The organism is Streptomyces sp. NPDC057099 (assembly GCF_042671245.1).
Classification (GTDB): Bacteria; Actinomycetota; Actinomycetes; order Streptomycetales; family Streptomycetaceae; genus Streptomyces; species Streptomyces purpurascens.
This window is the reverse complement of the sequence record NZ_JBHUTX010000006.1, coordinates 223,858-279,544: the sequence shown is the minus strand read 5'-3', so window position 1 is coordinate 279,544 and position 55,687 is coordinate 223,858. Positions and strand designations below refer to the sequence as shown.

The following is a 55,687-nucleotide window of genomic DNA, read 5'->3' as shown; positions in this document are numbered from 1 at the left end:
CCGACCTGCGGGTTTCAGTGCTGGGGCACCGCACAGCCGTCCGGGCCACACGCGTCCGCGCCCTCGGTGGCTCCGCTGTCGACGATCTTCAGCGGCGCGCGCTCGCCGAACGCCTGGGTCAGGGCCTGGGCGAAGACCTCGGCGGGCTGGGCGCCGGAGACGCCGTACTTCCGGTCGAGCACGAAGAACGGCACACCGTTCGCGCCGAGCTCCGCGGCCTCCCGCTCGTCGGCCCGGACCTCGGCGGCGTACGCCTCCGGGTCGGCGAGCACGGCACGGGCGGCGTCCGCGTCGAGCCCGGCGGCCACGGCGAGCTCCACGAGCCGCTCGTCCTCGCCGAAGACCGAGCGTTCCTCGGCGAAGTTGGCCCGGTACAGCACGTCGAGCAGCCGCTCCTGGCGGCCGTGCTCCTTGGCGAGGTGGAGCAGGCGGTGCATGTCGAAGGTGCTGCCGTGGTCGCGGCCCCGGGTGCGGTAGTCCAGCCCCTCGGCGGCGGCCTGCGCGCCCAGGTTGTCCTCGCCCGCCTCGGCCTGCGCGGGGCTCATCCCGTACTTCCTGGTGAGCATGGTGATCACGGGCTGGATGTCGTCCTTGGCGCGGCCCGGGTCCAGCTCGAAGGAGCGGTGCACGATCTCGACCTCGTCGCGGTGCGGGAAGTCCCGCAGCGCCTTCTCGAAGCGGGCCTTGCCCACGTAGCACCAGGGGCAGGCGATGTCGCTCCAGATCTCGACGCGCATGTCTCGGCTCTCTCCAGCTCGTACGGGTTACGGAGACTCCCTCCGCCGAGTGCATGAACGTTCAAGCAGGCGGCTTCATTCCCCGGAAACGGTGAGCCGCAGCCGCATGTGGTGATCGTCCGGGCCGACCGGCGACTCCGGGTCCGCTACCCAGCCCTGCCGACCGTAGAAGCCCCGTGCCCGCTCATTGCCCACATGCACGTCGAGCCAGGCCGTACGCACCCCGCCGGTCCGCCACTCCTCCACACACGCGATGTGCAGGGCGGTGCCGATTCCGGCGCGCCACCGGCCGGGGTCGACGTGGAACTGGAACAACGTGACGGTGCCGGCGGGAGCCCCCTCCGCCCTGCGGAAGGAGGCGATCCCGGCCAGGCGCCCGTCACGCACCGCGCACAGCACCCGCCCGTCGGACCTCCCTATCGCCTCCCGCCACCGGCCCTGCCAGTCGGCCCCGTCATCCGGGAACCCGTCCGGGTAGTAGGTGGCCCGGGCGCGCCGGTGTAACGCGGCGACCTCCCCCGCCTCGGCGGGCAGTGCGGTCCTGATCTCCAGACCGTCGACATTCGGGTTGGTTTCGATCATGCAGCACAGGACGCGCCGGACGAGGGGGCGGTTCCACGGGCGGGCCTCAGCCGCCGTCCCGCAGGTCCTTCGGCCAGTTCGGGCGGAACTCGATGTGGTCGTACGTCACCACGCAGCCCTCGCCCATCGGGGACTGGGTCATGAAGCCGACCAAGGCAGCGCCCGTCTCCTTCTCCTCGCCCAGGGTGAAGAGGCGGACGAAGGTCCAGTGTTCGCCGTCCCGGGAGGCGTGGAAGCCGAAGGCCCGGCCGGTGCGGCTCACCCGCAGCCAGACGGAACTGCCGTCCACGGTGAAGGAGTTGGCGTCGTCCGAGTGGCCCCGGGTGACGACCGTGCAGACGGTGGGGACGTCCGGGGAGTACTCCAGGCAGAGCTTCGCCCAGGCCCGCTCCCCTACATGCACGTAGAGCACGCCCGCGTCGAAGGCCGCACCGAACCCCACCGTGACCCGGGCGATCAGCTGGAAGTCCCCTTCGGGCGCCCCGAGCAGACGCGGCGCGTCGGCGGCGGGGTCCAGCCCCTCCCCCGTGGGCGGCACGAACCGATCCTGCCTGGGCCCGGCCCACCCGGACAGCACCCCGTCCTCATAAGACCAGTGACCATCAGGCCCATACGTACGCAGACCGAAAGGAAGTTCGGAAAGTTCCAGATCCATCCAGCCAACTCTTCCAGGTCCGCCCCTCAGGGGCGCGGGGAACTGCGCGACAAGCCACAACGAACCGGCATCCCGCAACTCACCGCACCCCCAAGGCGCTACCGCTCCAAACGCCCGTTGAACCGCCGAGGCAGCCCCAACGGGTTCTCGTCCCGAAGTTCCGCAGGAAGCAACGCAGACGGCGCGTTCTGATAAGCGACCGGCCGCAACCACCGCTCGATAGCCGTACCACCCACCGACGTGGACGTAGAAGTCGTGGCCGGGTAGGGCCCACCGTGATGCTGCGCGGCCGCGACCGCCACACCCGTCGGCCACCCATTGACCAGCACACGCCCGGCCAGCGGCGTCAGCTCCGCCAGGATCTCGGACCCCCGGCCCTCCCCCGCGGCCTCCTCCTCGGAGAGCTGCACCGTCGCCGTGAGATTCCCCGGCAGCCGCGACAGCACCGCCTTCACCTCGGCGTCGTCCTCATAGCGGGCCACCACGGTGACCGGCCCGAAGCACTCCTCCAGCAGCAGGTCGTGCTCACCCTCCGCTGCCAGCCGGCTCGCCGGCACGGTGAGGAAGCCCGCGCTGACGGTGTGCTCGCCGCCCGAGCCGGGCGTGACCGGGGACTCCACGTCGGCCAGCCGCGCGCGCTCGGCGACACCGGCGACGAAGTTGTCGCGCATGCGGTGGTCGAGCAGGACTCCGGCGTCGGTGTCGCTGACGGCGTCGGTCAGGGACTTCAGCAGCGCGTCACCGGCGGCGCCGGCGGGGGCGAGGACGAGGCCCGGCTTCACACAGAACTGGCCGACGCCCAGCGTCATCGACCCGGCGAGGCCCGCGCCGATCGCCTCGGCGCGCTCGGCGGCCGCGGCCTCGGTGACGACGACCGGGTTCAGGGAGCCCAGCTCGCCGTGGAAGGGGATCGGGACGGGGCGGGCGGCCGCCGCGTCGAAGAGGGCACGGCCACCGCGCACCGAGCCGGTGAAGCCGGCCGCCGCGACCAGCGGGTGCTGGATCAGCTCGACGCCCGCCTCGAAGCCGTGCACCAGGCCGACGACGCCCTCGGGGATGCCGTGCCGGGCGGCGGCCCGGCGCAGCACCACGGCGACGTACTCGGACAGGGCCGGGTGGTCCGGGTGGGCCTTGACGACGACCGGGCAGCCGGCCGCGAGGGCGCTAGCCGTGTCGCCGCCCGCCACCGAGAAGGCGAAGGGGAAGTTCGACGCCGAGTAGACGGCGACGACACCCAGCGACACCTTGTAGCGGCGCAGGTCCGGGATCGGCGGGGTCGCGGTGTCGTCGGGGTGGTTGATGACGACGTCGAGGAAGGCGCCCTCGTCGACTATGTCGGCGAAGGCCCGCAGCTGGAAGCAGGTGCGGGCGAGTTCGCCGGTCAGCCGGACCGGGCCGAGCGCGGACTCGGCGTCGGCGGTCTCGACGAGACCGTCCTTCGCCGCCTGCAGCTCGTCGGCGGCGGTGCGCAGGAAGGCCGAGCGGACGGCGCGGTCGGCGAGTGCGCCCCGCGCCTCGTCCGCGGCCCGGACGGCGGCGTCCACCTCCTGGGCTGTGGCCTCCACCGCAACCTGCTCGCGCTGCTTCCCGGTTCGGGGGTCGACACTCCAGACTGGTGCTGCTGCCACCGCGGGTCCCTCCACATTCGTTGCCGCATGCAATGCCGCAGTATGTACGTCATCACCAGGGATGTTCGATATACTGAACGCTGTCTCTGATGATGAATGCTGTCGGAGACTATATCTCCAGCTTCTCGTCGAACGAAGGGGTCAAGGGCGATGTCGGCAGGCGAGACAGGCGGCGGTGCGCAGGTCAAGAGCGCGGTGCGGACCGTGGAACTGCTGGAGTACTTCGCCGGCCGGCCCGGTATGCACTCCCTCGCGGCGGTCCAGGAGGCCGTCGGGTATCCCAAGTCCAGCCTGTACATGCTGCTGCGCACCCTGGTCGAGCTGGGCTGGGTGGAGACGGACGCGACGGGCACGCGCTACGGCATCGGCGTCCGGGCCCTGTTGGTCGGCACGTCGTACATCGACGGCGACGAGGTGGTCGCCTCGGCCCGCCCGACGCTGGACCGGCTCTCGGACGACACCACGGAGACCATCCACCTGGCCCGCCTGGACGGCACGAACGTCGTCTATCTCGCCACCCGCCAGTCGCAGCACTATCTGCGCCCCTTCACCCGGGTCGGCCGGCGGCTGCCCGCGCACTCCACGTCCCTCGGCAAGGCGCTGCTGAGCACGTACTCGGACGAGCAGGTCCGCAAGATGCTCCCGGAGACGCTGCCCGCGCTGACCGAGCACACGATCACCGACCGGGAGAAGCTCATCGAGGAGCTGCACCAGGTGCGGGAGCAGGGCTTCGCCGTGGACCGCGAGGAGAACACGCTGGGGCTGCGCTGCTTCGGCGTGGCTATCCCGTACCGCACTCCGGCGCGGGACGCGATCAGCTGCTCGGTGCCGGTGGCCCGGCTGACGCCGGCGCACGAACAGCTGGTGAAGGACGCGCTGTTCGACGCACGGGACCGGCTGACACTGGCCACCCGTAGGCTCTGAGGCATGAATGTCGAGCTGCGCGCGGTCCACGACAGCGATCTGCCGGTCTTCTTCCGGCAGATGAACGACCCCGAGGCGCTGCACATGGCCGCCTTCACCCCCAAGGACCCGGCCGACCGGGACGCCTTCGACGCCCACTGGGCCAGGATCCGTTCCTCGTCCGCCGTGATCCGCACGGTGCTGGCCGACGGTGACGTGGTCGGCAGCACCGCGGTGTACGGGGAGCCGGGCGAGCGCGAGGTGACGTACTGGATCGACCGCGCGTACTGGGGCAAGGGCCTCGCGACCGACGCCCTGCGGGCGCTGGTGACGGAGGTGGACGAGCGTCCCCTCTACGCGCGGGCGGCTTCGGACAACGTGGGGTCGCTGCGCGTCCTGGAGAAGTGCGGGTTCCGTGTCGTGGCGGCGGCCAGGGGGTACGCGCAGGCCCGGGATGCCGAGATCGACGAGACGGTGCTGATCCTGGAGGGCTGAGAAACTCCCCAAGGGTCTCCCCCGTGCGGCGGAGGCGGATCGTCACCGTGCAGGAGGTGCCGGCCGCGTCCCGCGCGGGAGCCTGACCGCATGACGCAGTCGATCGATCTTCTCAGCGCTCCCCACCCGGCCGTCGGTCCGAGCCGCCCCCGGCGCGCCCTCCGCGCCGTCGCCGTCCTCTCCTGCCTGCCCTACCTCGGGCTCAAGGGCGCCTGGATCGCCGGAAGCCACGTCGGCATCCCCGAGGGAAGCGCCCTGCTCGACGACCGTGTCGGCATGGCCGTGATCAACGGTCTGTCCGTGCTGCTGGACAGCGCGGTGATCGTGCTGGCGCTGGTGCTGACCCGGCCGTGGGGTCTGAAGGTGCCTGCCTGGCTGCTCGCCTTTCCCGTGTGGGTCGCCACCGGGCTGCTCGCGCCGATCATGACCGGGTTCCCGGCGCAGCTGGTCGTGAAGGCGTTCGGCGGCGGAGCCGCGCCGGACCAGGGGCATGAATCGTTCCTCCACGCATGGGTGTTCACCGTGGTGTACACCGGGTTCATCCTCCAAGGCATCGCTCTCGGCGCCCTGTTCGTGCTCCACGCCCGCGACCGCTGGGGGCACCTGTGGCGCGGCCGGGTGTGGGAGCTGCCCGTCGGAGTGGTCGGGCCCGCCCACCGCGCGCTCGCCGTCGCGGCCGCCGTGCTCGCCCTGCTGCCGCTCACCGTCCATCTGTTGTGGGCCTGCGGTGTCACCGCCGGGCTCGGCGAGGGCCGGGCGGCGGACCGCACCGCCGACTTCCACGTCCTGGAGGCCGTGTACGTGCTGTTCCTCGTCGCGGCCGTCGCCGGTGGTCTCCTGCTGGCGTTCCGGCGCGGCCGGGCCCTGCCCGTGGCGGTGCCGCTCGGGCTCGCCTGGGTCGGCTCGGGTGCCGTGGCCTGCTGGGGCGGCTGGCTGTCGCTGGCCTCGCTCGGCGGTGTGGAGGACCTCGCCGACCGTCCGACGCCGCTGATGAGCCTCGCCTACGCTGGGCAGATGCTCGTCGGCCTCCTCGTCGCCGCCATCGGCGTCTACCACTTCGCCGAGCGCTCGGCCAGGACCGCGCGGCGGGCGGTGTGAGACCGGCTGCCCGGGTTCTGTTCGGCCGGCGGGCGCGGCTGCGCTGGATCCATCTGATCCTCGGCGGCGCGCTCGCCATGCCGTATGTGCTGGTGGGCTCGGTGATCATCGGCCCGGCCACCGGCAGTACGGACGTCTTCGGCTCCTTTCCCCTTCAGCTCGCCTCGTTCGGGGTGGGGCTGCCGCTCGCCGCCGTCACGTCCGTGTTCCCGCTGACCCGGCCGCTGGAGGCCGCCGCCGTGCGCTGGCTGTGCGGTGTCGACGCGGACCGGCTCGCCTTCGGACCGGCCCGGACGCGGGGCGAGAAGGGGCGTACGGCGGGCTGGTTCACGCTCCATCTCGGGCTGGGCGGGATCATCGCCGGGATGTCGCTGGCCGTGCCGCCGTTCGCCGTCGCGCTGATCCTGCTGCCGCTCATCGCCGGGCTGTGCGGCACACCGTCCGGAGTGCCCGAAGTCCTGGACCATGCCTGGGCGTTGGCGCTCACGCCGGTGGCGGGCGCGGCGATGCTGGTCGCCCTCGCGGGCTGCGCGGCCGGCTGCGGTGTGCTGCTGGCCCGCTGGGCGCCCGCCCTGCTCGGACCGTCTCCCGAGGGCCGGCTGGCGGCCGCCGAGGCACGCGCCGCCGACCTCGCCGTACGCAACCGGCTGGCGCGGGAGCTGCACGACTCGGTGGGTCACGCGCTGAGCGCGGTCACCCTCCAGGCGAGCGCGGCACGCCGGGTCCTCGACTCCGACCCGGAGTTCGTGCGCGAGGCCCTCGCCGCGATCGAGGACACGACCCGGCGTACCGTCGGCGAACTCGACGCCGTGCTGGGCGTGCTGCGCGAGGGCGACGGCCCCGGAACCGCCCCGGCACCCACCCTCGCCGGCGACCTCGAGGGCCTGCTGTCCCGCACCCGGGCGAGCGGGGCCCGGGTCACGGCCACGATCGACGCCGACCCGGAGGCGCTGCCTCCGCTGCTGTCCCGCGAGGCCTACCGCATCGTGCAGGAGGGGCTGAGCAACGCCCTCAGGCACGCCGGTCACCGGGTCGCCGTGGAGGTGCGGATCGCGGTGGCGGGCGGGGAGTTGGAGATCACCGTGGAGAATCCGGTGACCGGCCCCGCGCCCTCCCGGCCCGGCGGCGGCCACGGGCTGCGCGGCATCGCGGACCGGGCCAGGCTGCTGGGCGGGACCTCGACGGCCGGACCGACCGCCGCACAGACCTGGCGTCTGCGCGTGCACCTGCCGATGAGAGGACCCGTATGACCCGCCCGGCACCCGTCCGTGTCGTCCTCGCCGACGACGAGCGCATGGTGCGCACCGCGCTGCGCGCCATCCTCTCCGCCGAGCCGGACCTGGAGGTGGTGGGCGAGGCGGCCACCGGTGCCGAGGCCGTGTCGGTCGTACGGGAGCTGCGGCCGGACGTCGTCCTCATGGACGTGCGGATGCCGGAGACCGACGGCATCCGCGCCACCGAGCAGATCCTGGCCACGCTGGACGAGCCGCCCCGGATCGTCGTCGTGACGACGTTCGAGAACGACTCCTACGTGTACGACGCGCTGCGCGCCGGAGCCGCCGGGTTCCTGCTGAAGCGGGCGGACGCCGACGCGCTCGTCCAGGCGGTCCGGCTGGTGGCGCGCAGCGACAGCCTGCTGTTCCCGGCTGCCGTCCGCACGCTGGCGACCGAGCACGCACGCGCGCACCCCGCGCCGCCCGCGTGGGTGGCGAAGCTCACGGGACGCGAGCGGGAGGTGCTGCGGCACATGGCGGGCGGGCTGACCAACGCGGAGATCGCCCGCCGGATGGAGGTCGGCCCCGCCACGGTGAAATCGCACGTGGCCGCGGTCCTGGCCAAGACGGGCACCCGGGACCGTACGCAGGCGGTCATCGCGGCGTACGAGGCGGGCTTTCTTAACGCCGAATGAGAAAACGGGACGGGTGGGAACGATCCGCCCCTCCTGGTTCGTCCTCATGTTCGGGATGAACAAGACGATCAGGCGCGCATCGGTCTTCGCGCTGCTCCTTGTGTTCGCTCTGCTGGTCAGGGCGACCTGGGTGCAGTTCTACGACGGCCAGGCGCTCGCAGACGACAAGGACAACCGGCGGAACGCCATCGAGACGTACTCGGCGCCGCTCGGGAACATCATCGTGGGCGGCCGGTCGGTCACCGGCTCGACCTCGACCAAGACAGGCGACCTCAAGTACAAGCGCACGTACACGGACGGTGAGCGGTACGCGGCGGTGACGGGGTACGCCTCCCAGGCGTATGCGCCGACCCAGCTGGAGGGCATCTACACCGACCTCCTGAACGGCACGGACAACCGTCTGAAGTCCGTGATGGACACCGTCACCAACCAGCGGGCCGAACCGGGCAACGTGGTCACCACGATCGATCCGGGCGTGCAGAAGGCGGGGATCGACGCGCTCGGCGACAAGAAGGGCGGCGCCGTCGCCATCGACCCGAAGACGGGGAAGATCCTCGCGGTCGTGTCGACGCCGTCGTACGACCCCTCGTCGCTGACGGACGCCAACACCGCCGGGGTGGCCTGGAAGAAGCTCACGAGCGACCCGGAGAAGCCGCTGACCAACCGTGCGCTGCGGCAGCCGCTGCCGCCCGGCTCGACGTTCAAGCTGGTCGTGGCCGCGGCGGCGCTGGAGGACGGCCTGTACGACTCGGTGGACGACAAGACCGACAGCCCGGACCCGTACACGCTGCCGGGCACCAGCACGAAGCTGTCGAACGAGAACCCGAACGCGCCCTGCACGGACGCCACGATCCGCACGGCGCTGCAGTACTCGTGCAACAACGTCTTCGCGAAGATGGCCGTCCAGCTCGGCCAGGACAAGGTGAAGGCGATGGCCGAGAAGTTCGGCTTCAACGACGACAACCTGGATGTGCCGGTCCGGGCCTACACGAGCGTGTACCCGTCGGACATGTACCCGTCGCAGACCGCCCTGACGGGCATCGGCCAGTTCGACGTCACCGCGACCCCGCTGCAGATGGCCATGGTGTCGGCGGCCATCGCCAACGGCGGCAAGCTGGTCTCGCCGCACATGGTTTCGCAGATCACCAACAGCGGCGGTGATGTGCTGGAGGACTACGACGACGAGGCGGACTCGAAGGAGATCGTCAGCTCCTCGACGGCCGAGCAGTTGCAGTCGGCGATGCAGACGGTCGTGAACAAGGGCACCGGCTCGAACGCGCAGATCGCGGGCGCGACCGTGGGCGGCAAGACGGGCACCGCCCAGCACGGCGAGAACAACAGCCAGGTGCCGTACGCCTGGTTCACCTCCTACGGCAAGTCCGACTCGTCGGGCAAGGAGGTCGCCGTGGCGGTCATGGTCGAGCAGTCGAACGCCGCCCGCTCGGAGGTCAGCGGCAACGGCCTGGCGGCGCCGGTCGCCAAGGCGATGATGGAAGCGGCGCTGAAGGGCTGAACCCCCGACTGAACCTTCGCCGTACGAAAGCCGTCTCTACAGACAGATGGGCCGCCCCCTTCCCCCCGGGGGCGGCCCTTCGCCTTGCCCCAGGCCCTACTTGGCGCCGAGCAGCTGCTCGATGGGGTCGATCGCGAAGTACACGACGAACAGCGCCGAGGTGCCCCACAGCAGCCAGTGGACCTCCTTGGCCTTGCCGAGCACGGTCTTGATGACGACGTAGGCGAGGAAGCCGGCGCCGATGCCGTTGGTGATGGAGTAGGTGAACGGCATCACGGCGATGGTGAGGAACGCGGGGATGGCGATGTCGTACCGGTCCCAGTCGATGTGCTTGACCTGGGTCATCATCAGGAAGCCGACGGCGACCAGGGCCGGGGCGGCCGCCTGCAGCGGGACGATGGTGAGCAGCGGGGTCAGGAACAGCGCGAGGGCGAACAGGCCGCCGGTGACGAGGTTGGAGAAGCCGGTGCGCGAGCCCTCGCCGACGCCGGCCGCCGACTCGATGTAGGAGGTCGCCGAGGAGGCGGAGGCCGCGCCGCCCGCGACCGCCGCGGCACCGTCGATCAGCAGCACCCGGCCGAGGTTCGGGACCTTGCCCTCCTCGTCCAGCAGACCCGCCTCGGCGCTGACGCCGACGACCGTGCCCATGGTGTCGAAGAAGTCGGACAGGATCAGGGTGAAGATCAGCAGGACGACCGTGATGACGCCGACGCCGGGGGCGCCGAACGCGCCGAACAGGTCGAAGTCGCCGATGAGTCCGAAGTCGGGGGTGTCGACGAGGTTGTCGGGCCAGGAGGGTGTGGTCAGGCCCCAGGTCTTGATGTCGGCGATGGAGTTGATCACGATCGCCACCGCCGTCATGCCGACGATGCTGATCAGGATGGCGCCCTTGACCTTGCGGGCGAGCAGGCCGATCGTCAGCAGCAGGCCGAGACAGAAGACGAGCATCGGCCAGCCGGTGAGGGTGCCGGTGCCGCCCAGCTGAACGGGCACGGTGGTGTTCGCGGCGTCCGGGATGCGGGTGACGAACCCGGCGTCGACGAAGCCGATGAAGGCGATGAACAGGCCGATGCCGACGCTGATCGCCTGCTTGAGCGGCTGGGGTATGGCGTGCATGACGGCCTCGCGCAGACCGGTCACCACCAGCACGCAGATCAGCAGGCCTTCGAGGACGATCAGGCCCATGGCGTCGTCCCAGCTCATCAGCGGGGCGATCTGGAAGGCCACCACGGCGTTCAGGCCGAGCCCGGCGGCGAGCGCGAGGGGCAGATTGCCGCCGACGCCCATGATGATCGTCATGACCGCGGCCACCAGGGCCGTGGCGGTGGTGAGTTGGACGGCGTCCAGCTGGTGCCCGAACTTGTCCTTCGCGCTGCCCAGGATGATGGGATTCAGGACAAGGATGTAGGCCATCGTGAAGAACGTGGCGAGGCCGCCGCGTATCTCACGGCCGAAGGTGGACCCCCGCTCGGAGATCTTGAAGAACCGGTCGACGCTGTTCACCGCCGGTGGTGCGGCGTCGGACCGGTCGGCCACCTTCTGCGATTCGGACATGACGAGTGCTCCTCGGTGCCTGGGTGATCGGTGTGCGGATGCTGGCTGGATTTTCCTCGCGTTGAACCACGTTCAGGTTTTCTTCGTGTTACGGAATCGAAGTCCGGCCCGCCATACGTTGTTCGAAGCTCCGTACGAACCATCCTGACGAACGCTGCTACGCTTCCCGATCTCGTCCGGGCCTCCCCCGGATGATCACATGTCATCTACATGACACGCACAGGCGCCCCCGCCCGGGAGTGCCCGAAGCCGCTGCGAGGAGAGGTCGCCCGTGGGCACAGTCGTCGACGACGCCGCCTCCGTGGAGTTCCACGCCTTCTTCGAGCGCCATTACGCCGAACTCTCCCGTCTGGCCTACCTGTTGACGGGCGAGTCGGACACCGCCGACGACCTGGCGGCGGACGCGTTACTGGCGCTGTGGCACCGCTGGGACCGGGTGCGCGCCGCCGACCATCCGGCGGCGTACGCCCGCGGTGTGGTCGCCAACCTGGCCCGCACCCGCATCCGCAGCGCCGTGCGTGAGCGGCGGCGCATCGCCCTGTTCTGGTCGCAGCGCGAGGAGAACACCGAGAACCCGGACGTCGCGGGCGTCGTCGACGTCCAGGAGGCGTTGCGCAGGCTGCCGTTCCGCAAGCGGGCCTGTGTGGTGCTGCGGCACGCGTTCGACCTGTCGGAGAAGGACACCGCGCTCGCCCTCGGCGTCTCGGTGGGTACGGTGAAGAGCCAGACCTCGAAGGGAATGGCCGAACTGCAGCGGTTGCTGGGCACGAAGGGAGTGCCGCAGCGCATGCACGCGGCGGTGGGCGCGCCCCGTTGCTCACCCGCCGTGGAGGGCTTGCGGGCGCGCACCGGTGAGGGCGGAGGGAGGGACCGATGACCATGCGGCGGGACGTGCACGAGGAGCTGCGCGCCCGGCTGCACGAGGCGGCCGGGGGGCACGAGCCCGACCGGGAGAGCATCCTGGCCCGGGTCGAGCGCGGCATGGCCGGTCCGGCCGTACCCGCCCATCGGGCGACGCGTCCGCCGGTGTTCGGCTGGATGCGGGTGGCCGGTGCGACGGCCGCGGTGGCGGGCGTGCTGGCCGTGGGCGGTTACGCGGTCGCCTCAGCGGTGAAGGACGAGGCCGCCCCGCCGCAGCAGGAGGTGGCGACGTCGCCGACGCCCACACCGTCGCCGGCTGCGACGAGCCGGGCCCCCGTGCCGCCGGTGGATCCGACGCCGACCTCCTCGCCGGAGCGCCGCGAGTCCGCCCCGCCCCCCTCCGGGAAGCCGAGCGCCTCCGTCACGGCGCGGCCGCCCGCCGCCTCCGCCTCCGCCTCGACCGAGGACGGGCCGCTGTGGTCGGACGGCTCGGTCGACCCGCACAGCAACGACTTCTGGGCGCAGAGCAACATCACGATCAAGACCCGCGAGGAACTGACCGCGCTGACCGTGCGGTTGAGCGTCGCCCAGACCGGCGGGGTCTCCGACGCGGGCGCCTGGCGGTCACTGCCCGAGAACGACTTCACGCTCACGGTGGGCGAGCGGGACGGCTCCCTCGTCTACACCTGGACCCTCAAGGAGGGCCGCAAGGTCCCGGCGGGCGAGTGGGTGTTCGCCGGCCAGTTCGACCATGACCGCGGGGGGCGTGACGCGGGCAAGGACCGCTACTCGGTGACGGCCGCCGCGGGGTCGGAGCGGCTGTCGGTGGGCGGGGGCTTCGCGGCCGTGGACGACGAGGAGGGCGCGGACGACGCCGGGGGCGACTCGTAGGTCGCCCGGTCGCCCGGTCGCCCGTTCGGCCATTCGGCCTCGGTCGGCTCGCGCGGGGCTTCGGGACGGGGTGCCGTGGACACGGATGCGGGCCGGCCTCCAGCGCGTACGGGCGTCGGGCGCACGGCCGTGGAGGACACAACCATGCACATATCCGGACCGAGGGTGAGCCGACGGCGTGGTGCCGCGGTCGTCGCCGCGCTGGTGAGCTGCTCGACCGTACTGACCGGGCAGCACCTCGCCGTGGCGGACCTGTGGCAGGGCCGCACGCCGGAGCCGCCCACGCCGCCGCCAGCGCCCCCGGTGCCGAACCCGAACCCGTACGCGGGTGAGGAGCAGGGCGCCGCCGTGTTCTGCGCCGACAGCCCCAATCCGCGTGACCCCGAGGCCTACCACTCCTTCGAGGAGGAGAGCGCCGCCCGCGCGGGTGTCGCCGGACGCTTACCCCATCCTGGTCGTCGGCACCAGATACGACCCCTCCACGCCCTTGACGGCCGCGCAGGCCATGGCCTCCGAACTGGCCGATGCCCGGCTGCTCACCAACGACGGGTACGGACACCCCTCCCTTCGGCACACCCGAGCCGAACGGCGGCATCGCGACGGGCGGCGGCTGGCTGGCTCTGGCGTCGGCGACCGGGCGCGACCGGGCCTGAAACACGCGCGTGAAAAAGATCTGAAGACGCGGCAACCCTTTCCTCGCCGGTGACGACCCCTAGGCGCAAAGAGTCACCCCCCATTCGAGGAATCGGTACATGACTGCACCAGCAGAACAGCGCGTCCGCCATCGCCGCAGCGTCACCAAGCGGCGGGGTGTGATCGCCGGACTGTCCGCGTTCGGCATCACGGGAGCGGCGATCGTCACCACGTCGATGCTGTCCACCGCGGGCGCCGCGTCCTCCTGGCCCTCGGACACGGGCAGCAAGCCCGTGTCGAAGACCATCCCGGTCTCCGGCGTGCACGACGGCGGGATGAAGAAGTTCTACGGCAGCGGCGCGCTCGGCGGCGACAGCCAGGACGAGGGCCAGGACCCTCTCTTCGAGCTGGCCGACGGCGCCACGCTGAAGAACGTCATCATCGGCACCCCGGCCGCGGACGGCGTGCACTGCAAGGGCAGTTGCACGCTGCAGAACGTGTGGTGGCTGGACGTCGGCGAGGACGCGGCCAGCTTCAAGGGCAAGTCCGCCTCGGCGGTGTACAAGGTGATCGGCGGCGGCGCGAAGAACGCCGATGACAAGGTGCTGCAGTTCAACGGCGCCGGGACGCTGAACGTGTCGGGCTTCCAGGTGCAGAACGCCGGCAAGCTGGTCCGTTCCTGCGGCAACTGCGGGACGCAGTACAAGCGCACGATCGTGCTCAACGACATCGACGTGACGGCCCCGATGAACTCGATCGTCGGCGTGAACGAGAACTACGGCGACACGGCCACGCTGTCGAAGATCCGCGTCCACGGCGACAGCAAGAAGAAGATCAAGACGTGTGTGCGCTTCAAGGGCAACAACACGGGCAAGGAGCCGACCGAGCTGAAGCCGCCGGGCCCGGACGGCAAGACCTGCAAGTTCACGGCCTCCGACATCAGCTACCAGTGAGGCAACGGCCCATGTGAACCTCCGGCTCGCCCGCATCATCCCTCGGGCGGGCCGGACGCCGGACGTCCGGTCCCCCAGCCGGACCTTCGGCACCCGACCCTCCGGAGCCCCCCTCCGGACGGTCGAACGGTACCGGCCGAGCCCCCCTCGGCCGGCCGGCAGGACGCCCCCGTCGGTGCGAACCGGCGGGGGCGTCGGCATGTGCGCACGCTCATGAACCCACGCTCATGCGTACACGTGGCGGGCATCACAGGCCGGCGGTGAACCCGCGGGGACCGCCGGACGACCGACCAGGTGTGTGGACCTGCTCGGGAACGCCTCCGCACAGCAGTGGCAGATCCGCGTCTTCGCGGTGCTCGCCCTGGGGCTCGGTCTCGGTGTGCTCGGCCACGGGCTCGGCGGGGCCGCCGCCGCGCCGGAGGGGACGGCGGCGATCCGCTGGGCCCGCCGGCGCACGGCGCGTCTCGTGCTGGCCGCCGGCGCGGTGTGCGCGGTGGCGGCCGCGGCGAGCGGCGCCCCGGCCGGTGTCGTCCTGCGCGCCACGGCCGGCCTCGCCGGACTCACCGCGCCGGCGGCGGCCGCGCTGGGCCATCGGCTGGCCTGGACCCCGCCGACCGCCCGGGCGGGAGCCGCGGCGGTCGTTCCGCCGCTGACGGAGCCAGGGATATGCGGCTCCCGACCTGGCCCGTGCAGCCGTCGGACAGCACGGCCGCCACGGTGGCCGCCGCCGTCCTGGCCGTCGGCGGGCTGCTCCTCTATGCCGCCCGGGGCAGCCGCACGACGGCCGCCTAGTCCATCGTCGAGCCGATGGTCGTGGAGCCGGTCGTCAGGAACGTCGTCGCGGGGAGTGAGCCGTCCGCCTTGCGTACCCCGTACGCGCCGGCCGCGTCCGTCGACCTGAAGGGCGGGGTGGCGACGCCGCTGTCCCAGTTGTTGCCGGCGGAGACCGTCGAGGAACCCCGCTTCACGGGGCCGCCCTTGTCCTTGACCGCGAGGTTCTTGCCGAGGCGGGCCTTGCCGGTGGCGAAGTAGAAGCCGTTCTGGGCGTTGGCGTACGCGGTGTTGCGGTTCAGGGCGATGGCTCCGGTGTTGGAGTTCTCGGTGAAGCCGTGGAGCGTGTTGTCCCAGGCCGCGTTGTTGTTGACGACGTGGGCGACGGAGGCTCCCCCGCCGCCCAGTTTGAAGCCGTTGCCGTTGCCCTCGAAGGCAGGGTCGTTCCAGCGGTTCTTGCCGTTGCCGAAGGCCCAGGAGTGCTCGAGGGTGACCGGCGAGGAGAACTGCCAGAGGTCGAGGCCGTCGTCGGAGTTGTTGTACAGCCGGGCGCCGGTGATCCGGTTGCCCGTACCGGAGCCGAACTTCACGGCGATGCCGTCGGCGTTCTGGCCGTGACCTGCCGGGTCGTAGTTGCCGTGGCTGTCCAGGTTCTGCACGAGGTTGCCGGTGGTGCCGTCGCCGCGCAGGGTGAAGCCGGAGTCGCCGTTGTCGGCGGTGACCAGGTTCCTGAACACGCCGCCGGCCGAGGACGTGGCGACGAAGCCCTGGGCCGGGGCGTTGACGAAGGCCAGGTCCTGGACGGTCCAGTAGTCGCCGTAGATCCCGGCCAGCCAGGAGCCGGCGGGCAGCTTGGAGCCGTCGATCCGCACCTTCTCGTTGCCGTACGGGCGCAGGGTGATGCGGGCCGAACTCGTGCCGTTCGCCGTGGACTTGAGGGTCGCGGCCGGGTGGTAGGTGCCGCCGCGGACCTGGATGACGGTGCCGGCGGTGGCGTTCTTCACGGCCGCTTCGAGCTGGGCGGCGGTGGAGACGGTGACCGCGGCCGAGGCGGCCTGCGCGCCACCGCTCGACAGCCCGAGGTAGACGCCGCCCGCCCCCGCGGCCACGGCCACGGCGGCGGCGATGGTGAGCGTACGGGTCCTGCGGTGGCGTCCGGTGCTGAGCAGCACGGAGCGTTCCTTTCCTGGGAAATGAGGGACGGAAGCGGTTCGGAGGGGCCCGCTCCGATCCGTTTCCGCCCAGCAGTCGCCGCCGCGCCGGGAAAGGGTTGCCGCCGTTGCCGCCGTCACGTGCGGAGCCGCGCCCGGGTTCCGAAACTTTCGGAACCACCGGCCTCATGCACACCCGTTGACGCACTGCCCCCGCCCGGTGAAACTCCGAGGGCCGCTACCCAACAGAATCCCCCACACTCCGACAGGAAGTGTCATGCGCCCCCGCACGCTACTGCTTCCGTTCCTGGCCCTGACCGGCCTCCTCCTGACTCTCCTCACGGCGCCGCCCAGCACCGCAGACCCCGGAGCACCACCCGTGAAGCACTCCAAGTACGCCGGCTATCTCTTCGCCTACTTCACGGGCGAGGGCACCGCCGACGGCGAGCAGATCCGTTACGCCCTCAGCCGGGGCAACGACGCGCTGCACTGGCGTGAGCTGAACGCCGGCAAGCCGGTCCTGACCTCGACGATCGGCGAGAAGGGGCTGCGCGACCCGTTCGTCATCCGCTCCCCGAAGGACGACAAGTTCTTCCTGATCGCCACCGACCTCAGGATGTACAAGAACTCCAGCGGGAGCTGGGACGACGTCCAGCGGCACGGCAGCAAGTCGATCATGGTCTGGGAGTCCACCGACCTGGTCCACTGGACCGACCAGCGGCTGGTGAAGGTCTCCCCGGACACCGCGGGCAACACCTGGGCCCCGGAGGCCTACTGGGACGACAAGCTCGGTGAGTACGTCGTCTTCTGGGCGTCGAAGCTCTACGCCGACGACGACCCGGACCACAAGGGCGACACGTACAACAAGATGATGTACGCGACCACGAAGGACTTCCGCACCTTCAGCGAGCCGAAGGTCTGGAACGACCCCGGCTACTCGGTCATCGACTCCACGGTCGTGAAGTACAAGGACGAGTACTACCGCTACACCAAGGACGAGCGGGACCCCACCTCCTCCAGCCCCTGCTCGAAGTTCATCACCGGCGAGAAGTCGGCCTCCCTGACCTCGACGAAGTACGACTTCGTGGCCGACTGCATCGGCAAGGGCGCGATGGACCGCGGTGAGGGCCCGACGGTGTTCAAGTCGAACACCGAGAAGAAGTGGTACCTGTTCATCGACGAGTACGGCGGCCGCGGCTATCTGCCGTTCGAGACCACCGACCTCGCCTCGGGCAAGTGGACCCCGTCCACGAACTACCAGCTCCCCGCGAGCCCCCGGCACGGCACGGTGCTCCCGGTGACGCAGAAGGAGTACGACCGGCTGCTGGCCGCCTACCCGAGCACCTCCACCTCGGTGGTGGACGCGACGGCGAAGCACCAGAAGGGCTACTCGATCGTCACGGACAGCGCCTCGAAGGTCGTGCTGCCGATGGAGCCCAAGGCCGACCTGCGGGACCTCGCCCCGAAGCTCTGGGTGGGTGAAGGTGCCAAGCTGAGCCCGAAGTCCGGCACGCGCCGCGACTTCCGCACGCCGCAGAAGTACACCGTCACAGCGGCCGACGGCACCAAGCGCGTCTGGACGGTCGAGGCGGTCCGCACCCGCAGCCCGCTCCTGCCCGGCCTGAACGCCGACCCCGACGTGCACTATCTCGACGGCAGATACTGGATCTACCCGACGACGGACGGCTTCGAGGGCTGGAGCGGCACCAAGTTCAAGGCGTACTCCTCGAAGGACCTGGTCAACTGGAAGGACCACGGCGTCATCGTCGACCTCGGTCCGGACGTGAGCTGGGCCGACAAGAACGCCTGGGCGCCCGCGATCGCCGAGCGGAACGGCAAGTACTACTTCTACTTCTGCGCCGAACAGCAGATCGGCGTGGCGGTGGCCGACTCCCCCGCCGGACCCTTCAAGGACGCGCTCGGCAAGCCGCTGGTCGCCAAGGGCGGGGCGCTCAAGGGCCAGATGATCGACCCGGCGGTCTTCACGGACGACGACGGCCAGGCGTATCTGTACTGGGGCAACGGCCACGGGTACGTGGTGCCGCTCAACGACGACATGGTGTCCTTCGACGCGTCGAAGGTGAAGGACATCACCCCGGACAACTTCCGCGAGGGCTCCTTCGTGATCAAGCGGAAGGGCACGTACTACTTCATGTGGTCGGAGGACGACACCCGCAGCGAGAACTACCACGTGGCGTACGCGACGGGACCGTCCCCGCTCGGCCCGTGGACCAAGCGCGGGACGATCCTGGAGAAGCGGCCCGAGTACGGCATCCTCGGCACCGGCCATCACTCGGTGGTGAACACACCCGGCACCGACGACTGGTACATGGTCTACCACCGCTTCGCCCTCAACGGCCCGGGCCTGCCGGGCGGCGACGGCATGCACCGGGAGACCACCGTCGACCGCATGGAGTTCGCGGCAGACGGCACGATCAAGCCGGTGGTGCCGACGCTGGAGGGCATCGAGCCGGTCCGGCGGTGAGCCTCACAGGACGTCGTCGAGCCAGTTGACGACCTCGTCCTGCATCGCGTGGGTGAAGACGTGGCCGAGCTCCGGCCACGTCTTCGTCCGTATCCGCCCCTCCGCGTGGCGCGAACGCCAGACGGCACGCAGTTTGTCGTGTGCGATCCGTACGCCCTCGGCGGGGAAGAGCGTGTCGAGCCCGCCGTTCAGGAACAGCATCGGCCTCGGGGCGGCGATGCTCGCCACGTCGGGGATGTCGAGATGCCGGGCGAGCCCCGGGTGGAGCATCCAGTACGCCGACTGCCCGCGCAGCGTGTTGTTGCCGGGCACCATCATTTCCTTCAGGCCGGTCATCCAGCAGACGCTCGCGGCGGCGGCGATGTGGTCGCTGAGGGCGGCGGTCTGCCAGGCGCGGTAGGCGCCCATCGAGAAGCCGACGGCCGCGACCCGCCGGGCGTCCACCCGGTCGAGGCCCGCGAGGAAGGCGGCGGCCCGCTGGTCCTCCCGGGCCATGAGCCCGGCGAGCGAGGAGCCGAGGTTGTAGAAGTTGGACGCCAGCGCCTGCTGCTGCTCGTAGGCGAGGGGCCCGCGGTCGCCCCAGCCGAGCGCGTCCAGGCAGAGCACCGCGTAGCCCCGCCGGGCCAGTTCGTCGCCGACGAACCGTCCGCTGAAGTACTTGTCCGCCCACGCCTGGGCGGAGGCCAGACGCGTGTCGTCGTACCAGGGCCGGACGAGCTTCTCCTTGCCGATGTCGAACCTGGAGCCGTGGTCGTGCAGGAGCAGCACGGCGGGGAAGGGCCCGTCGCCGTGCGGGGTGAGCAGGGCGCCGCGCACCCGCTCGTACCGGGTGAGGGAGACGGTGACCAACGCGCGGGTGTAGCCGTTCCCTTGGGTCCGCCCGGTGTACTCCGGCGCGAACGGCACCCGGTCCTGCCGTTCGACGAGGAGGTGCTCCTCGACCGTGGCCCGGGCGGTACGCCGCCAGGCGCGGAAGTCGCGGATCGGGGACGTCCCCCAGGCGAGCGGGAAGGTCAGGGCGTCCTTCAGCGCCGGGTGGAAGTCGGGCAGCGGCCCGTCCACGACCGCCGCCTCCGCCCCGGTCACCGCTCCCCCGGCCAGCAGCGCCGCACCCGCCCCGACCACGAAGCCGCGCCGGCCGAGCAGCTCATGGGCGTCCATACGGCCTCCCGGCTCCGGCGTGCCGCAGCACGTACCGTTCGACCGCGGCCGGGGAGGTGAGGGCGCGGTAGTCGTAGACATCTGCGGGGTCCCAGCCGACATCGCTCCCGAGACCGAGCCCGCTCGCCACGTCGTTCAGCCGGGCGGGCCGGCCGTTGAACCAGGAGCCGGTGTCCCGGAACCGCTCACCGCCGTAGTCCGCGACGGCGGCGGACGGTAAAGCGCCCAGATACCGGAAGACATTGCGCTCGGAGAAGATCGCGGACTCCACGCCGACGCCCAGGGCGTAGAGCGGCGCCCGCCCCCGGTGGACGTTGTTGACGACATGCACCTGCCCGAAGCGGACACGTGGGGCGCGTTGTACGACATCGCTGAACAGGTTGCGGGCGAAGGTCACCTTGAGATGCCCCCGGTCCCGGTCGCCGCGCCCGTCGCCCGAGCCGATGAGGAGCGCCTTGTCGTGGTCGTCGAACCGGCTGTCGGAGACGGTGACGAAGTCGGAGCCGTCCTCGATGTCCAGCAGCCCGTCGTGCCGCTGGACGCGTTCGCCGTGGAAGCCGAGGGGTGCCTCGCGGTCCGGGAAGCGGCCGTCGGTGAAGGTGCAGTGGTCGATCCAGATGTTCTTGCCGGTGATCACGGTCAGCGCGTCGAAGCGGGCGTTCCAGCTGCCGCGGGTGCCGTCGTCCGGGGACCAGCTGGTGAAGTGGTCGACGGGCGCCTCCAGACGGAGGTTGCGCACGATGATGTCGCTGCCGGTGTTGACGGTCAGGAACACCCCGAGCAGCCGGGCGTCGCGCCCCACGCCCACCAGCGTGGTGTTGCCCGGCACGGTGAGCTGGATCTGCGCCTTCTCCTTGTTCGAGCCCGTCTGGCGCAACTGCCGCTGCTGCCTGCAGTACTCGAAGCGGGTGTCGGACCAGACGGCGCCGTCCTCGCCGAAGCAGGACATGTACTTGCCGAGGTCGTATCCGGGCGCGTAGTCCTGCTCGCCGAGCAGGGAGCCGTCGTCGGCCTCGTGCCCGGAGACGGCGCCGACGACCCGGATCACCTTGGGGGCGGTGGGATCGCCGTCGTTGGCGAGAGCCTCCTTCAGCTCGGCCCGCGTGTCCACCGTCCAGATCCTGCCGCCCGCCCCGCCGTCGGTGCCGGTGCCGGTGGAGGCCCAGCCGACGGGCCCGCGTTCGGCGGCGGAGGCCGCGGGAGCCGGCCAGAGCAGGCACACACCGAGCAGGAGCGCAGCGGCCCTACGCACAGGGCCGCCAGTCGCCGAGATACGTCTGCCTGGTGTGCGAGGCGGCTTGCGCCCGGGTGAGCTGGGGCCGGTTCTCCGGGACGGACACGACGGCACCGGGCCCGGTGTTGCGGTACTCGGCGAACCGCATCGACTGCCAGGGATGGCCGCTCGCCATGTTCGTGTAGGGCGCGACCGCGTCGATGCCCGGGCCGAGCCGGGTGTCCCGGACGGTGAGCATCGGGCGGGCGGTGGTGTCGGAACTGGGCACCCAGGGCCGGGCGAGCTTGAAGTGGCCGTCGGGAGCCTCGCTGCTGACACGGCTCCTGGTCACCAGGTAGCCGAGCGGATTGGCACCGGCCGTCGAGGGGGCGAAGACGAAGCCGTACGGGGCGGCCGACAGGTCGGTCCGGTTCAGGGTCCGGAAGTGGCAGTGCTCGAAGACGGCGGTGGCCCGACCGAAGACGAAGTCGACGTCACCCTCGGCGTAGCAGTGGGCGAAGTACTGGCGGGCGAAGGTGCCCAGCGCCATGGAGTCGGCGTACAGGGTGTCCTGGTGGCCGAGGAACCGGCAGTGGTGGAAGGCGGACCGGTCGCCCTGGACCTTGAGGGCTACGGCCTGGGTGCCGGTGATGTCGGGGTGGTCGGCGCGCAGCCAGTCGTTGGCGAAGGTGATCCAGCGGGCGGTGAAGCCGTCGGCCTGCACGGTGGTGGTGGCGGAACCGGTGGTGCCGTGCGTGCCGCCGCCGGGCTTCGGGGTCCCGGCCGCGTTGTCGTACACGAGAACGACGTCACGGGGTTCCTCGCTCGCCCCGATCCAGGTCATCTCCGTACGGGCGGGGTCGACGGCGACCGTCTGACGGTAGACACCCGGGGCGATGACCAGGGTGTGTCCGCTCCCGTTCGCGGCGGCCACGGCGTCCCGGACGGTGGTGAAGTCACCGGCGCCGCCGGGGTGGACATACAGGCTCTTCGGGGTCAGGCGCGCGGCCGGTGAGCCGTACCGGCCGAACGGACGCGGACGGGTCCCGGCCCGCGCGGGGCCGGCGGCGAGTCCGAGGGCGGCGCCCGCGGAGGCGCCGGCGACGAGGAATCCCCGGCGGGAGAGGGAGAGACGGGATTGCGAGAGCATGCGGCTGCTCCTTCGCGGTACGGCGAATGCGGGAGGGGGGAAGGGCCGGGGCGGGCGCACCCCGGGGCCAGGGGTGCGATGCGGGCCGCCCCGGCCCGTTCAGGAGGGGCGGGTCAGGTCAGCGCACGCGGCCGGCGCCCGCGCCGGCGTCGACGATGCCCGGGACCCTCTTCGCCGGGTCGACACCGGCCCGCAGGGTCGGCGTCCAGCCGGCACCCGACTGGAGCGTCTCCCCGGGGATCTCGGCATTGTGCACGGCGATCAGGTCGACGGCCTTGCCGTTGACGTAGTTGGAACTGGCTGTGACCGGCGCCTCGTTCCACTTCTTGAGGATCTTCCCGGTGCTGATGCCCTGCGCGAGCGTGAACGCGTTGTGCTCGGCGACGAGCCGGGACTCCTTGCCGATGCCGTAGACATAGCCCCACTTCTGGCCCTTGGTGACCACGAAGTGGTTGTTGTAGGAGTCGACCTGCCCGAACCGCACCCGCGGCGCCCGCTCGACGATGCCCTCGAAACGGTTGTGGTGCAGCGTGACCTTGAGCTTGCCGGTGTCGTCGGCGGTGGCGCTGTCGCTGTTGCCGATCAGCATGGTCTTGTCGTGGTCCTTGAACGAGTTCCAGGACACCGTCACATGGTTGGAGCCGCGCACGACGTCGGCCAGCCCGTCGTGCTGCTGGTAGGTCTTGCCGAAGTAGGACGGCAGGGAACTGTCGGGATAACGGCCGTCGGTCAGCGTGTTGTGGTCGATCCACACATGGGTGGATCCGTAGACGACGACCCCGTCGTACTCGGAGTTCCAGGCGCCGGTCTTGTTGTCGTCGGTCGGGTCCCACTGCGGGAAGCAGTCGACCGGGGCCTCGATGGTGAGGTTACGGACGATGACGTTGTCGACGCCCTTGATCTGGAGACTGCCGCCGAGGATCCCGGAGTTCTTGCCCACGCCGATGATCGTGGTGTTGGCGGGGACGCTCGCCTTGATGATCTTGTCCTGCTGGGCGGCGGACGCGGCCCTCAGGTCCTCCTGGGTACCGCTGACCGGCTTGTCGTGCCCCCAGACGGCGGGGTCGTAGTCCGCGAGGTACTTCTGGAAGTCGTACCCCTCGGCCTCGAAGGCCTCGCAGCCCTGGGAGACGGCGTCGATCATCCCCTGCACCTTGATGATCCTGGGCGCGGAACCGCCGTCCTTCAGGGCGGCCTTGAACTGCTCCCAGGTGGTGACGGTGTAGACGTGCGCGGCATCGGCGGCGGCGCCGCCCGTGGTACCGGTGCCGTACGCGCCCCACCCGTCATTCGTCCCGAGGGTCTGGCGAGTCACGTCCCGTGGGCCGGCCTGGGCGGTGGTGCCGCTCAGGGACAGCACGAGCGCGGTGCACCCGACCAGGAGGGCGACTCTACCAATGACGTGATCATGACACTTCTGAATCTTCACGGTGCGGCTCTCTTCCTTCTTCTGTGTCGAGGGGTGTTACGCGGCGGACTCGGGCCAGCTGATCCAGGACTCCGGGATCTCCGCCTCCAGCCGGCACACATCGCGCGGCCCGAGCACCCGGGCCCGCAGCAACTCCCGTGCCACCAGCCGGGCCACGGCGATCGCGCCCGGCGGATTGAAGTGCGTGTTGTCCTGCTCGGTCGCGGTCCAGTTGAAGTACGTCTTCGTCTTCTCGACCCCGAGCTCCTGCCACAGGGCGAGCGACAGCGCCTGGATGTCCAGCAACGCGACCCGCTCCTCGGCGGCGAGCGCCCGCATGGCCGCCGGATACTCACCGTGCGTCGGCACGGCCTTCCCTGCCGCGTCGAACCTCCGCCGCTCGACGGCGGTGGCCAGCACCGGCCGCGCCCCACGGGCCCGGGCACCGTCGACGTACATCCGCAGATACTCCTGATACGTCGACCAGGGCTCGGTGTAGCGGGTGGGATCCTCCGCCTTCTCGTCATTGTGAGCGAACTGGATGAGAAGGAAGTCCCCCGGCTCGATCACATCGAGAATCGCATCGAGCCGCCCTTCCTCCACGAAGCTCTTGGAACTCCGCCCGTTCACGGCGTGATTGGAAACGGACCGAGATCGGTGAAGAAAGAACGGAAGCGCCATACCCCACCCGGTCTCGGGCGCCGCGGCAGCATATTTCTGGGCGGCGGTGGAGTCACCGGCGATGTAGAGGGTGCGGCTGCGATGCCCGGTGGCAAGTGCCGCATTGGCACCGGACAAGGCGAGAGGCACAGAGGCAACAGCGGCGGCAGCGACCTGTCTTCGACTGAGAGACATAAGGATCAACTCCATGTTTCTTGGGGGCGCGGGGCTGTATCAATTTGCGGCTCCGCCGCGTGGGCGCGACAAGCCAGGGACGGCCCGCACCCTGCAAGCAACAGGCCGCCCCACAACGAACCCAGCAATCACGCGTTCTGCTGATCCCACTCCTCCTGAGCAGCGTTCAACTGCTCAGCCATCGTGTCCAGGAATTCCTTCGCACTCATCTTCCCCAGCAGCACCTTCTGGAAGTTCGGCTCATTGTCAGCCTTGGAAATCGTGTTCCAGTCGGGCAGGTAGTACGGCAGCTGCACAATCGTCGTGGACCCGTCCGACAACGCCCCGGCGGCCAGCTTCGTAGGCTCCGCCTTAGAAATCCACGCATCCGACGCCGCGTCCGTGTTCGACGGCACCTGCCCCGCCGCCTCGTTGAACCGCGAGTTCTCCGCCTTGGACGTGGCGAACTCGATGAACTTCCAGGCCGCTTCCTTGTTCTTGCCGCTCTTGAACAGCCCCAGCCCGTCCACCGGGTTGGACACCTGCACCCGCTTGCCACCGGAACCCACCGGCTGCGGAATACCGCGGAACTTCTCGCCCCCCAGCGCCTTCACATGGTCCTGGTACGACCCGAGGTTGTGGTTCAGCATCCCGATCGTGCCGGAGTCCCACTGCGCGACCATCTTCGTGAAGTCGTTGTTGAGGTCGGCCGCCGGGGTGACCTTCTTGTACAGCGCCGCGTACTTCTCCAGCGCCGCCACGTTCTTCGGGTCGTTGACCGTGGTCTTGTCACCGCTGGAGTCCCAGAACGACGTGATCCCGGACTGCCCGTACATGGCGTCCAGCGCCTGGGCGATGGAGCCGGAGCCACCGCGAATGGTGTAGCCGAACTCGTTCTTGCCCACGTTCGTGAGCTTGTCCGCGGCCTCGTAGAACCGCTCCCACGTCGTGGGCTCCTCCAGGCCCGCCTTCTTGAACAGGTCGGTGCGGTAATACAGCACACCGTTGTTCGCGGAGGTCGGGATCGAGTACAGCTTGTCGTCGCCACCGCCGGCCGCCTTCAGCGACTCGACCATGTCCTTGTTGAGCTTGCCGTTCAGCGAGGACTCGCCGAGCCGCTCGTCCAGCGGCTCCAGCGCGCCCTGCGCGGCGAACCCGGCGAGCATCGCCGCGCCCACACCGCCGACGTCCGGCAGTCCGCCGCCCTGGAGGGCGGTGTCGACCTTGGACTGGTACTCGGTGGCGGCGATCCCGACGTACTCGACCTTGATGTCCGGGTTGGCCTTCTCGAAGTCGGCGATGATCTTCTTCCAGATCTCGGTGCGGACACCGCCGTTGTTGTCCCAGAAGACGATCTCGCCCTTGCCGCTGCCCTCGGAGCCCTTGTCACCGCTCGCCCCGCTGCCGTCGTCGCCGCAGGCGGTGACGGTCAGGGCGAGCGCGGCACCCAGGGCGACGGCCGTGGCGGCGCGCCTGCTTCTGCGAATGCTGATCTTCATTGGTCGGCTCTCTTCTTCTGGATCCAACTGGCTGTGAGAACGTGCTGCGAAGGTGCGGGGGGTCAGTGGTGGCGGGCGTAGGGAGCCCAGTCGTCCGTGCCCTTGAGGTAGTGCGCGACGGTGTGGGTCCGCGCGGCGGCGTCGCTCATCTGCGGCCGGTCCGCGGTCACGCCCGCCCCGGGCCCGTGGTTCCGGTACTCGGTGAACCGCGCGTCCTTCCACGAGAACCCGCTCATGTCGGTCCACGGGGAGGACTTGACCGCGGCGGGCAGTTCGGTGTCCCGGATCAGCACCTGGGCGACCGCCTCCGGCTCACCGCCCGGGTGCCAGGGCCGGCCGAGGTGGAAGGTCCCGTCCGGCGCGTCACTCACGATCTTCGACCGACTGATCAGGAATCCGTACGGGTTTCCCGTCCAGGTCGAGGCGGCGGTGATGTAGCCGTTGTTCGTGGCCGAGCCGCGGCTCAGCGCCCGGATCACCGACCGTTCGATCACCGTCGTGGCCCGGCCGTAGACGAAGTCGACATCGCCCTCGATGTAGGAGTCGCGGATGTAGACCCGGCTGACGGTGGTCAGCTTGGGGCTGTCGGTCATCAGGGTGTCCTGGTTGCCCAGGAACGCGGTGTCCTCGAAGACGATCCGGTCGCCGGTCGTCTTCATCGCCAGCGCCTGCTCGCCGTTGAGCTCGTGCGCGGCCTCGTCGAAGTCGTTGCTGAAGGTGAGGTTGCGCGCGGTGACGTCGTTCGCGGCGATCCGGACGGTGGCGCTCCCCGTCGAACCCCCTTGCGCGGCGGGCGTGTCGAAGACGATGACGGTGTCGGAGCGGTCGCGCCCGGTCCCGCGCAGCACGAGGTGCGGCTTGCTCGCGGGGATGAACACCTTCTCGCGATAGGTGCCGGGTGCGACGGCGATCGTCACCGGGGTGTCGTTGCCTTCGGGCACGGCGTCCACGGCGGACTGCACGGTCGGATGGTCGGCCGGGACGTTCAGCACGACCGGGCCGCCGATCCGCTGCTGCGGCCCCGAGAACCGCTTCACCAGCGCGGGCACGGCGGCGGCCGGGTCGAGGCGGTAGGCGTAGAACTCGCGGGGGTCGAACGCCGTGCCCCACGCGTCGTGCCGGCCCGTCGTCTTCCGCAGGATCGAGCCGCGCTGCACCAGCTCGGCGCCGGCGTCGGCCTGGTAGGGATGCTGGACGCCGTCGTAGAAGCTGTTCTCGATGACCATCTTCGTCCGGCCGCGCGACCAGTTCCCGTAGGTCCACACGGGGTCGCCGTCGGACAGCTGCGAGGACAGGTAGTTGTTGTAGAGGTGCGCGTAGGCGCAGTTGTCGGCGGACGGGTTGCGCTGCTTGGTGCCCCTGAACCAGTTGTGGTCGACGGTGATCTGCGTCTTGACGTTCGGGGTCCAGCCGATGCCGAAGGTCTTGTTGTTGTCGGTGAACCGGTTGTAGGAGACGGTGACGTACTCGCTGTCCTTGCGGATGTCGAGCTGGCCGTCGCAGATCCGCGAGAACCGTATGTGGTCGATCCACACATGGTGGGCGGTGTCGAGGCGGATGCCGTCGTAGTCGGTGTCCTTGCAGTCCCAGTTGCCCTCGATGGCCGTGTCGCGGATGGTGAGGTTGCGGATGATGACGTTGTGCGTGCCGGGGTCGAGGGTGAAGCCGCCGTGGACGATCTCGGCGGTGTCGCTGACGCCGATGATGGTCTTGTTGGAGGCGACGGGTATCTCCGTGCCGAACGGGTCCATCTCCAGGGCGCCCTTGACGCGGATGACGTAGGGCTCCTCGGCCGCCGCGTACTTGGCCAGCGCGGCCTGGTCGGTGACGGTGACGACCTTGCCGCCCGCGCCGCCGCTGGTTCCGCCGGCGAGGGAGGCGAAGCCGTGCGGGCGGTCGGTCCAGCGGTCCGCCGCGGGCACGGCCCCGGTGGAGGGCGCTGCCCGGGCGTCACTCATCGCCCCGAGGCTCAGCGCGGCGACGAGGCCGAGGACGGCGGCCACGACCTTGCCGTGCCTCGGTCTCGACAAGCGCTTGCTACGGAAGTGCGTCATTGCGGCTCCCAACAGGCGTACGACGACGGGTGCGTTACGAGGGGCTGATCCGGAACCGGGTGAAGCTAGCCGCGCCGGCGTGTCCTTGACCGGTGGGCGCGAGGGCGAACAGGCCGAGCAGGGCGCCGACCCAGCGCCACGGGGTGGCGGCGAAGACCGGGCCCGAGGGGCGGAAGCCGTCGCCGGTGTCGGCCGAGAAGCGGCAGCGGGCGTCCGCTCCGATCTCGATGCGCAGCCGGGCCCGGCCCTCGGGCGCGAGCCGCGGGTGGGCGGCGTCGCGCTCGGCGTCCGCGACCGCCTCGGCGAACCGGTGCACGAGGTGCGCGGTGCCGTCCGTGCCCCGCTGGAGGCCGATCCAGCCGAACGCGTCCCCGAGGACGGCGAGTCCGGCCCGGGCCCCGGGCTCGTCGCTGTCGAGCCGCAGCTCCACCTCGACGGTGCTGGGCGCGCCCGGCAGGCGCTGGGTGAGCACGCTGGGCAGTTTGCGCAGGTCGTGGGCGTCGGCCGAGCGGACGCAGGTCAGCCTGAGCTCGTCGGCGGAGTGCTGGGTGGCCCAGCCGTCGCCCGGGTTGGCCGTCCACTGCCACTGGCGGCCGTACCGTCCGCCGGGGAAGTCGTCGTCGGTGGCGGGCGCGGCGGGCGGCTGCGGCGGCAGGTCGGGCAGCGCGTGTACGGCGACGGGGGCGCCGTCGTCCCCGAGCACCGGCCAGTCTCCCCCACGGCCCCAGCGCATGGGCTGGAGGTGGACGACCCGGCCGTAGGCGCCGCGCTGCTGGAAGTGCAGGAACCAGTCCTCGCCGGTCGCGGTGCGCACCCAGCCGCCCTGGTGGGGGCCGTTGACGTCGGTGTCCTTCTGCTCCAAGACGATCTTCTCCTCGTACGGCCCGAAGAAGCCGCGCGAGCGGAAGGCGCCCTGCCAGCCGGTCTCGACGCTCCCGGCGGGGGCGAGGATCCAGTACCAGCCGTCGTGCCGGTAGAGCTTGGGGCCTTCGAGGGTGAACCAGCCGGGTATGCGGTCGGCGTCGACGATCACCTTGCCCTCGTCGAGGAGTTGGGTGCCGTCGGGGTGCATCCGGTGCCCGGTGAGGCGGTTCTTGATGCCGGAGCGGGACTTGGCCCAGGCGTGCACGAGGTAGGCCTCGCCGGTCTCCTCGTCCCACAGGGGGCAGGGGTCGATCAGGCCCTTGCCGGCCTTCAGCAGGTGCGGCCGGGTCCAGGGGCCTCTGATCTCGGGGGCGTTGATCTGGAAGATGCCCTGGTCGGGGTCGCCCCAGAAGATCCAGAAGCGTTCGTCGTGATGCCGGAGGGACGGGGCCCAGACGCCGCAGTCGTGGCGGGGACGCTCGAACTCCTCCGCCGGTTCGAGGCGTTCGAGGGCGTGTCCGACCAGGGTCCAGTTCACCAGGTCGCGGGAGTGGAGTAACGGCAGGCCGGGGGCGCGGCCGAAGCTGGAGGCGGTCAGATAGAAGTCGTCGCCGACGCGGACGACGTCCGGGTCGGACCAGTCGGCGTCGAGGATCGGATTGCGGTAGGTCCCGGTGCTCACGGGCTCACCGCCTTGCGGACGAGGGCCGCCGCGGCGTCCCGGCCGAGCCGGCCGTCGGCGACGACGGTGACGACCCGGCGGACGACGGTCTCGCCCGGCGGGATCGGCAGCCGCTCCTCGTGGGCCAAGGAGGAACCCACCCCGGGGTACTCCCCGGTGCGCACGAACCACGGGTCGCGGCGGGTCTGTTCGGTGGCCCCGGCGAAGACCAGCGTCCAGCCGGAGCCGGCCAGGGCGAGCCAGTCGGCGCGCTTGCCGTGCGCCTCGGTCTCGCCCTCGGTGCCGGAGGTGAAGACGTCCGGCGGCGTGTCCTCCTTGCGGGCGCGCCAGAAGAAGCCGCCGTAGGCCGCGCCCGGGCGCCCGTTCGTCGCCGGGCTGCCGATCGACAGCGGCTCCTTGGTGACGTTGGTGAGGGAGAAGGTGAGGTCCAGGGCCCAGGCCTGGTCGGTGAGTTCGGTGGCCGCGACCGTACGGCGCTCACGCAGCAGCTCACCGGCCGCCGACACCCAGCGCAGCTCCTCCACGAAGCCGTCCGGGTCGCGCAGCTGGAAGGCGACATGCCGCTGGGAGCCGTGGTTGTCCAGCTCGGTCGGGCCCTGGTCGCGGACGTAGGTGCGCCCGCCCCAGAAGTTGAACCCCTCGACGTCGGGAACGGCTACACCGACGCCGAGGTGGTGTGCGTGGTCGGCGGGGCTCAGCTCGGTGACCGCCGTACCGGACAGGGTGGTGACGGGATGCAGATAGGGGCGCGGGGAGAGCCGGACCGGCAGCTCGGGCCGGGTGACGTACCGGCCGACCGGCCGGCCCGCGACGCGCAGGACCGCGGTGTCGTTGCTGGTCATCGGGTGCTCACCTCGTTAGAGAGATGCTCCGCGGCCAGCGCCCAGGGGGCGCCGAGTTCGGAGTAGAGGGAGAGGGTGTCGGCTGCTGCCGCGACGAGGCCGTCGATGCCGGGGACGACACGGCGGTTCTCGTCGGGGATGCGGTGCCAGGCGGTGTCGGGCAGCGGCGCCGGGTCGGGAGAGGTGCGGATTGCCTCCACGACCTTCATGAAGGCGCCGGTCTCCTCCGGCGGGACCAGCAGGGCCGCGCCGGTGGTGAGGTGTGCGACGAGGTTCTCCAGCAGGTCGGTCCGGCCGTGCTCGGACTCCTCCGGGCCGTGCCCCGCACGCTGGAGCAGCACCCGGTCCTGCTTGTACCAGAAGGTGATCCGGCCGCTGCTGCCGTGCACGAGGACGTACGGCTCGTCCGACTCCTCGGCGCACAGCGTGGCGGCGACGGTCACGGGGTGGCCCTGCGTGGTGGTGACGCGGACGCAGGAGGTGTCGTCGGACTCGATGGCGTTGGCGCGCAGCAGCTCGGTCTCGATGCCGACGACGTGCTCGGCGCGGGTGCTGCCGCCCAGGGCGAGGGCGGTGGCGACGGCGTGCGCGAGGGGGTTGGTCAGCGCCCCGTCGATCACGTCGACGCCGTTCAGCCGCCGCTTGCCCGCCCAGGGCGCCCGCCGGAAGTAGTCCTCGTCGCGCACCCATGCACCGGCCCCGCCGAGCCCGACCAGCGTGCCGATCGCGCCCTCGGCGACCATCGCGCGGATGGCGGACAGGGCGTGCGAGCCCAGCGACTGGAAGCCGATCTGGCAGACGACCCCGGCCGCCGCGACCCCGTCGGCCATGCGGCGGAACTCCGCGTAGGAGGGAGCGGGCGGCTTCTCCAGCAGGAGGTGCACGCCCCGCTCGGCCGCCGTGAGCGCGAGGTCGGTGTGGGTCGGGATCGGTGTGCAGATCACGGCGATCCGCGCGCCGGTGGAGTCCAGCAGGGCACCGAAGTCGGCGGACTGCTCGGGCGTGCCCAGGTCGCCGAGCTCCTCCTCGGTCAGCGGCGTCAGCTCGCAGACGCCGGCCAGCCGCACGAGGCCCTGCTTCTGGAGCCGGCGGATGTTCTCGACGTGCCAGCGGCCGTGGCCCCGGGCACCGGCGAGGACGACAGGAAGTGGTGTGTTCATGGCGTCGATGATGCGACCGGTCACGGGATCCTCCCCGCTCCCGCGCCGCGGGCCACGGCCCGGTCGGCCGCCGCTGCGCTGTCGATCCGCCCGTGCAGGGTGGGGGTCCAGCCGACGTCGGCGGTCAGATCGCGTTCGCTGCCCGAGTTGTAGGCGTTGTAAATCGCGAGCAGGTCGACCGGGTAGCCGTTGAAGAGGGTGCCGCTCTGGTGCAGGGCGCTGCCGTTCCAGCTCTTGACCAGGTCGGCGACCTCCACATGGCCGGGGGCGTGGAAGGCGTTGCTCTCGGCGAAGATCCTCGACTCGGTGGAGACGCCGAGGGAGTAGCGGTAGTCGTCGCCGGTGACGTCGTAGCGGTTGTTGTAGACGTGCACCTGCCCGAAGCGGACGCGCGGGGCGCGCTGCACGACCGACTCGAAGGCGTTGTGGTGCAGGGTGACCCGGAGCTTGCCCCGGTCGCCGGTGGCGGTGTCGCCGTTGCCGATGAGCATCGCCTTGTCGTGGTCGGCGAAGCGGCTCCAGGAGACGGTCACCAGGTCGGAGCCGTTGGTGATGTCGAGCAGTCCGTCGTGGCGCAGGTAGTTGCGGGCGAAGTAGGTGGGTTCCTTCGCGTCGGGGTGGCCCCGGTCGGATGCGGTGATGTGGTCGACCCACACATGGGTGGCGCCGGTCAGCCAGATCGTGTCGTAGGCCGCCTTCCAGTCGCCGAGGCCGCCGGTGTTGGGCTGCCAGACGGGGAAGCAGTCGTAGGCGTCGCGCACGTCGAGGTTGCGGATGATCACGTTGTCCGCGTCCTTGACCTGGAGGCTGGCGCCCTTGAGGACGGCCGAGTCGCCGAGGCCGACGATGGTGGTGTTCGAGCCGACGGGCAGCACGATCCGCTCGGCCTGCCGCGCGGCGGAGGCCTGGCGGGCCTCCTCCTGCGGGCCGCTGGGCTTGGCGGAGCCCCAGGTGCGGGGGTCGTAGGCGGCGAGGTACTTCTTCAGGGCGTAGTCGCCGGTGGCGTAGTCGGAGCAGTCCAGGCGGTCGCCGTCGTCGTCGGTGTTGGCGTCGATGGTCCCGGCGATCCTGATGATCTTCGGGGTGTCGCTGCCGCCGTCGAGGGCGCGGACCAGTCCGGCCCGGTCGGTGACGGTGAAGACGTGCTCGGCGTCGGCGGCGGCGCCTCCGGTGGTGCCCGCGCCCTCGGCGGCCCAGCCGTCGTTCGCGGGCAGGGTGTCGCGGCTGATGTCCCGGTCCTCGGCGTGGGCGGGGACGCAGAGCAGCGCCAACAGCCCAGCGGCGACGGCCAGTTGTCTGCCTCTCATCCCTTCACCGCCCCCGCGCTGAACCCGGTGATCAGCCACTTCTGGATGAAGGCGAACACGATCACGACCGGGACGGCCGCGATGATGCCGCCCGCCGCGAGGGCGCCCAGGTCGACACTGTCCGCGCTCATCAGGGAGTTGAGGCCGACGGGGATCGTCTGCTTGTCCTGGTTGTTCAGGAACATCAGGGCGAACAGGAAATGGTTCCAGGAGTGGACGAAGGCGAACGAGCCGACGGCGATCAGGCCGGGCCGCAGCAGCGGCAGCACCACGATCCGGAAGGCCGTCATGCGGTTGCAGCCGTCCACCCAGGCCGCCTCCTCCAGGGAGTACGGCACGTTCTTGATGAAGTTGCTGATCAGGATCATCGACAGCGGCAGCTGGAAGACCGTCTCGGCGAGGATGACACTGCCCAGCGAGTTGATCATCTGCAGTTCGGCGAAGATCTCGAACAGCGGCACCAGCAGCAGGGCGCCCGGCACGAACTGGCTGCACAGCAGGGCCAGCATGAACGCCCGCTTGATCTTGAAGTCGAACCGGGCGAGGGCGTAGCCGCCGGCCAGTGCGACGAGCGTCGTCATGAGCAGGGTGGCGACGCCGACGAGCACGCTGTTGGTGAAGTAGGTGCCGAAGCTGCGGTCCGTCCACACCTTCTCGAAGTGCTCGAAGGTCATCGGCCAGGGCACGAGCGAGGTCGAGCCGGCCGGGCGCAGCGAGAAGAGCAGGATCCAGTAGAAGGGGATGAGGGTGAAGACCAGGTAGATGCCCAGGGGCAGGTAGACCTGCCAGCGGGGTGCCTCGTCCCAGGCGCGGTTCCTCTTCGTGGGCCGCGGCGGTTCGGGGGCGTCTCGCACCGGAGCGGGCGCCGCCTTGGTGGCTTCCTTGACGCTCACTTGTTGTCGCCTCCGAACTTGCTCAGCCGCAGATAGACCATCGAGCAGAAGAGCAGGATCACGAACGCGACCGTGGTCAGGGCGGACGCGTAGCCGAAGTTGTGGGCGTCGACCGAGGTGTTGGCGATGTACAGCGGGAGGGTCGTGGTCTCCCCCGCAGGGCCGCCGCCGGTCAGCGTGTAGAGCAGGTCGACGTTGTTGAACTCCCACACCGCGCGCAGCAGTGTGGACAGGATGATGGCGTCCTTCAGATGCGGCAGCGTGATGTGCCAGAACTGCTTGATGCGGCTGGCCCCGTCGACCTCGGCGGCCTCGTACAGGTCCTTCGACACGGACTGGAGGTCGGCGAGGATGAGGATCGCGAAGAAGGGAACGCCCCGCCACAGGTCGGCCACGACCGCCGCCGGGAACACCGTGGAGGTGTCCGACAACCAGCTCGTGCCGTAGGAGCCGATGCCCATGTCCGCGAGGTAACGGGTGATGCCCGTCTGGGAGTTGTAGAGCAGCACCCAGATCGCGGAGGTCAGTACGCCGGAGACGGCCCACGGGGAGAAGACCAGGGCGCGTCCCAGGCCCCGGCCCACGAAGGTCTGGTTGACGATGAGGGCCAGCGCGAGACCGAACAGCAGCTGGAGTCCGACCTCGACGACGACCCACTTGGCGCTGAAGACCAGCGTGTCCCAGAAGATCGGGTCCTTGGTGAAGGCGTGGACGAAGTTGTCGAAGCCCGCGTAGCCGTTCCGCCACGGCTTGGTGGGGTTGTAGTTCTGCAGGCTGTAGTAGAAGACGCTGATGACCGGGTAGGCGATGAAGCCCAGCATGAGCAGGGCGGCCGGGGCGATCAGCAGGTACGGGAGCCTGCGCGGCGTGGCGGAGGCCCGGCGCCGCCGGGGTGGCGCGGGCGGTTTCGCCACGGCTGCGGCTTGGGCCATGACTGTGTTCTCCGTTCTCAGTACGTTCGCACTTCGCGCACGGGTTCGCGTGAAGCGCTTTCTTTCCAAGCAGGGTGGTGCCGGGTCGTGCTGAGGTGCGTGGGCGCGCCGAAGAGGCGCGGGTGGTGCGTGGGCGCGCCGAGGTGGCGCGGGTGGTGCCTGAGCGGTGCGGTGCGGTGCTGTGGCGCAAGGGTGGTGCTGTGGCGCGAGGGTCGTACCGTGTCGCTGAGGTAGTGCCGTGGCGCTGGGTCGTGCCGTGGGGCGTGTCGTGCCGTGGGGCTCAGCCCGCGTACGGGTCCTGCACCTTGCCCGAGCGGGCCAGGAACTCGAAGTCGCAGCCGGTGTCGGCCTGCGTGATCTGCTCGTTGTAGAGCGCGCCGTAGCCGCGCTCGTACCGGGTGGGCGGCGGCGTCCAGTCCGCCCTGCGCCGCTCCAGCTCCTCTTCGTCCACGTGGAGATGGAGGGTGCGCGCCTCGACGTCGAGGGTGATGGCGTCACCGGTGCGGACGAGGGCGAGCGGTCCGCCGACGTACGACTCCGGTGCCACGTGCAGCACGCACGCGCCGTAACTCGTGCCGCTCATCCTGGCGTCGGAGATCCGGACCATGTCCCGGACGCCCTGCTTGAGCAGGTAGTCGGGCAGGGGCAGCATCCCGTACTCGGGCATGCCCGGGCCGCCCTTGGGGCCGGCGCCCCGCAGCACGAGGACGTGCTCGGGGGTGATGCCGAGCGACGGGTCGTTGATGGTGCGCTGCATCGTCTTGTAGTCGTCGAAGACGACCGCGGGACCGGTGTGCTTGAGCAGGTGCCGCTCGGCCGCGATGTGCTTGATGACGGCGCCGTCGGGGCAGAGGTTGCCGCGCAGCACGGCGACCCCGCCCTCCCCCGCCACCGGGTTGTCCCGGGTGCGGATGACGTCGTCGTCGTGAACGACGGCGTCCCCGATCTGCTCTCCCAGGGTCCCGTTGACGGTGGGCCGGTCCAGATGCAGCAGGTCGGTGATCCGCGAGAGGAAGGCGGGCAGACCGCCGGCGAAGTGGAAGTCCTCCATGAGGTACGTCTGTCCGCCGGGCCGGACGTTGGCGAGCACCGGCACGGTGCGGGCGATGCGGTCGAAGTCGTCGAGGGTGAGCTGGACCTGGCAGCGCCCCGCCATCGCGATCAGGTGGATGACGGCGTTGGTGGAGCCGCCGAGCCCGAGCACCGTGGTGACGGCGTCCTCGAAGGCCTCGCGGGTGAGGATCCGGGACGGCCGAAGCGCGGTCCAGGCGAGTTCCACGGCACGGCGCCCGGAGGCGGCGGCCATCCGCTCGTGCCCGGAGTCGACGGCCGGGATCGAGGAGGCGCCCGGCAGCGTCATACCGAGGGCTTCCGCCGCCGCGGTCATCGTCGACGCGGTCCCCATGGTCATGCAGTGACCGGGTGAGCGCGCCAGCCCGCCCTGCAGATCCCTCAGTTCGCAGTCGGTCAGGTTGCCCGCGCGGTGCTCGTCCCAGTACTTCCACATGTCGGTGCCGGACCCGAGGGTCTCACCGCGCCAGTGGCCCGGCAGCATCGGCCCCGCAGGCACGAAGATCGCCGGTACGTCGGCCGAGGCCGCGCCCATGAGCAGCGCGGGCGTCGACTTGTCGCAGCCGCCGAGCAGCACCGCCGCGTCGATCGGGTACGACCGCAGCAACTCCTCCGTCTCCATCGCGAGCAGGTTGCGATAGAGCATCGGGGTCGGCTTCTGGTACGTCTCGGAGAGCGTGGCGACCGGGAACTCCAGCGGGAAGCCGCCGGCCTGCCACACTCCCCGCTTGACCGCCTCGGCGCGCTCGCGCAGATGGACATGGCAGGGATTGATGTCGGACCAGGTGTTCAGGACGGCGATCACCGGGCGGCCCCGGTACTCCTCCGCCTCGTAACCGAGCTGGCGCATACGGGCGTTGTGCGACCAGGTGCGCAGCTGGCCCTCGGCGCCGTACCACTGGTGGCTCCTGAGGTCCTCGGGGCTCAGCCTGCCGGTCATATCGACCACCCCGCGGCGATGGCGGCGACCTCGGCGCGCTCGCTCTCCGGCAGCGGCTTGCTCGGCGGGCGCACCTCGCGGCGGCACAGCCCGAGGGAGGCGAGGGCCTCCTTGACGACGGTGACGTTGTTGGCGGAGCCGCTGTCGGCGCGCAGTTCCTCGAAGCGGCGGATCTGCTCCCAGACCTTCATGGCGGCCGGGTAGTCGCCGGAGCGCAGCGCCTCGATCATGTTCAGGGAGACGGCGGGGGCGACATTCACGAGCCCGGAGGTGAAGCCGGTGGCGCCCGCGGAGAAGTAGGAGGGGGCGTACGGCTCGGCGAGGCCCGCCACCCACACGAACCGCTCAAGACCCGCGTCACGGGCGAAGGCGGCGAACCTGGCGGCGTCCGGAACGGCGTACTTCACGCCGATGACGTTCGGGCAGGCGTCGGCGAGTTCGGCGAGCCGGGCACCGGTGAGCTGCGGATTGCGGACGTACGGGACGACCCCCAGCTCGGGCACGGCCTCGGCGACGGCGCGGTGGTAATCGACCCAGCCGCCCTGGGAGACGTACGGGTGGACGGGCTGGTGGACCATCACCATCCGGGCCCCGAGTTCACGGGCGTGCCGGGCGGAGGCGATGGCGGTCGGCACGTCGTGGCCGACCCCGACCAGGACGACGGCCCGGTCCCCTGCCTCGTCCATGGTCAACTCGGTGACCAGGCGGCGCTCTTCGGGGGTCAGGGCGTAGAACTCGCCGGTGTTGCCGTTCGGGGTGAGGGTCGTGATGCCGCCGTCGAGCAGACGGCGCAGCAGGGCCCGGTAGGTGTCCTCGGCGACGGAGCCGTCCTCGGCGAACGGGGTCACCGGGATCGCCACCACGTCGGCCAGGGCCGCCCGCTGGGTCTCGAACGCCACGCTGCTCATTGCTGACCTTCCTGTTCCAGTCCTGCCTCGGGGAAAGCGCGCCGTACGAAGGACGCGATGTGGGAGTGGAGGGCGCGGGCCGCGCCGTCGGCGTCGCCGTCGAGGGCGAGCCGGAGGATCTCGCGGTGCTCGCCGGCCTCCCGCTCCCAGGAGGGCGAGGCGGCCCAGGCGACGGCGGAGACCAGGGCGGCCTGGTCGCGGACCTCGTCGAGCATCCGGCCGAGCAGCGGGTTGCCGCAGGGCAGGTACAGGGCGCGGTGGAACTCCCGGTTGGCGAGGGAGCGTTCGGCGGTGTCGATGGCCGCGTCGGCCCTGGTCAGCGCCTCACGGGCGGCGTCCAGGGAGGCCCCGCGCTGTACGGCGCGCTTCAGCGCCTCGGGTTCCAGCAGCAGCCGTACGTCGTAGACCTCGCGTGCCATGTCCGCGTCCACCAGGCGCACGGTGACGCCCTTGTACTGGCTCATCACGACCAGCCCGGTCCCGGCGAGGGTCTTGAGGGCCTCGCGCACCGGGGTCTTCGACACCCCGAACTGTGCGGCGAGCTCGGTCTCGACCAGCGCCTGCCCGGGCGTCAACTGCCCGGTGAGGATGCGGTGTTTGATCCCTTCCAGCACGAACTGCGTGCGGGAGGGGATCGGCGTGGGCACAGAGGTCATGCGCGCCTCTCGGATCTCGCGTATCGCGTCTCATATATGACGTACGAAGTACGACGCGATGACGGTAGGAGGGGCGCGTTTGTTTCGTCAATGCTTCTGACAGAGGAAGTAGCAATCGCTTTCTACGACCTGGGGGCCCACTCCGGGTCCCGCCCGCTCAGTCCCACCGCCCTGGCCAGCAGTGGGGCGTCCGCCTCCACACGGACGACGGGTCCGAAGATCTCGCCCCGGCCGGGGTCGTCGACGGCCGCCTCGAGGAAGCCGTGGCACGCCTGAAGGGCGGCCGGGTCGGGGACGTAGCGCTGACCGGTCGCACGGGCCAGGTCCCAGCCGTGGATCACCAGCTCGTCATTGGCGACGAGGCCCGCGATCTCCCCGGGCAGGTCCAGGCCTCCGGCCCGGGTCATGCCGGTCCACGCGGCCGGGTCGCGCCAGGCCTCGGCAAGTTCGCCGAGCACCTTGGGCAGCTCCTCGCGCCAGCCGGGGCCGATGTCCGGGAGCGCGGACTGCGGGTTCGTGTCGGTCGTGGCGCCGAGGTCCTTGCGGCCGGCGTCACGGAAGGCGGCGGCCAGTCCGGTCAGGTGGCCCAGCACGTGGCGCACCGCGTACTCGGGGCAGGGCGTCGGGTCCGCGAGCTGCTCGTCGGTGACAGCTTCGGCCAGGCGTGCCACGACCGCCGTCTGCGGTCCGAGGTCGAGGGTCGGGGTCGTGTCGGTCATCGGCTGCTCCCTCTGATGTCCTGATGCCGTTCCTGGGAGGTATTGGGAGGTAGACCGACGGCGACCGCGGAACTCATCTCCCGGCCTAAAATACATATAGGGGTTATTCCAGTCATCTTCGGTGACAGGTGGTGCGTAATGACACAGGACGGCGCGCTGAGACTGCATCTGGAGTACGAGCTGGACGATCTGTGCCCGGTCGTGTTCCGCAAGCTGACCGAGCCCCGGGAACTGGCACGCTGGTGGGGCCCGGACGGGTTCAGCACCCCGGGTGTGGAGATCGACCTCCGACCGGGCGGTGCCTACCGGATCGCGATGCAGCCCCCGGAAGGCGAGCTGTTCTACCTGGTCGGCGAATACATCGACGTCGATCCCCCGGTAGGCCTGTCGTACACCTTCCGCTGGGAAGATCCCGATCCCGAGGACCGGGAGACGGTGGTGACACTGTCGCTGCACGACACCGACGTCAGACGGTCCGAGCTCACCCTCGACCAGGGCGACTTCGCCACCGAGCGGCGGCGGGCCCTCCACGAGGAAGGCTGGGTGCAGAGCCTCGGCAAGCTGGGGGAAATGCTCGCCTCACCCTGGGACTGATCACTGCCCCCGAGCTGAAATTAAGGCACCCTCCCGATCCCTCAGCATGGTCCTTAGTCCCACGATGGCCAGGCATGACGACCAAGTCGACCTGGCCTCTCGTGCTCGTCCTGCGCGACCGCAACGCGGGGCTCTACCTCTCCTCCGTGGTGGTCTCCGGCTTCGGCACCTCGGCCCTGTGGCTCGCGTCCGGCGTCTGGGTCAAGGACCTCACCGGCTCGGACGGCCTGGCCGCGCTGTGCATGCTCGCCATGTGGGTGCCGACCCTGGCCGGCCCGCTGCTGGGCACCCTCGCCGACCGGGGCAGCCGCAAGCCGCTGCTGATCGGCGTGAACGTGCTCCTGGGCGCCCTGCTGCTCACCCTCGTGAGCGTCGACGCCCCGGGCGACCTGTGGCTGCTGTACGCGGTGCTGTTCGTGTACGGCGCGGCGGGCGTCGTCCATGACGCGGCCGAGTCGGCGCTGGTGGCCGACGCCGTCGACTCGTCCCTGCTCGGCGACTTCAACGGCCTGCGCATGACGGCCACCGAGGGCATGAAACTCCTGGCCCCGCTGGCGGGCGCGGGACTGTACGCGGCGTACGGCGGTGCGAGCGTCGCCCTCCTGGACGCCGCGACGTTCGTGCTGGCCACAGGGCTGTACGCGCTACTGCGGGTCCGTGAGCAGCAGCCCGCGCCACCCACCGAAAACCGCCGGAAGCGAACCGCCGAGGGCGCCCACCACCTCTGGTCCCACCCCGTGCTGCGCCCCCTGGTCCTGGCGGGCGGCGCCACCATGCTGTGCGCCGGGGTGAACGGGGCGATGATCTACGCCGTCGTCGACGGCCTCGGGCACTCCCCCGCGTACGCCGGTGTGCTGTACGCCGTCCAGGGCGCCGGGTCGGTCGCGATCGGTCTGCTCTCCGGCACGGCCCTGCGCCGACTGGGCGCGCGGCGCTTCGCGGCGTACGGCATCGCTCTGCTGGCCGTCGCGGTGGCCCTGCGCGCGGTGCCGTCCGACCCACTGGCGCTGCTGTGCAGCGCGGCGATCGGCGCGGGCCTGCCCGCCGTACTGATCGCCACCCTGACCTCGGTGCAACGCGAGACCCCCGGCCCACTGCTGGGCCGTGTCACCGCCACGGCCAACACGCTGGTGTACACCCCGAACGTGCTCGGCCTGGCCACCGGGGCGGCCCTGGTCGAGCTGACCGGCCACCGGCTGATCCTGTTGGCCCTGGGCGCGGCCCTACTGACAACAGCGGCCCCACTGCTCCACCGCCCGGCCCGGGCGGAACGGACCGGGTCGAGGTCACCGTCGGACACCAACGCGGAGTGAGGGAGCCACGGCTCCGCTTCGCCGAACCACTGGGGCAACCCTGACCAAACTGACCCCCACCGCCCGGTGCCGTCGACCCTGGCCGCAGCCTTCCCGGCGCCCGCCGCCCCGCCTGGCAAAGCCACCGTTCGATGGCACAGAGCCACCGGGGCGACCCCGCCGCGTCAGCGACCCGCGAGAGCGGAGCGGACCGTCTCCAGGTCCCCGTCCGATGCCAACCCGGCGTGATACAGCCGCAGCTCCGTGGCACCGAGGCGGCGGGCCTCGGCCATGTCGCCGGCGAGGGTGTCGGGGCTGCCGCCCATGCCCGAGATGACGGGGAGGTTGGCGGCGATGACGGCGCCGTCCTTGCCCTGGCTCGCGAACGGCGTCAGGGTGCCGGTGCCTCCCGCGCAGGGCACGACCACGCCGTCCGCGACGGAGAGGATGTGCGCCGGGTCGACGCCGGGGTTGGCGCCGACGTGGTAGGACACGGGGTCCGCGTGCAGCAGCACCTGGAAGCCGTCGGGGGCGGCGGCCCGGACCGCTGCTACGGCGTCCTCCTGGAGCGTGCGGGCGGTGTCGTCGCGCCACGCGCGCGTGGTGTGCGCGAGGGTCTCTCCGAGGAGCTTCTCGATGCCGGTCCAGCCCCCGTCGGAGGGCGTCGCCCCCTGCCAGACCGGCTCCAGCGCGGTCCGTACGGCGGCGGCCAGCTCGTCGGCGTCCAGGCCGTGCCGGCCGTAGCCCTCCCGGCAGGACGGGCAGAAGCAGAGCGCCATCAGGTACTCCCCGGCGTCCCCGAGGCCGACGCCGCCGGTCTTGTCGTGGGCGTGCAGATGCTGCAGTCCGTACCAGCCGAGGGACTCCAGCTCGGTGCCCCGCGCCCCGGGCCGTACCGCCGCCTCCGCCGCCAGGTCGGTCAGGTACGCGCGCGTGGCGGGCTGGGCGATGCACGGTGCCCAGGGGTAGCGGTCACCGTAGGCGTTGACGACCGAGGTGTCCGGGTGCTCGGCGCCGAGGCGGGAGTTGTGCGCGAGGACGACCCAGGTGTGCACCTCCAGGCCGGCGTCCGCGAGAACGACCGCGGCCTCCCCGAAGGCGTCCCCGGGGGCCCAGGCACCGGCCGCGTAGGGGCGCAGCTCCCGCCCCTCCCAGCGGTCGCCCGCCGGATAGAGCACCGAGGCGTGCTCGGCGGTGACGATGCGGTGGCGCGGGTGGCGGGGCGTGAGGGCGCGCGTGGAGTGGTAGGCGGCGGCAAGCGTCACCTGCTCCACACCGAGCGCGGCGATCCGCGCGGGCGCCTCCGGATCCCCGTTGACGTCCCAGGGGTAGACGAATGCCGACGCCTTCACCGCATCTCCTTCCAGGAAGCCCCAGCCTTCGCGCCGGGGACGAATCGAACCCCTGCAGAGCAGAGCTGGGGACGGGGCTTCACCCCAAGGGCGAAATGCCGCCTACACAATCGGGTAGTCCGCACACCGTGCGTAGCGAGAACCAAGCACGCACAACGCGCTGAGCGAGAGCCAAGCTGGCGCACACCAACATTTTCGGGCAACCGGGCAGGTTCCGTCCCGGCTGGTGCCGAGGGAGTAAGACCTCGCTGGTCGCTGACCGGCGGGGCATCCTGAGCCAGGAATCCCCCCGCTACGACTGGGGGAGGGTTCAATTGGCCTCCTCCAGCAGCCCATAGCCGCGTTCGATCAGTTCGGCGAGCTGCTTGACATGATCCCCGGTCGGCTCGTGCAGCGGGGGCCGCACCTCGCCCACGTCGAGGCCGCGCAGCCGTACACCGGCCTTGACCAGGGCGACGGCGTAGCCGCGGCCCTGGGCGCGCAGTTCGACGAACGGGCGGAAGAAGCCGTCCAGCAGCTTCTCCACGGTCCGCTCGTCGCCGTTGCCGAGGGCCCGGTGGAAGGCGAGGGCCAGCTCGGGCGCGAAGCAGAACACGGCGGAGGAGTAGAGCGTGACGCCGAGGGCGCGGTAGGCGAGCTGGGTCTGCTCGGCGGTCGGCAGCCCGTTGAAGTACAGGAAGTCGCCCGGGACCTCCATGCGCACCGCGCTGATGATGCGCTGCATGAGGTCGAGGTCGCCGAGCCCGTCCTTGAGGCCGATGATCCCGTTCGTGCGGGCCAGTTCGACGACGGTCTCCGGGGTGAAGACAGCGTTGTCGCGCTGGTAGACGACCACGGGCAGGGAGGTCGCGGCGGCCACCTCCCGGTAGTGCCGCAGCAGCCCCTCCTGCCCGGCGACGACGAGGTAGGGCGGCATGGCGAGCAGCCCGTCCGCCCCGGCGGCCTCGGCGAGGCGGGCGTAGCGCACGGCGAGCGCGGTGCCGTACCCGGCGCCCGCGACGACCGGCACGCGCCCCTCGGTCGCCTCGACGGCCGCCCGGACGCACCGCTCGAACTCCTCGGGCGTGAGCGCGTGGAACTCGCCGGTGCCGCAGCAGGCGAACACGGCGGCAGCTCCGGCCTCCACCCCGCGGCGTACATGCGTGCGGTAGGCGTCGAGGTCCACGGAGCCGTCGGGGCCGTACGCGGTGACCGGGAAGAACAGCGGTCCGCTGGGGACGGTGAGCCGAGCGGCGAGAGGGGCTGACGTCACAAGCTCTCCCGGTTCCATATTCATGATTGGCGTCTATATTTCTGAACACCTCCACGCTAAGGCGCCGCCTTGGTGCCGGTCAAGCGCGCGAACCCGCGACGCACCAGCGGATTTGCCGCTCCCGTGCCACACTTGACGGGCTCCACCCCAGCTCCTTAGCGTGTCCACGCATATGAATGCCGTGCGCCCATGTACACGGCGGCCCATTCAAGGAGACCCGAGGATGCCCGCTCCCCGCACCGTTCTGCTCACCGGCGCCGCCGGCGGCCTCGGCACCCTGATGCGGGACCTGCTCCCGGCCTACGGCTACGAGCTGCGCCTGCTCGACCTGCGCCCGATCGAGGACGCGCCGGACGCGATCGTCGCCGACCTCGGCGACAAGGACGCCGTGCGCGAGGCGGTCCGGGGCGTCGACGCGATCATCCACCTCGCGGGCATCTCCCTGGAAGCCCCCTTCGAGAAGATCCTCAAAGCGAACATCGAGGGCACCTACCACTTGTACGAGGCCGCCCGTGAGGAGGGCGTCGGCCGGATCGTCTTCGCCTCCTCGAACCACGCCGTCGGCTACACCCCGCGCCCCCAGGGTTCCGACCCGCTCATCCCCATCGACACCCCGCACCGCCCGGACACCTTCTACGGCCTGTCCAAGTCCTTCGGCGAGGACCTCGCGCAGTTCTACTGGGACAAGCACGGCGTCGAGACGGTCTCGGTGCGCATCGGCTCCTGCTTCGCCGAGCCGACCAGCGTGCGCATGCTGTCGGTGTGGATGAGCCCGGCCGACGGCGCCCGCCTCCTCCACGCGAGCCTGACCGCCGAGAGCGTCGGCCACACCGTCGTCTACGGCTCCTCCGCCAACACCCGGCTCTGGTGGGACCTCACCACGGCACGGGCGCTCGGCTACGACCCCCAGGACGACTCCGAGCCCTTCGCCGAGAAGCTGATCGCCGAGCAGGGCGAACTGCGGGACGGCAACGAGGCGCACGCCTACCTCGGCGGCCAGTTCGTGACGGACCCGCCGATCTGGCCGTACTGACCCGAAGACATCACCTCACACGGCGGGCGGGCAGAGAACGGGCCCGCCCGCTCGGGCATTCGGGCACACCCCGGAAGACGGCAGGGCAACACCCTCAAGGGCGCGAGGAACCGCGCGACCAGCCACAACGCGCCCGCGGACGGCTACCGAGCCCCCGCGGCACTCCGCGAAAACTCACGACCGAACGGGCACACACGGGCAGGATCGCGCCCGCAACAGACCTGGCCACCGTCGAAGACCCGCTGTAGAACTTCCCCCATGGCCCGACCGAGGGCCCGAACGGGCAGCACAGCAGGGAGGCGGGTGACGGCCATGACCAGAACCGCGGAAGAACGTCAGCGCGAGATCGTGCTCGTCGCACGCCGCGACGGCGCGGTCGACGTCACCGCCCTCGCCGGCGAACTGGGCGTGGCCAAGGAGACCGTACGCCGGGATCTGCGCGTCCTGGAGGACCACGGCCTGCTCCGCCGTACGCATGGCGGCGCCTACCCCGTGGAGAGCGCCGGCTTCGAGACGACGCTCGCCTTCCGCGCCACCAGCCACGTCCCCGAGAAGCGCCGGATCGCGGCCGCCGCGGCCGAGCTGCTCGGGGACGCCGAGACCGTCTTCGTCGACGAGGGCTACACCCCGCAGCTCATCGCCGAGGCACTCCCCAGGGACCGGCCGCTGACCGTGGTCACCGCGTCCCTCCCGGTCGCGGGCGCGCTCGCCGAGACCGACACCGTCTCCGTCCTGCTGCTCGGCGGCCGGGTCCGCTCCGGCACCCTCGCCACCGTCGACCACTGGACGACGAAGATGCTGGCCGGCTTCGTCGTCGACCTGGCGTTCATCGGCGCCAACGGCATCTCCCGCGAACACGGCCTCACCACCCCCGACCCGGCCGTCAGCGAGGTCAAGACACAGGCGATCCGGGCCGCCCGCCGCACGGTCTTCGCGGGCGTGCACACCAAGTTCGGAGCGGTCAGCTTCTGCCGGTTCGCCGAGGTCGGCGCACTGGAGACGATCGTGACGAGCACGCTGCTGCCGACCGCCGAAGCCCACCGCTACTCACTGCTCGGACCCCAGGTCATCCGGGTCTGACACCACACCGACGTCCCCCATCGGGCGCAGCCATGCCCTGAACCACCCTTTATCTCCCCATACATCCAGGAGCGATCCATGCGAACCCAGAGCCGACGACGGCCACCGCGAGCCACGCTCGCCGCGGCCGCCGCAGGGACGCTGCTCGCCCCGCTGCTCTCCGGCTGCTGGGTCGGCGCGGGCGGGGCCGGATCCGGCGGCGACGCCATCAACGTCCTCATGGTCAACAACCCCCAGATGGTCGAGCTGCAGAAGCTGACCCGCGCCCACTTCACCAAGGAGACGGGCATCAAGGTCAACTTCACGGTCCTGCCCGAGAACGACGTCCGCGACAAGATCAGCCAGGACTTCGCCAACCAGGCCGGCCAGTACGACGTCGCCACCCTGTCCAACTACGAGATACCGATCTACGCCCGCAACGGCTGGCTGCACGAGATGAACGGCTACGTCGCCAAGGACCCGGCCTACGACGAGCGGGACGTCCTGAAGCCGATGCGCCAGTCCCTCACCGCGGAGGACGGCAAGCTCTACGGCCAGCCCTTCTACGGCGAGTCGTCGTTCCTGATGTACCGCAAGGACGTGTTCGAGAAGCAGGGCCTGACGATGCCCGCGCACCCCACCTGGCAGCAGGTGGCGGACCTCGCGGCGAAGACGGACGGCGCCGAACCGGGCATGAAGGGCATCTGCCTGCGCGGCCTGCCCGGCTGGGGCGAGGTGATGGCACCCCTGACGACGGTCGTGAACACCTTCGGCGGCACCTGGTTCGACAAGAACTGGAAGGCACGGCTCGACTCACCCGCCTTCGAGAAGGCGACGAAGTTCTACGTCGACCTGGTCCGCGAGCACGGCGAGTCCGGCGCCGCCCAGTCCGGCTTCGCCGAGTGCCTGAACAACATGACCCAGGGCAAGGTCGCCATGTGGTACGACGCCACCTCCGCGGCCGGATCCCTGGAGGCGGCGAAGTCGCCGGTCAAGGGCAAGGTCGGCTACGCCCCCGCACCCGTCGAGAAGACGAAGTCGTCCGGCTGGCTCTACACCTGGGCCTGGGGCATCCAGAAGTCCTCCCGCAACCCCGACAACGCCTGGAAGTTCGTCTCCTGGGCGTCCGGCAAGGGCTACGAGGAATTGGTCGGCGAGAAGGCCGGCTGGTCCAACGTCCCGGCCGGCAAACGGGCGTCGACATACGCCAACGCCGACTACCGCAAGGAGGCCGCCGCCTTCCAGGAGATGACCAAGGAGGCCATCGAGGGGGCCCGGCCCGACGATCCCGGCGTGCAGCCGCGGCCCGCGCCCGGCATCCAGTTCGTCGGCATCCCCGAGTTCACCGACCTCGGCACCAAGGTCTCCCAGGAGATCAGCGCGGCCATCGCCGGACGCCAGTCCGTCGAGTCGGCCCTGAAGAAGTCCCAGCAGCTCGCCGAGAAGATCTCCGAGGAGTACGAGGGACGATGACCGCCACGACAACGGCCCCCGCGGCCTCCCCCGAGCTCCGCACCCCGGCCCGCAGGCCCTCCGCCCGGCTGCGCGCCTGGGCCACCCGGGCCCCGCTGCTCCCCGCCCTGATCTTCATGGTCGTCGTCACCCAGCTGCCCTTCGTGGCCACGCTGGTGATCTCCTTCTTCGACTGGAACGCCCTCTATCCCGACGCCCGCCACTTCACCGGCCTCGACAACTACCAGGAGGTCCTCACCGACGCGGACCTGCGCCACTCGGTGTGGACGACCGTCCTGCTGACGGTGGCGGTGGTCCTGGCCAGCCTGGTGCTGGGACTCGTCCTCGCCCTGCTGCTGGACCGGAAATTCAGAGGCCGGGGCATCGTCCGCACCCTGCTGATCGCGCCGTTCCTGGTGGTCCCGGTAGCAGCGGCCCTGCTCTGGAAGCATGTGCTCTACAACCCTGAATACGGCCTGCTCAATGGGTTGTTGCACTATGTGGGCGGCCCACAACCCGACTGGATCTCCACCACCCCGCTCCTCGCGGTCGAGGCCTCCCTCGTCTGGCAGTGGACGCCGTTCATGATGCTGATCCTGCTCGCCGGACTGCAGAGCCGCGACCACGAGCAGGTCGAGGCGGCCCGGGTCGACGGCGCGAGCGACTGGCAGATCTTCGTCCATCTGACACTCCCGCATCTGCGCCGCTATCTCGAACTGGGCGCCCTGCTGGGCTCGATCTACATCGTCCAGAACTTCGACGCGGTCTTCACGATCACATCCGGCGGCCTGGGCACCGCCAACCTCCCCTACACCGTCTACCAGAGCTTCTACCAGGCCCACGAGAACGGCCTCGCCTCGGCCGCGGGCGTCCTGGTCGTCATCGGCTCCATCATCATCGCGACCTTCGCCCTGCGCGTGGTGTCGTCCCTGTTCCGCGAGGAGGCCTCCCGCGCATGAACGTCCTACGCCGTAACAGCATGGGCCTCATGGCCTGGCTGGCCGGGATCGTGTTCTTCCTGCCCATCGCCTGGATGGCCCTGACATCCCTCCACTCGGAAGCCGACGCGGCGACCAACCCGCCCTCCTTCGCGGCCTCCCTGACCCTGGACGGCTACCGCGAGTTCTTCGGCGCGGGCGGCGGCGCGAGCCCCTGGCCGGCGCTGATCAACTCGACGGTCGCGTCACTCGCCTCGACCCTGCTGGTACTGCTGCTGGCCTTCCCTGCGGCCTACGCGCTGTCGATCAACCGCGTCCGCAAGTGGACGGACGTCCTGTTCTTCTTCCTCTCCACGAAGATGCTGCCGGTGGTGGCGGGCCTGCTGCCGATCTACCTGTTCGCGAAGAACGCCGGGATGCTCGACAACATCTGGCTGCTGGTCATCCTCTACACCTCCATGAACCTGCCGATCGCGGTGTGGATGATGCAGTCCTTCCTCGCCGAGATCCCGGTCGCGGTGATCGAGGCGGCGAAGGTGGACGGGGCCAGACTGCCGACCGTCCTCGCGCGCGTGGTCGCCCCGATCTCCCTCCCCGGTATCGCCGCGACGGCGCTGATCTGCTTCATCTTCAGCTGGAACGAACTGCTCTTCGCACGGGTGCTGACCGGCGTGGTCGCCGAGACCGCCCCCGTCTTCCTGACCAGCTTCATCACCAGCCAGGGCCTGTTCCTGGCGAAGGTGTGCGCCGCGTCGCTCGTGATCTCCCTGCCGGTGCTCGCCGCGGGGTTCGCCGCCCAGGACAAGCTGGTCCAGGGCCTGTCGTTGGGAGCCGTGAAATGAAGGCCGCCGTCATCGAGTCCGTGGGCAAGGCCGTCGTCGCCGAGGTCCCGGACCCGACGCCAGGGCCGCGCGAGGTCGTCGTCGAAGTGGCCGCCTGCGGCCTCTGCGGCACCGATCTCCACATCCTCCAGGGCGAGTTCGCCCCGAAGCTGCCGATCGTGCCCGGGCACGAGTTCGCGGGCCAGGTGGTCGGCGTCGGCAACCGGGTCACCGAGATGTCGGTGGGCGACCGGGTCGCGGTCGACCCCTCGCTCTACTGCTACGAGTGCCGCTACTGCCGTACGGGCCACAACAACCTCTGCGAACGCTGGGCGGCGATCGGCGTGACCACGGCGGGCGGCGCCGCGCAGTTCGCGGTGGCCCCGGTGGCGAACTGCGTGAAGCTCCCGGAACACGTCCGCACGGAGGACGCGGCCCTCGTGGAGCCGCTGTCCTGCGCGGTACGCGGCTACGACGTGCTCCAGTCCCGCCTCGGCGCGCACGTCCTGATCTACGGCTCCGGAACGATGGGCCTGATGATGCTGGAACTGGCCAAGCGCACGGGCGCGGCCAGCGTGGACGTCGTCGACGTGAACCCGGCCCGTCTGGAGACGGCCCGCCGCCTCGGTGTCTCGGCGTCGGCGGCGAACCCCGACGAACTGGACCGGCCGCAGGGCTGGGACCTGGTCGTCGACGCCACGGGCAACGCGGCGGCGATCCAGGACGGCCTGGACCGGGTGGCGAAGGGGGGCACGTTCCTGCAGTTCGGCGTGGCCGACTATTCAACCCGCGTGACGATCGACCCGTACCGCATCTACAACCAGGAGATCACCATCACCGGCTCGATGGCGGTGCTGCACAGCTTCGAGCGGGCGGCGGAGCTCTTCGCGAACGGGGTGCTGGACCCGGAGATCTTCATCAGCGACCGCATCCCGCTGGAGCGGTACCCGCAGGCGCTGGAGCAGTTCGCGGCCGGCGTCGGCCGGAAGATCGTCGTGGTGCCGTAGCAGGACCGGACCGGTCAAAACGGCGCGTGGGATGCGACCCCCTCCGGCCGCACCCCACGCGTCCCCCGAGCACCGCCGGTCGTGCAAGATCCTTCCGCGCCAGTCTTGTGCAGCCGGACCGCCGAAGGGAACATCCGTCTGATGCCGATCTTCGACGGATTGATAGCGGAACACCTATCAATGAACGGCGGCCACAGGACGCGGGCCGACCGGAGCAGGCCAGGCGAAATTCGCTGGGGCCGCCCGTCTCCCGCCCCGTACCCTCACCGCATGCCAAGACCCCACGGATTCACCTACGAGCAGCACACGGGCGGAACCGTCCGCATCACCCACCACGGCCGCCCCGCCACCACCCTGAACGGCCCCCGCGCCGCCCAGTTCCTCACCGAGGTCGAGACCTCCGACCCCCAGCTCGTCATGGCCCGCTGGACCGGCAACTACAAGCGCGGCAACGAGCGCACCGCACGCGACCATCCCCGCAATCGCCGCTGACCCGATTGGGCTCAAGGTAAGGGAACGGCAAAACCGCCTCGCTCGTTCACCCGGCATGACAGCTATGACCCCCGGCTCGAACATCCCCCTGTCCGCCGCCCGCGTGACGGTGGACGTCGCCGCCCCGGTGCGGCTCGACGTATCGGGCCTGCTGCTCACCGCCGACGGCAAGGTGCGCTCCGACGACGACTTCATCTTCTACAACCAGCCGTCGGGCCCGGGCGTGACGTACCGCTCCGGCGGCGGCACCGCGCCCGACGCGATCACGGTCGACACGGCGGCCGTACCCCCCGGCATCGAGAAGATCATCGTCACCGCCAGCCCGGATGCCGCGGGCCAGACCTTCCAGGGCGTGGAGCCGACCGCCACGATCCGCAACGCGGACGACAGCTCCGTCCTGGCTTCCTTCACACCGCCGCAGCTCGGCAGCGAGACGGCCCTGGTGATCGTGGAGATCTACCTGCGCAACGGCCAGTGGAAGGCCCGCGCGGTCGGCCAGGGCTACGCCAACGGCCTCGCGGGCATCGCCACGGACTTCGGTGTGACGGTGGAGGAACCGGCCGCAGCGGCCCAGCCGGTGACCCCGCCCCCGGCCCCGATGCAGCCGCCGGTGGCCCCGCCGGCCCCGCCCGTCTCCACGCCCGCGGCACCCCCGGCCCCGGCCACCCCTCCCCCGCCGCCCGCGCCCGGCACCGGGAAGATCAACCTCGACAAGGGCCGCGTCAGTCTCCAGAAGAACCAGACCGTCTCCCTCGTCAAGGGCGGTCGCCCCCTGCTCTCCTCGGTCAAGATGGGCCTCGGCTGGGAGCCGGCGTACCGCGGCAAGGACATCGACCTCGACGCCTCGGTCATCGCCTACGGGCCGCAGCGCAACCACATCGACAGCTGCTACTTCGGCAAGCTCCAGATCGTGGGCGGCGCGATCAAGCACTCCGGTGACAACCTCACGGGTGAGGGCGGCGGGGACGACGAGGTGATCATGGTCGACCTCGGCCGGCTGCCGCAGGAGGTCACCGGCCTGGTCTTCACGGTCAACTCCTTCTCCGGCCAGAAGTTCACGGAGGTCGCCAAGGCCTACTGCCGCCTCCTGGACGGCACGACGGGCGAGGAGTTGGTCCGCTTCGACCTCACCAGCGCCGAGCCCCAGACCGGCGTGATGATGGCCAAGCTGATCCGCCAGTTCTCCGGCGAGTGGGACATGACCGCGATGGGCGACTTCGTGAAGTCCCGCACGGTCAGGGGCATGGTCAAGCCGGCAGCCCAGGCGCTGTAAACGACCTACGCACTCCCCGCGCCCTTCCAGGGGCGCGGGGAACTGCGCGACAAGCCACACACCTCCCGCACGCTCCAGAACCCCCGCACCCCCACGGCGCCTGGGACCCACGACCGGCACCGCCCCGCCACTCACACACCCCTCGGCCGCAACCCCTCCACCAACAGCATCAGATACCGCCGTACATACCCACACTCCGCATCGGCCAGCTCCGCCGCCACAGCGACCCCATGGACCAGCCGCAGAACATCGATCGGCTCGACATCCCCCCGCAGCGCCCCCGCCTCCCGCGCCGCCCGCACCAGCCGCCCCGCCGCGCCCTTCACCGAGTCACCGCAGGCCGTCCCCACGGGGGACCCCGTGTCCGTGACGGCAGGACCCAGCAACGCCTTGAGACCACGCACCGCGATCAGCCCGGCGCCGAGTTCGTACAGCCACTCCACCAGCGCCTCGCCCGGCGCCAGCCCGGCCGCCAGCTCGTCCGCCCGGGCCGCGATCGCCTCGATACGGTCGAGGTACACGGCCTCCAGCAGCGCCTGCCGGGTCGGAAAGTGCCGGTACAGCGTGCCGGAGCCGACCCCGGCCCGCTTGGCGATGTCGTCGAGCGACGCACTCTCCCCATGCTCGGCGAACGCCTCGGCGGCCGCCTTCAGCAACCGCTCGTAGTTACGCCGGGCATCCGCCCGCATGGGCCTGACCTGCGCCACGCAACCACTCCTCACGAGGTACGAGACACGAGAACCGGGGACTCTCTCCGCACCCTATCGAGACAACCGCCCGGCTCCCCTGCCCCGCAACCGCCGTCCTACATCTTCATCGCCCCCGCCGCCAGGTCCCGCAGGAAGTGCCGCGCGCCGATGAGGAACACCAGGATCAGCGGGATGACGCTCATCAACGCGCCCGCCATCACCAGGGAGTAGTCGGTGTTGTAGAGGACGTTGAGGTTCGCCAGGGCGACCTGGAGGGTGACCTTGTCCGGGTCGATCATGACGACCAGGGGCCAGATGTAGTCGTTCCACAGGCCGATGAAGGTGAAGATGCCGAGGAAGGCCAGGGCCGGGCGGAAGAGCGGCAGGGCGACCGTCCAGTAGAGGCGGAAGAAGCCGGCGCCGTCGATCCGCCCCGCGTCGAGGAGTTCGTCCGGCAGTGAGTTCTGGGCGTACTGGCGCATCCAGAAGATGCCGAACGCGTTCGCCGCGCTGGGGATGATCAGCGCCTTCAGCGAGCCCGCCCAGCCGAACTCGGCCATGGTGACGAACTGCGGCACCAGGGAGAGCTGCGCGGGGATCATGTACGTCACCAGCAGCATGCCGAAGAGGAACTTCTTCGCCGGGAACTCGTACTTGGCGAAGGCGAAAGCGGCCAGCGAGTCGAAGAAGAGGACCAGCACGGTCCCGAGTACGGCGACGACGACGGTGTTGAACAGCGAGCCGAAGAAGTCGACGGTGTCGAGCACCCGCGCCATGTTGTCCAGCAGATGCGGCCCGGGCAGCAGCTTGGGCGGGTAGCGGTAGATGTCCTGCGTGGTGCCGGAGGCCAGCACCACCAGCCAGTAGAAGGGGAACAGCGAGACCAGCACACCGAACAGCAGCGTCGCCCGTACGCCGATTCGGCTGAGCCTGCTGCCGGAGCCGATGGCCAGGTTCGCGCTGGAGGTCGTCCTGTCGTCAGCGGCCATTGCGGGCCCCCTTGCGGCGCAGCAGACCGGCGATGCCGGGACGGCGGTCGTCGTCCGAGCCGGAGACCAGCCGCCAGTTGATGACGGTGAAGAGCGCGATGATCGCGAAGAGGACCCAGCCCATCGCGGCGCCGTAGCCGAACTGGTGCTCCTTGAATGCCTTCTGCCACAGATAGAGCACGATGGTCATCCCTTCCTGGCCCGGACCGCCCGTGGTTCCGACGTCGGTCGACTGGAAGAGCACCTGGGACTCGGTGAAGATCTGCAGGCCGTTGATGGTGGAGGTGACGGCGGCGAACAGGACCACGGGCCGCAGTTGCGGCAGCACGACCCGGAAGAGGGTCTGCCGGCTGTTCGCGCCGTCGACGCGGGCGGCCTCGAAGTGCTCGGTGGGGATGGCCTGGAGGCCCGCCAGGAAGATCAGCGCGTTGTAGCCGACCCAGCGCCAGATGATCATGAGGGAGACGGACGACTTGATGCCCCATTCCGAGGACAGCCAGCCGATCCCGTCCACCCCGATCGCCCGCAGCACCGCGTTGGCGAGGCCCGCCTGGGCGAAGACCGAGCCGAAGACGACGGTCATGGCGACCATGGAGGTCACGTTGGGGATGAAGTAGGCCACCCGGTAGGCGCCGGTGAAGCGGACCTGTGAATGCAGCAGGAACGCCAGCACCAGGGCCAGGAACAGCATCGGCACCGTCGACAGGAACCAGATCTCGAAGGTGTTGAGCACCGAGTGCCAGAACACCGAGTCCTGAAGCAGCCAGCCGTACTGCTGGAGTCCGACGAAGCGCATGTCTCCGATGCCGTCCCAGTCCTGGAAGGACAGATAGACGGAGAAGACGATCGGGAAGGCGCCGAAGACGGCGAACAGCACGTAGAACGGGGAGATGGCGAGCAGGGGCGGGAGGTGACGCTTGCGTCCGCCCGGGGTGGTGGACTCGGTACGGCGGGCAGGTGGCCGCTCGTCGGCCGCCGGCGCTCCGGCCGGGTCGAGAACCGTGGCCATGTCAGCTCACCCCCACCCGGGACAGCGTGGTCTCGGCCGTGTTCACGGCGTCCCGCCACGCCCGGTCGGGGTTCTTGCCGAGCATCTCCACATTGGTCAGCTCCTGGAAGAACGGGGTGTTGGCGGTCTCCTCGTAGGGGCTGAAGTAGACGACGGGGGCCTTCTGGGCGGCCGGGCCGAAGACGTCGATGGGCTGCTGACCGCCGAAGAAGGCGTCGGGCTTGTGCATCGCCGGGTCGGCGTAGGCGGCCGGGGTGGTGGGGAACAGGGCCATCTCCTGGTAGCTCTTGAGCTGGTTCGCGGGGCTGAGCAGCCACTTCAGGAAGGCGAAGGCCGCTTCCGGTTCCCGGCAGTAGCGGGTCAGGGTGACGTAGGAGCCGCCGTAGTTGCAGGGGCCGTCGGGCAGGGTGGTCAGCCGCCAGGATCCGGAGGTCTTGGGGGCGGTGTCCTTCAGGCCGTAGATGGCCCACACCGCCGTGGTCATGGTGGCGACGCGGCCCCCGCTCATGGCCGCGTTGAAGTCGGGCGTGCCGTCCGTGATCCGGGCGCTGAGCTTCTGCCGGAGGATCTCCACGGAGAGATCCCAGGCGCGGCGGACGTGCTCCTGATCGCCGATGAAGCGGTTGTCGGCGTCCACGAACTGCTGGGGGCTCTGGAGCAGGACCTGCTGGAAGACATTGCCGATGTTGCTCACGAGGTAGGGCTCGCCGGGTCCCTTGGCCCGCAGGGTCCGTCCGGCGGCGATGAACTTCTCCCAGGTGGACAGGCCTTCGGCGACATCCGCCGGTTCGTGGGGCAGTCCGGCCTTCTCGAAGAGGTCCCGGCGGTAGTAGAGCGCGGTGGGGCCGGCATCGAGGGGGAAGCCGATCATCCGGCCCGTCGGGGTGAAGCAGGCCTTCCACTTCCAGTCGAGGTACTGGTCGCGGACGGACTCCGCGCCGAGCGTGCGCAGGTCGAGGAACTCGTTCTCGTCGGGGAAGAACGTGGCGAGGTTGTCGCTGTTGACGACCGTCAGGTCCGGAACGTAGGCGCGGGCGGCGAGGCTGGTGCGCACCTTGGAGTCGATCTCGCCGTCCGGGATCTGGGAGCCCTTCACCGTCAGTCCCGGCACGCCGGGCACACCGCGCCTGGCGGTGGCGAGCAGCTTGTCGCTGAGCGAGCCCTTCCAGTACCAGAGGCTGAGGTGGTCCGTGCCGGCGGAGGCCGAGCCCGCCTCGGTCCCGCATCCGGTCAGTCCGAGCAGGCCCGCTCCCGCGCCGCCGAGGGAGGCCCCCAGAAATCGTCTGCGGGACATCGTGCGGTGTTCCATGGGCGCGCACTCGC

52 protein-coding genes are annotated in these 55,687 nt (G+C 70.5%); 22 read left to right on the top strand and 30 right to left on the bottom strand.

The genetic code is table 11. The annotated features are described in order from the left end of the window. Window positions 1–14: 14 nt before the first annotated feature. From ACFT4A_RS11725 to ACFT4A_RS11710, 4 genes are all read right to left on the bottom strand, one after another. On the bottom strand, window positions 15–737 hold the full coding sequence (locus ACFT4A_RS11725) for a DsbA family oxidoreductase (RefSeq protein WP_382828310.1): 723 nt from the start codon (window positions 735–737) through the stop codon (window positions 15–17). Window positions 738–812: 75 nt separating this feature from the next. Beyond that, window positions 813–1,319, bottom strand: coding sequence for a GNAT family N-acetyltransferase (locus tag ACFT4A_RS11720; protein ID WP_382828306.1), 507 nt, complete (start codon window positions 1,317–1,319; stop codon window positions 813–815). Window positions 1,320–1,365: 46 nt separating this feature from the next. Beyond that, window positions 1,366–1,974, bottom strand: coding sequence for a DUF1349 domain-containing protein (locus ACFT4A_RS11715; RefSeq protein ID WP_382828304.1), 609 nt, complete (start codon window positions 1,972–1,974; stop codon window positions 1,366–1,368). Window positions 1,975–2,072: 98 nt separating this feature from the next. Continuing rightward, the gene (locus ACFT4A_RS11710; RefSeq protein ID WP_382828302.1) at window positions 2,073–3,602 is read right to left on the bottom strand and encodes an aldehyde dehydrogenase (NADP(+)); all 1,530 of its coding nucleotides are present in this window, start codon (window positions 3,600–3,602) and stop codon (window positions 2,073–2,075) included. A gap of 150 nt (window positions 3,603–3,752) precedes the next feature. Between ACFT4A_RS11710 and ACFT4A_RS11705 the strand changes: the two genes are divergently transcribed. From ACFT4A_RS11705 to ACFT4A_RS11680, 6 genes are all read left to right on the top strand, one after another. Continuing rightward, window positions 3,753–4,526, top strand: a complete 774-nt coding sequence (locus ACFT4A_RS11705) for an IclR family transcriptional regulator (protein ID WP_189730338.1) — start codon at window positions 3,753–3,755, stop codon at window positions 4,524–4,526. Window positions 4,527–4,529: 3 nt separating this feature from the next. Beyond that, a complete protein-coding gene (locus ACFT4A_RS11700) occupies window positions 4,530–5,000 on the top strand; it encodes a GNAT family N-acetyltransferase (RefSeq protein ID WP_382828299.1) in 471 nt (156 codons plus the stop codon). A gap of 90 nt (window positions 5,001–5,090) precedes the next feature. After that, window positions 5,091–6,098, top strand: coding sequence for a hypothetical protein (locus ACFT4A_RS11695; RefSeq protein ID WP_382828296.1), 1,008 nt, complete (start codon window positions 5,091–5,093; stop codon window positions 6,096–6,098). Beyond that, window positions 6,095–7,348, top strand: coding sequence for a sensor histidine kinase (locus ACFT4A_RS11690; RefSeq protein WP_382828292.1), 1,254 nt, complete (start codon window positions 6,095–6,097; stop codon window positions 7,346–7,348). The genes ACFT4A_RS11695 and ACFT4A_RS11690 overlap by 4 nt, the downstream gene beginning before the upstream one ends. Further along, on the top strand, window positions 7,345–8,007 hold the full coding sequence (locus tag ACFT4A_RS11685; RefSeq protein WP_382828289.1) for a response regulator: 663 nt from the start codon (window positions 7,345–7,347) through the stop codon (window positions 8,005–8,007). Before ACFT4A_RS11690 ends, ACFT4A_RS11685 begins: the two co-directional genes overlap by 4 nt. A gap of 55 nt (window positions 8,008–8,062) precedes the next feature. Next, the gene (locus ACFT4A_RS11680) at window positions 8,063–9,520 is read left to right on the top strand and encodes a peptidoglycan D,D-transpeptidase FtsI family protein (RefSeq protein WP_382828488.1); all 1,458 of its coding nucleotides are present in this window, start codon (window positions 8,063–8,065) and stop codon (window positions 9,518–9,520) included. 96 nt (window positions 9,521–9,616) lie between these two features. Here the strand turns inward: ACFT4A_RS11680 and ACFT4A_RS11675 are convergent, their stop codons facing one another. Continuing rightward, window positions 9,617–11,074, bottom strand: a complete 1,458-nt coding sequence (locus tag ACFT4A_RS11675; RefSeq protein WP_382828287.1) for an NCS2 family permease — start codon at window positions 11,072–11,074, stop codon at window positions 9,617–9,619. A 271-nt stretch (window positions 11,075–11,345) separates the two neighbouring features. Here ACFT4A_RS11675 and ACFT4A_RS11670 point away from each other — a divergent pair, with 271 nt between their 5' ends. The 4 genes from ACFT4A_RS11670 (at window position 11,346) to ACFT4A_RS11655 (ending at window position 14,412) form a co-directional block, all read left to right on the top strand. Next, a complete protein-coding gene (locus ACFT4A_RS11670) occupies window positions 11,346–11,951 on the top strand; it encodes a SigE family RNA polymerase sigma factor (RefSeq protein ID WP_382828284.1) in 606 nt (201 codons plus the stop codon). After that, window positions 11,948–12,826, top strand: a complete 879-nt coding sequence (locus ACFT4A_RS11665; protein WP_382828281.1) for a hypothetical protein — start codon at window positions 11,948–11,950, stop codon at window positions 12,824–12,826. The genes ACFT4A_RS11670 and ACFT4A_RS11665 overlap by 4 nt, the downstream gene beginning before the upstream one ends. Window positions 12,827–13,154: 328 nt before the next feature. After that, window positions 13,155–13,532: an alpha/beta hydrolase gene (locus tag ACFT4A_RS11660; RefSeq protein ID WP_382828278.1), complete on the top strand. Its 378-nt coding sequence runs from the start codon at window positions 13,155–13,157 to the stop codon at window positions 13,530–13,532. Window positions 13,533–13,578: 46 nt separating this feature from the next. Next, on the top strand, window positions 13,579–14,412 hold the full coding sequence (locus ACFT4A_RS11655; protein WP_382828275.1) for a pectate lyase: 834 nt from the start codon (window positions 13,579–13,581) through the stop codon (window positions 14,410–14,412). Window positions 14,413–14,659: 247 nt separating this feature from the next. Here ACFT4A_RS11655 and ACFT4A_RS11650 read toward each other — a convergent pair whose 3' ends face one another. Beyond that, window positions 14,660–15,004, bottom strand: a complete 345-nt coding sequence (locus ACFT4A_RS11650; RefSeq protein WP_382828273.1) for a hypothetical protein — start codon at window positions 15,002–15,004, stop codon at window positions 14,660–14,662. Between the two features lie 74 nt (window positions 15,005–15,078). On the opposite strand from ACFT4A_RS11650, the gene ACFT4A_RS11645 reads away from it, so the two are divergent. Then, the gene (locus ACFT4A_RS11645; protein WP_382828270.1) at window positions 15,079–15,204 is read left to right on the top strand and encodes a hypothetical protein; all 126 of its coding nucleotides are present in this window, start codon (window positions 15,079–15,081) and stop codon (window positions 15,202–15,204) included. On the opposite strand, the gene ACFT4A_RS11640 is transcribed toward ACFT4A_RS11645, so the two are convergent. Then, entirely contained in the window at window positions 15,201–16,355 is a 1,155-nt protein-coding gene (locus ACFT4A_RS11640; RefSeq protein WP_382828267.1) for a right-handed parallel beta-helix repeat-containing protein, read from the bottom strand. The two genes, ACFT4A_RS11645 and ACFT4A_RS11640, sit on opposite strands and share 4 nt — an antisense overlap. A 256-nt stretch (window positions 16,356–16,611) precedes the next feature. On the opposite strand from ACFT4A_RS11640, the gene ACFT4A_RS11635 reads away from it, so the two are divergent. Then, the gene (locus ACFT4A_RS11635) at window positions 16,612–18,819 is read left to right on the top strand and encodes a family 43 glycosylhydrolase (RefSeq protein ID WP_382828264.1); all 2,208 of its coding nucleotides are present in this window, start codon (window positions 16,612–16,614) and stop codon (window positions 18,817–18,819) included. Window positions 18,820–18,822: 3 nt separating this feature from the next. On the opposite strand, the gene ACFT4A_RS11630 is transcribed toward ACFT4A_RS11635, so the two are convergent. The 17 genes from ACFT4A_RS11630 to ACFT4A_RS11550 all read right to left on the bottom strand — a co-directional run bounded on the left by ACFT4A_RS11630 (window position 18,823) and on the right by ACFT4A_RS11550 (window position 39,112). After that, window positions 18,823–19,980 carry a dienelactone hydrolase family protein gene (locus tag ACFT4A_RS11630; RefSeq protein WP_382828261.1) on the bottom strand — a complete coding sequence of 386 codons (1,158 nt, stop codon included), beginning with the start codon at window positions 19,978–19,980 and terminating at the stop codon, window positions 18,823–18,825. Next, complete coding sequence (locus tag ACFT4A_RS11625; protein ID WP_382828258.1) at window positions 19,967–21,232, bottom strand: polysaccharide lyase family 1 protein; 1,266 nt, start codon at window positions 21,230–21,232, stop codon at window positions 19,967–19,969. Before ACFT4A_RS11625 ends, ACFT4A_RS11630 begins: the two co-directional genes overlap by 14 nt. After that, the gene (locus ACFT4A_RS11620; RefSeq protein ID WP_382828255.1) at window positions 21,225–22,343 is read right to left on the bottom strand and encodes a pectinesterase family protein; all 1,119 of its coding nucleotides are present in this window, start codon (window positions 22,341–22,343) and stop codon (window positions 21,225–21,227) included. The genes ACFT4A_RS11625 and ACFT4A_RS11620 overlap by 8 nt, the downstream gene beginning before the upstream one ends. A 118-nt stretch (window positions 22,344–22,461) precedes the next feature. Then, window positions 22,462–23,772, bottom strand: a complete 1,311-nt coding sequence (locus ACFT4A_RS11615) for a polysaccharide lyase family 1 protein (RefSeq protein WP_382828252.1) — start codon at window positions 23,770–23,772, stop codon at window positions 22,462–22,464. A gap of 36 nt (window positions 23,773–23,808) precedes the next feature. Then, window positions 23,809–24,606, bottom strand: coding sequence for a rhamnogalacturonan acetylesterase (locus ACFT4A_RS11610; protein ID WP_382828250.1), 798 nt, complete (start codon window positions 24,604–24,606; stop codon window positions 23,809–23,811). 128 nt (window positions 24,607–24,734) lie between these two features. Next, window positions 24,735–26,084: an ABC transporter substrate-binding protein gene (locus tag ACFT4A_RS11605; protein ID WP_382828247.1), complete on the bottom strand. Its 1,350-nt coding sequence runs from the start codon at window positions 26,082–26,084 to the stop codon at window positions 24,735–24,737. Between the two features lie 62 nt (window positions 26,085–26,146). Continuing rightward, window positions 26,147–28,138, bottom strand: coding sequence for a pectinesterase family protein (locus tag ACFT4A_RS11600; protein WP_382828245.1), 1,992 nt, complete (start codon window positions 28,136–28,138; stop codon window positions 26,147–26,149). 34 nt (window positions 28,139–28,172) lie between these two features. Then, window positions 28,173–29,684: a family 43 glycosylhydrolase gene (locus tag ACFT4A_RS11595; protein ID WP_382828242.1), complete on the bottom strand. Its 1,512-nt coding sequence runs from the start codon at window positions 29,682–29,684 to the stop codon at window positions 28,173–28,175. Beyond that, complete coding sequence (locus ACFT4A_RS11590; RefSeq protein ID WP_382828239.1) at window positions 29,681–30,526, bottom strand: PmoA family protein; 846 nt, start codon at window positions 30,524–30,526, stop codon at window positions 29,681–29,683. Before ACFT4A_RS11590 ends, ACFT4A_RS11595 begins: the two co-directional genes overlap by 4 nt. Beyond that, window positions 30,523–31,686, bottom strand: coding sequence for a Gfo/Idh/MocA family protein (locus ACFT4A_RS11585; RefSeq protein ID WP_382828485.1), 1,164 nt, complete (start codon window positions 31,684–31,686; stop codon window positions 30,523–30,525). Before ACFT4A_RS11585 ends, ACFT4A_RS11590 begins: the two co-directional genes overlap by 4 nt. Window positions 31,687–31,706: 20 nt before the next feature. After that, entirely contained in the window at window positions 31,707–32,993 is a 1,287-nt protein-coding gene (locus ACFT4A_RS11580) for a polysaccharide lyase family 1 protein (RefSeq protein WP_382828236.1), read from the bottom strand. Next, on the bottom strand, window positions 32,990–33,886 hold the full coding sequence (locus ACFT4A_RS11575; protein WP_382828234.1) for a carbohydrate ABC transporter permease: 897 nt from the start codon (window positions 33,884–33,886) through the stop codon (window positions 32,990–32,992). Before ACFT4A_RS11575 ends, ACFT4A_RS11580 begins: the two co-directional genes overlap by 4 nt. Then, window positions 33,883–34,818 carry a carbohydrate ABC transporter permease gene (locus ACFT4A_RS11570; RefSeq protein ID WP_382828231.1) on the bottom strand — a complete coding sequence of 312 codons (936 nt, stop codon included), beginning with the start codon at window positions 34,816–34,818 and terminating at the stop codon, window positions 33,883–33,885. The genes ACFT4A_RS11575 and ACFT4A_RS11570 overlap by 4 nt, the downstream gene beginning before the upstream one ends. A 280-nt stretch (window positions 34,819–35,098) precedes the next feature. Further along, window positions 35,099–36,829 carry an L-arabinonate dehydratase gene (araD, locus tag ACFT4A_RS11565; RefSeq protein ID WP_382828228.1) on the bottom strand — a complete coding sequence of 577 codons (1,731 nt, stop codon included), beginning with the start codon at window positions 36,827–36,829 and terminating at the stop codon, window positions 35,099–35,101. After that, window positions 36,826–37,737 (bottom strand): dihydrodipicolinate synthase family protein, encoded by a 912-nt coding sequence (locus ACFT4A_RS11560; RefSeq protein ID WP_382828225.1) that lies wholly within the window; start codon window positions 37,735–37,737, stop codon window positions 36,826–36,828. The genes araD and ACFT4A_RS11560 overlap by 4 nt, the downstream gene beginning before the upstream one ends. Next, entirely contained in the window at window positions 37,734–38,393 is a 660-nt protein-coding gene (locus tag ACFT4A_RS11555) for a GntR family transcriptional regulator (protein ID WP_376390044.1), read from the bottom strand. Before ACFT4A_RS11555 ends, ACFT4A_RS11560 begins: the two co-directional genes overlap by 4 nt. Window positions 38,394–38,515: 122 nt before the next feature. Further along, window positions 38,516–39,112, bottom strand: a complete 597-nt coding sequence (locus ACFT4A_RS11550) for a TIGR03086 family metal-binding protein (protein WP_382828222.1) — start codon at window positions 39,110–39,112, stop codon at window positions 38,516–38,518. 138 nt (window positions 39,113–39,250) lie between these two features. On the opposite strand from ACFT4A_RS11550, the gene ACFT4A_RS11545 reads away from it, so the two are divergent. Together ACFT4A_RS11545 and ACFT4A_RS11540 are read left to right on the top strand one after the other, a co-directional pair. After that, the gene (locus tag ACFT4A_RS11545) at window positions 39,251–39,706 is read left to right on the top strand and encodes an SRPBCC domain-containing protein (RefSeq protein WP_382828220.1); all 456 of its coding nucleotides are present in this window, start codon (window positions 39,251–39,253) and stop codon (window positions 39,704–39,706) included. Window positions 39,707–39,780: 74 nt separating this feature from the next. Beyond that, on the top strand, window positions 39,781–41,019 hold the full coding sequence (locus ACFT4A_RS11540; RefSeq protein ID WP_382828217.1) for an MFS transporter: 1,239 nt from the start codon (window positions 39,781–39,783) through the stop codon (window positions 41,017–41,019). A 164-nt stretch (window positions 41,020–41,183) separates the two neighbouring features. Here ACFT4A_RS11540 and ACFT4A_RS11535 read toward each other — a convergent pair whose 3' ends face one another. Continuing rightward, complete coding sequence (locus ACFT4A_RS11535) at window positions 41,184–42,350, bottom strand: hypothetical protein (RefSeq protein WP_382828214.1); 1,167 nt, start codon at window positions 42,348–42,350, stop codon at window positions 41,184–41,186. A 310-nt stretch (window positions 42,351–42,660) separates the two neighbouring features. Beyond that, the gene (locus ACFT4A_RS11530) at window positions 42,661–43,602 is read right to left on the bottom strand and encodes a 5-dehydro-4-deoxyglucarate dehydratase (RefSeq protein ID WP_382828211.1); all 942 of its coding nucleotides are present in this window, start codon (window positions 43,600–43,602) and stop codon (window positions 42,661–42,663) included. Window positions 43,603–43,825: 223 nt separating this feature from the next. Here ACFT4A_RS11530 and ACFT4A_RS11525 point away from each other — a divergent pair, with 223 nt between their 5' ends. The 8 genes from ACFT4A_RS11525 (at window position 43,826) to ACFT4A_RS11490 (ending at window position 51,677) form a co-directional block, all read left to right on the top strand. Continuing rightward, window positions 43,826–44,635, top strand: a complete 810-nt coding sequence (locus ACFT4A_RS11525; protein ID WP_382828209.1) for an NAD-dependent epimerase/dehydratase family protein — start codon at window positions 43,826–43,828, stop codon at window positions 44,633–44,635. A 312-nt stretch (window positions 44,636–44,947) separates the two neighbouring features. Next, window positions 44,948–45,715: a DeoR/GlpR family DNA-binding transcription regulator gene (locus ACFT4A_RS11520; RefSeq protein ID WP_382828207.1), complete on the top strand. Its 768-nt coding sequence runs from the start codon at window positions 44,948–44,950 to the stop codon at window positions 45,713–45,715. A 78-nt stretch (window positions 45,716–45,793) separates the two neighbouring features. Next, window positions 45,794–47,167: an ABC transporter substrate-binding protein gene (locus tag ACFT4A_RS11515; protein ID WP_382828204.1), complete on the top strand. Its 1,374-nt coding sequence runs from the start codon at window positions 45,794–45,796 to the stop codon at window positions 47,165–47,167. After that, window positions 47,164–48,105 (top strand): carbohydrate ABC transporter permease, encoded by a 942-nt coding sequence (locus ACFT4A_RS11510; protein ID WP_215122245.1) that lies wholly within the window; start codon window positions 47,164–47,166, stop codon window positions 48,103–48,105. Before ACFT4A_RS11515 ends, ACFT4A_RS11510 begins: the two co-directional genes overlap by 4 nt. Then, the gene (locus ACFT4A_RS11505; protein ID WP_382828201.1) at window positions 48,102–48,926 is read left to right on the top strand and encodes a carbohydrate ABC transporter permease; all 825 of its coding nucleotides are present in this window, start codon (window positions 48,102–48,104) and stop codon (window positions 48,924–48,926) included. The genes ACFT4A_RS11510 and ACFT4A_RS11505 overlap by 4 nt, the downstream gene beginning before the upstream one ends. After that, window positions 48,923–49,912: a zinc-dependent alcohol dehydrogenase family protein gene (locus ACFT4A_RS11500; protein ID WP_382828198.1), complete on the top strand. Its 990-nt coding sequence runs from the start codon at window positions 48,923–48,925 to the stop codon at window positions 49,910–49,912. The genes ACFT4A_RS11505 and ACFT4A_RS11500 overlap by 4 nt, the downstream gene beginning before the upstream one ends. Before the next feature lie 270 nt (window positions 49,913–50,182). Continuing rightward, window positions 50,183–50,404: a hypothetical protein gene (locus ACFT4A_RS11495; protein WP_382828195.1), complete on the top strand. Its 222-nt coding sequence runs from the start codon at window positions 50,183–50,185 to the stop codon at window positions 50,402–50,404. Between the two features lie 64 nt (window positions 50,405–50,468). Next, the gene (locus tag ACFT4A_RS11490; protein ID WP_382828482.1) at window positions 50,469–51,677 is read left to right on the top strand and encodes a TerD family protein; all 1,209 of its coding nucleotides are present in this window, start codon (window positions 50,469–50,471) and stop codon (window positions 51,675–51,677) included. 131 nt (window positions 51,678–51,808) lie between these two features. On the opposite strand, the gene ACFT4A_RS11485 is transcribed toward ACFT4A_RS11490, so the two are convergent. From ACFT4A_RS11485 to ACFT4A_RS11470, 4 genes are all read right to left on the bottom strand, one after another. Then, entirely contained in the window at window positions 51,809–52,384 is a 576-nt protein-coding gene (locus tag ACFT4A_RS11485) for a TetR/AcrR family transcriptional regulator (RefSeq protein WP_382828192.1), read from the bottom strand. A 98-nt stretch (window positions 52,385–52,482) separates the two neighbouring features. Continuing rightward, window positions 52,483–53,355: a carbohydrate ABC transporter permease gene (locus ACFT4A_RS11480; protein WP_382828190.1), complete on the bottom strand. Its 873-nt coding sequence runs from the start codon at window positions 53,353–53,355 to the stop codon at window positions 52,483–52,485. Next, window positions 53,345–54,364, bottom strand: a complete 1,020-nt coding sequence (locus tag ACFT4A_RS11475) for a carbohydrate ABC transporter permease (RefSeq protein WP_382828187.1) — start codon at window positions 54,362–54,364, stop codon at window positions 53,345–53,347. The genes ACFT4A_RS11480 and ACFT4A_RS11475 overlap by 11 nt, the downstream gene beginning before the upstream one ends. Window position 54,365: 1 nt before the next feature. Continuing rightward, complete coding sequence (locus tag ACFT4A_RS11470) at window positions 54,366–55,658, bottom strand: ABC transporter substrate-binding protein (protein WP_382828184.1); 1,293 nt, start codon at window positions 55,656–55,658, stop codon at window positions 54,366–54,368. Between the last annotated feature and the right edge of the window lie 29 nt (window positions 55,659–55,687).

What these genes read in the sequence shown, in the direction of transcription:
- ACFT4A_RS11725 (WP_382828310.1), bottom strand. Translation starts at nt 737, where the DNA reads ATGCGCGTCGAGATCTGGAGCGACATCGCCTGCCCCTGGTGCTACGTG.
- ACFT4A_RS11720 (WP_382828306.1), bottom strand. Translation starts at nt 1,319, where the DNA reads ATGATCGAAACCAACCCGAATGTCGACGGTCTGGAGATCAGGACCGCA.
- ACFT4A_RS11715 (WP_382828304.1), bottom strand. Translation starts at nt 1,974, where the DNA reads ATGGATCTGGAACTTTCCGAACTTCCTTTCGGTCTGCGTACGTATGGG.
- ACFT4A_RS11705 (WP_189730338.1), top strand. Translation starts at nt 3,753, where the DNA reads ATGTCGGCAGGCGAGACAGGCGGCGGTGCGCAGGTCAAGAGCGCGGTG.
- ACFT4A_RS11700 (WP_382828299.1), top strand. Translation starts at nt 4,530, where the DNA reads ATGAATGTCGAGCTGCGCGCGGTCCACGACAGCGATCTGCCGGTCTTC.
- ACFT4A_RS11695 (WP_382828296.1), top strand. Translation starts at nt 5,091, where the DNA reads ATGACGCAGTCGATCGATCTTCTCAGCGCTCCCCACCCGGCCGTCGGT.
- ACFT4A_RS11685 (WP_382828289.1), top strand. Translation starts at nt 7,345, where the DNA reads ATGACCCGCCCGGCACCCGTCCGTGTCGTCCTCGCCGACGACGAGCGC.
- ACFT4A_RS11680 (WP_382828488.1), top strand. Translation starts at nt 8,063, where the DNA reads ATGAACAAGACGATCAGGCGCGCATCGGTCTTCGCGCTGCTCCTTGTG.
- ACFT4A_RS11675 (WP_382828287.1), bottom strand. Translation starts at nt 11,074, where the DNA reads ATGTCCGAATCGCAGAAGGTGGCCGACCGGTCCGACGCCGCACCACCG.
- ACFT4A_RS11665 (WP_382828281.1), top strand. Translation starts at nt 11,948, where the DNA reads ATGACCATGCGGCGGGACGTGCACGAGGAGCTGCGCGCCCGGCTGCAC.
- ACFT4A_RS11655 (WP_382828275.1), top strand. Translation starts at nt 13,579, where the DNA reads ATGACTGCACCAGCAGAACAGCGCGTCCGCCATCGCCGCAGCGTCACC.
- ACFT4A_RS11650 (WP_382828273.1), bottom strand. Translation starts at nt 15,004, where the DNA reads ATGGCCCAGCGCGGCCGCCGCCGGCGCGGTGAGTCCGGCGAGGCCGGC.
- ACFT4A_RS11645 (WP_382828270.1), top strand. Translation starts at nt 15,079, where the DNA reads ATGCGGCTCCCGACCTGGCCCGTGCAGCCGTCGGACAGCACGGCCGCC.
- ACFT4A_RS11635 (WP_382828264.1), top strand. Translation starts at nt 16,612, where the DNA reads ATGCGCCCCCGCACGCTACTGCTTCCGTTCCTGGCCCTGACCGGCCTC.
- ACFT4A_RS11630 (WP_382828261.1), bottom strand. Translation starts at nt 19,980, where the DNA reads ATGGACGCCCATGAGCTGCTCGGCCGGCGCGGCTTCGTGGTCGGGGCG.
- ACFT4A_RS11620 (WP_382828255.1), bottom strand. Translation starts at nt 22,343, where the DNA reads ATGCTCTCGCAATCCCGTCTCTCCCTCTCCCGCCGGGGATTCCTCGTC.
- ACFT4A_RS11610 (WP_382828250.1), bottom strand. Translation starts at nt 24,606, where the DNA reads ATGTCTCTCAGTCGAAGACAGGTCGCTGCCGCCGCTGTTGCCTCTGTG.
- ACFT4A_RS11605 (WP_382828247.1), bottom strand. Translation starts at nt 26,084, where the DNA reads ATGAAGATCAGCATTCGCAGAAGCAGGCGCGCCGCCACGGCCGTCGCC.
- ACFT4A_RS11600 (WP_382828245.1), bottom strand. Translation starts at nt 28,138, where the DNA reads ATGACGCACTTCCGTAGCAAGCGCTTGTCGAGACCGAGGCACGGCAAG.
- ACFT4A_RS11590 (WP_382828239.1), bottom strand. Translation starts at nt 30,526, where the DNA reads ATGACCAGCAACGACACCGCGGTCCTGCGCGTCGCGGGCCGGCCGGTC.
- ACFT4A_RS11585 (WP_382828485.1), bottom strand. Translation starts at nt 31,686, where the DNA reads ATGAACACACCACTTCCTGTCGTCCTCGCCGGTGCCCGGGGCCACGGC.
- ACFT4A_RS11580 (WP_382828236.1), bottom strand. Translation starts at nt 32,993, where the DNA reads ATGAGAGGCAGACAACTGGCCGTCGCCGCTGGGCTGTTGGCGCTGCTC.
- ACFT4A_RS11570 (WP_382828231.1), bottom strand. Translation starts at nt 34,818, where the DNA reads ATGGCCCAAGCCGCAGCCGTGGCGAAACCGCCCGCGCCACCCCGGCGG.
- araD (WP_382828228.1), bottom strand. Translation starts at nt 36,829, where the DNA reads ATGACCGGCAGGCTGAGCCCCGAGGACCTCAGGAGCCACCAGTGGTAC.
- ACFT4A_RS11560 (WP_382828225.1), bottom strand. Translation starts at nt 37,737, where the DNA reads ATGAGCAGCGTGGCGTTCGAGACCCAGCGGGCGGCCCTGGCCGACGTG.
- ACFT4A_RS11555 (WP_376390044.1), bottom strand. Translation starts at nt 38,393, where the DNA reads ATGACCTCTGTGCCCACGCCGATCCCCTCCCGCACGCAGTTCGTGCTG.
- ACFT4A_RS11550 (WP_382828222.1), bottom strand. Translation starts at nt 39,112, where the DNA reads ATGACCGACACGACCCCGACCCTCGACCTCGGACCGCAGACGGCGGTC.
- ACFT4A_RS11545 (WP_382828220.1), top strand. Translation starts at nt 39,251, where the DNA reads ATGACACAGGACGGCGCGCTGAGACTGCATCTGGAGTACGAGCTGGAC.
- ACFT4A_RS11540 (WP_382828217.1), top strand. Translation starts at nt 39,781, where the DNA reads ATGACGACCAAGTCGACCTGGCCTCTCGTGCTCGTCCTGCGCGACCGC.
- ACFT4A_RS11525 (WP_382828209.1), top strand. Translation starts at nt 43,826, where the DNA reads ATGCCCGCTCCCCGCACCGTTCTGCTCACCGGCGCCGCCGGCGGCCTC.
- ACFT4A_RS11520 (WP_382828207.1), top strand. Translation starts at nt 44,948, where the DNA reads ATGACCAGAACCGCGGAAGAACGTCAGCGCGAGATCGTGCTCGTCGCA.
- ACFT4A_RS11515 (WP_382828204.1), top strand. Translation starts at nt 45,794, where the DNA reads ATGCGAACCCAGAGCCGACGACGGCCACCGCGAGCCACGCTCGCCGCG.
- ACFT4A_RS11510 (WP_215122245.1), top strand. Translation starts at nt 47,164, where the DNA reads ATGACCGCCACGACAACGGCCCCCGCGGCCTCCCCCGAGCTCCGCACC.
- ACFT4A_RS11505 (WP_382828201.1), top strand. Translation starts at nt 48,102, where the DNA reads ATGAACGTCCTACGCCGTAACAGCATGGGCCTCATGGCCTGGCTGGCC.
- ACFT4A_RS11500 (WP_382828198.1), top strand. Translation starts at nt 48,923, where the DNA reads ATGAAGGCCGCCGTCATCGAGTCCGTGGGCAAGGCCGTCGTCGCCGAG.
- ACFT4A_RS11495 (WP_382828195.1), top strand. Translation starts at nt 50,183, where the DNA reads ATGCCAAGACCCCACGGATTCACCTACGAGCAGCACACGGGCGGAACC.
- ACFT4A_RS11490 (WP_382828482.1), top strand. Translation starts at nt 50,469, where the DNA reads ATGACCCCCGGCTCGAACATCCCCCTGTCCGCCGCCCGCGTGACGGTG.
- ACFT4A_RS11480 (WP_382828190.1), bottom strand. Translation starts at nt 53,355, where the DNA reads ATGGCCGCTGACGACAGGACGACCTCCAGCGCGAACCTGGCCATCGGC.
- ACFT4A_RS11475 (WP_382828187.1), bottom strand. Translation starts at nt 54,364, where the DNA reads ATGGCCACGGTTCTCGACCCGGCCGGAGCGCCGGCGGCCGACGAGCGG.
- ACFT4A_RS11470 (WP_382828184.1), bottom strand. Translation starts at nt 55,658, where the DNA reads ATGTCCCGCAGACGATTTCTGGGGGCCTCCCTCGGCGGCGCGGGAGCG.